Below are 57,671 nucleotides of genomic sequence, written 5' to 3' on the forward strand. Positions count from 1 at the left end.
AGCACAGTGAACGAGTTCGGGTGCCCGGTCGACGATCGGCCGGGGAACGTGACCGGATCGGCGACCGTCGTCGATTCGCACTCCTAACGATCTTCCGTACACTCTGCGGGTATGCGCCTCCGAGTGATCGTGGTAGCACTGGCCATCGTCGCCGCACTGGCGACTTCGCTTGCGGCACCGGCGCGCGCCGCCCCGGAACCGCGAGCCGCGGCCGGCGATCTCGGCAGTTCCGAGCTCTTCTCCCGGGAGAGCCTGTTCCTGTGGCAGAGTCCGCCGACCCGCTACATCGTGGTGCTCGGCGCCAAGATGGGGACGTTCGGGCAGACCCCGGACATCCTGTCGGCACGGCTCGACACCGCGGCACAACTGGCACGATCGCACCCGTTCAACCGGATGATCGTGTCCGGCGGCAACACCTGGTGGCTGCCGGTCTCCGAGGCCCAGTTCATGAACCTCGGACTGATCAAGCGTCGGGTTCCGGTGTGGCAGATGGTCAACGAGGGCCGATCCACCAGCACCGTGCAGAACGCGAGCTACACCGTCGGGATGATCAAGGCGATGGGGGCGACCGGTGCCCTGATCGTCACCAACGGATTCCACATGCCGCGGGCGCTGAAGGACTTCCGGGACGCCGCCGCGAAACAGGGTGCGCGCCTGACCTTTCAGCCCGCCTACGCCTGACCACCGAGACGACGACGAAGGGCGTCCACTCCGCGGAGTGGACGCCCTTCGTCGTGTGAGAGGGAATGCAGTGGTGCGTCAGGAATGCAGAGGAGATCAGCGCAGCAGGGCGCGGCTCATCACCACGCGCTGGATCTGGTTGGTGCCCTCGTAGATCTGGGTGATCTTGGCGTCGCGCATCATGCGCTCCACCGGGAAGTCGCGGGTGTAGCCGGCGCCGCCGAACAGCTGCACGGCATCGGTGGTGACCTCCATGGCGACGTCGGAGGCGAAGCACTTCGACGCCGAGCTGATGAAGCCCAGGTTCTTCTCGCCACGCTCGGCGCGGGCGGCCGAGGTGTAGACCATCAGGCGCGCGGCCTCGACCTTCATCGCCATGTCGGCGATCATGAACTCGACACCCTGGAAGCTCGCGATCGGCTTGCCGAACTGCTTGCGGTCCTTGACGTAGGCGATCGCCTGGTCGAGGGCGCCCTGCGCGATACCGACGGCCTGCGCGCCGATGGTCGGGCGGGTGTGGTCGAGGGTCTGCAGCGCGGTCTTGAAGCCGGTGCCCTCGTCGCCGATGATGCGGTCGAGCGGGATGGTGCAATCCTCGAAGTACAGCTCGGCGGTGGGCGAACCCTTGATGCCGAGCTTCTTCTCCAGCGGGCCGACGGTGAAGCCCGGGTCGTCCTTGTGGACCATGAACGCGGAGATGCCGTTGGCCTTCTTCTCCGGGTCGGTCACGGCCATCACGGTGTACCAGGTCGACTTGCCGCCGTTGGTGATCCAGCACTTGGAGCCGTTGAGGACCCAGTTGTTGCCGTCCTTGCGGGCGCGGGTCTTCATGCCCGCGGCGTCCGAACCGGCCTCGCGCTCGCTCAGCGCGTAGGAGGCCATCGCCTCACCGGAGGCGATCGACGGCAGCACCTGGGCCTTGAGCTCGTCGGAGCCGTTGAGGATCAGACCCATGGTGCCGAGCTTGTTGACGGCGGGGATCAGCGACGAGGAGGCACACACGCGGGCGACCTCTTCGATGACGATGCACGCGGCGACCGAGTCGGCACCCTGGCCGTCGTACTGCTCGGGGACGTGGATCGCGTTGAAGCCACTGGCGACGAGGGCGTCGAGCGCTTCCTGCGGGAAACGGGCCTCTTCGTCGACCGCGGCCGCATACGGCTCGATCTCCTTCTCGGCGAGCGCCCGGATGGCCTCACGCAGTGCGACATGCTCCTCGGGCAACTGGAACACAGTGAAATCGGGATTACCAAAACCCATGACAACTCCTCACGACAGTCTCCGGGCACTCAGTGCCACAAGAGTGGCTCGTTACCAGTTCAGCATGGCACGCAGTGCCATGTCAATCGACGTCCCCATCCATTGTCCCTGCTCCGGGCCGATCGCACCCCGATGTTGACGCACCCAGATGCCGCCGGACCGCCTCGGCCACATCGTCCGCACCGGCACCCAGCGGATATGTGACGACGGTGATTGCCTGCGGCGCCGTACCGATCACCTGGGGCGAGGACGACTCCCAGCTCCCGGCACCGAGTGCCAGCCGGATGCGCGTGAGCTCGGTCCGCAACCGCGCGAGCGTGGCATCGGCCTCGCCCCGGATCATGGCGCGCAGGAGATAGTTGTGTGCAGCGGTGACCGCGGCGGCGAAGCCGATCAGCCGCACCGGACTCTCACCGGGCAGCCGGGCCCGCAGGTAGTCCTCGAACAACCGCTGATAGCGGGTGGTGGTGACCAGTTCCCGCTCCCGTAGCGCGGACACCTTCTGCACCACATGCAACCGGCGGACCGCCAGGTCACGGGTCGTGTGGAAGTGGACGAACACGATCTCGGCCGCATCGCACACCGTCGACCACGGATCGGCGCCGCCGTCGCCGTCGTCGTCGCCCGCCAACCGCTCGGCGACCTGCGCGAGCAGCGCCTCGTGGTCGCCGAAGATCATGTCCTCCTTGGACCGGAACTGCCGGAACAGGGTGCGTCGTGACACCCCGGCGGCCGCGGCGATCTGGTCGACGGTGGTCGACTCGTAGCCGTTCTCGCTGAACAGCCGGATCGACGCCGCGACCACCTGCGTGCGCAGGTCTGGGGGATCGGCCATGTCACTCGGTGCCATGGTCACCAGTATCGACCCGACCTGCGCCCGCAGACATCCGGTCCCGGCAGTCACTCCGGGAGACTATGCCGACCCCTCGGCGGCGTCCTTGCGGAGCTCGAACTTGAGCACCTTTCCGGTGGAGGTGCGCGGCAGGTCGTCGGCGAAGACGATGTCGCGCGGAACCTTGTAGCCCGCCAACAACTTCCGCGCGTAGTCGACGAGTTCGTCGGTGGTCAGGGTGGCACCCGGGTTCAGCAGGACGTAGGCGCGGGGACGCTCGCCCCACTTTTCGTCGGGCACGCCGATCACCGCGACGTCGAGCACGGCGTCGTGGCTGACGAGCGCCTGCTCCACCTCGATCGTGGAGATGTTCTCGCCGCCGGAGATGATGATGTCCTTGGCGCGGTCGCGCAGCTGGATGTAGCCGTCGGGGTGCATGACGCCGAGGTCACCGGTGTGGAACCAGCCGCCCGCGAACGCTTCTCGCGTGGCGTCGGGATCCTTGAAGTAGCCGGCCATCACGTTGTTGCCGCGCAACACGATCTCGCCCATGGTCTCGCCGTCGGCGGGGACGTCGACCAGCGGCAGCTTGCCCTGCACGACCACGCGCGCGTCCTCGGCCTGCACCATGCCCACGCCCTGCCGGGACAGCTTGGCGGCACGCTCGGCGGGCTCGAGGTCGTCCCAGGCGTCCTGGTACTCGCAGATCGTGTACGGACCGTAGACCTCGGTGAGGCCGTAGACGTGCACCACGGTGACACCGAGTGCCTCGAGCTGACCGATCACCGTCGGCGACGGTGGGGCCCCGGCGGTGGTGATCCGCAGCTGCCGGTCCAGCCGGTGTGCCAGCGGCGAACCGGCGATGGTGGTGCACACGGTCGGGGCGCCGCACATGTGGGTCACACCGAGGTTGTCGATCGCATCCCAGATCGCGTCGGCGCGCACCGCACGCAGACACAGATGGGTGGCCGATGCGTGGGTGACCGCCCACGGCGTGCACCAGCCGTTGCAGTGGAACATGGGCAGCGTCCACAGGTAGCGGCTGTGACCGGTGAACCCGTTGTGAAAGGTCTCACCGAACGAATTCAGGTACGCCCCGCGGTGGGTGTACATGACGCCCTTGGGTTTTCCAGTGGTGCCCGAGGTGTAGTTGATCGTGATGACGGTGTTCTCGTCGTCGACCGTCCACGGGATGGGCGTGGGGTCGAGGTCGTCGGCGAGGGCGACGAAGTCGGGGTAGGCGACCAGACCGGTGATCCCGGACGCCTCGACGGCACCCTGGGTGGGCCCGAACTCGGGGTCGGTGATCTCCACGGTGGTGGCCATCTCGGGGACCTGATCGGCGATCGAGGCGACGGTGTGGCGGAACTCGGCGTCGAAGAACAGCGTGGTGACACCGGCGTGGTTGAGGATGTACACCAGTTCCGGGCCGGCCAGACGCGAGTTGAGGGCGACCAGCACACCGCCGGCCAGCGGCACGGCGTAGTGGGCGACCAGCATCTCCGGGATGTTCGGCGCCAGGTAGGCGATCCGCTCACCGGGGGTGATGCGGCTCTTGAGGACGCGCGCGAGACGCTGCACCTCGTCGGCGAGCTCGGCATAGGTGGCGGTGCGCTGCCCGTAGATCACCGCCGCACGGTCGGGGAACACCGACGCCGACCGCTCCAGGAACCGCAGCGGCGTCATCTCCGAACGGTTGGAACCGCCGCAGTCGATGCGGCCGAACTCGGCGTCGAGTTCGGTGGACGGGACGCCGGTGGCGTCGGAAGCCGAGACAGACATCGTCTCCTCCGGGGGTAGTGATCGGTGCCGGTGAGACCGGCTACGTTTGGACTCCTCCCACGGTATGAATCACACTGGGCGATGCACCACCCCCGAAATGGGGTGGTCGTGACATCCGGTGCGGACCGGTTCGGTGTGGAGGTGATCGCAGATGCCCGACAATCCGCTGCTCCGGCCCGACGACGCCGACACCGTGCGTGCCGAGCTGTGCGAGGCCCAGCGGTCCACCGGGCTGCCGGTGCTGTTCGGCGGCGTGGTCGACGGCCCCGACCTGCTGCTCAGCGGATTCGTCGGAACCCGCAGCACCGTCCTGCGCGACCTCGTGATCAGCTCGCGCTGCGGACTCGGCGGCCGCACCATCGTCGAGCGTCGCGCCGGCTCGATCCCCGACTACTTCAACTCCACCGAGATCACCCACGACTACGACCGTGAGGTGTCCGGCGAGGGCATCGAATCGCTGCTCGCCGCACCCGCGGTGGTGGGCGGGCGCACCCGCGCGGTGCTCTACGGCGGACTGCGCTCACCGGCCCCGATCGGTGACACCGTGGTCACCCGGATGGTGGTGGCCGCTCGCCGGCTGGCCCGCGAGATCGAGGTCCGCGACGAGGTGGACCGCCGCGTGGCACACCTCGACCGGACGCGCACCGAGACCGCTCCCATGCCCACCTCGGTGGCCGACGGCATCATCGAGAGCTATGTGGCCCTGCGGGAGATCGCGGCGTCGACCACCGATCCGGCACTCGCCGAACAGTTGCGCGGGGTGGAGGAACGCCTGCGGGGGCTCGGCGCGGTGACAACCGCACCGAACGCCGCCCGGCTCTCGGGGCGCGAGAACGACGTCCTGGCCCACCTCGCACTGGGCTGCAGCAACGCCGAGGTCGCCGAACGCCTGGCGCTGCGGCCGGAGACCGTCAAGGGCTACGTCAAGAACCTGATGGCCAAACTCGGCGTACACAACCGCCACGAGGCCGTGGTGGAGGCCCGACGGCAGGGCCTGTTGCCCTGACCGGCGCCGAAACGCCCGCGCTCGTGCCAACCGCGCCGAACGCCCCCATCCCGACATCGGCGATCCGTACGGTGGATCCCGTGTCCACTCCCGAGAAGACCACCACTCCCGAGAAGACCACCACCGGCGCGCCGGCCGGGCCCGACGAGACCCCGGGCGCCGGGGATCTGCTCGTCGCCGGACTGCGGCGCACCCTCGACGGTCGCTGGCATGCCGTCCGCGACACCGTGCGGGAGCAGATCGACCGCCCCGACCTGCTCCCCGATCCGTCCCGGACGCTCGCGCAGGCGCGGGCCCGATCCCTCGAGGAGATGCAGGCCCTCGCCGAACGTGGTTTCGCGGCAGCCGGATTCGGCGCCGACCACGGTGGCACCGGTGACATCGGCGCATCGATCACCGCGATCGAGATGCTCGGCTACGCCGATCTGTCGCTGATGGTGAAGGCCGGCGTGCAGTGGGGACTGTTCGGCGGCGCCGTCGAGAACCTCGGCACCGCACGCCATCACGAACGCTACGTCGCCGACATCATCGACCTCGACCTGCTCGGCTGCTTCGCCATGACCGAGACCGGTCACGGGTCGAACGTCCAGGAACTCGAGACCACCGCCACCTACGACGCCGACACGCGCGAGTTCGTCATCGACTCACCGACACCGTCGGCACGCAAGGACTACATCGGCGGGGCCGCCGAACATGCCACCATGGCCGCGGTGTTCGCCCAGCTGATCACCGCGGCTCCGGGTGCCGAGCCGGAAGGCCACGGCGTGCACTGCTTCGTCGTGCCGATCCGCGACGCCGACGGCAACGACCTGCCCGGGGTCACCACCGGCGACTGCGGATACAAGGGCGGCCTGGCCGGGGTGGACAACGGCCGGATCAGCTTCGACCATGTGCGCATCCCGGCGGAGAACCTGCTCAACCGGTACGGCGACGTGGAGGCCGACGGCACCTATCGCTCACCGATCGACAACGTCAACAAGCGTTTCTTCACGATGCTCGGCACCCTGATCCGGGGCCGGGTGTCGGTGGGGGCGACCGCCGGTGCGGCCGCACGCAAGGCCCTGACCCTGGCCACCCGGTACGGGTTGGTCCGCCGGCAGTTCGACGCCCCCGACACCGACGACGAGATCCTGATCCTCGACTACCTCGGACATCAGCGAAAACTGTTGCCGCTGATCGCGAAATCGTATGCGATCGCCTGTGCGCAGAACGAGCTCACCGCCGAACTCCACGAAGTCCAGTCGTCCACCGACACCGGCGACGAACACTCCACCCGACAACGTGAACTCGAAAGCGCCGCAGCCGGTCTGAAGGCCTACTCGACCTGGCACGCATCGCATTCGATCAATGTGGCCCGCGAAGCATGCGGTGGCGCCGGATATCTCGACGAGAACCAGCTGTCGATCCTGCGCGGCGACATCGACGTGTTCACCACGTTCGAGGGTGACAACACCGTCCTGACGCAGCTGGTCGCCAAGGAGTTGCTGTCGGCGTACGCCGACGACGTCCGCGGACTCTCGGCCGGCGGCTGGGTGCGATTCGTCGCGGGAATGGCGCGCGATGTGGTCGCCGAGAAGACCGCCGTGCGGCAGGTGGTGCAGACCCTGCTCGACAGCTCCGACGAGGACACCGAGGAGTCGGCACTGACCGACCGCGCCACCCAGATCCGGTTGCTGCGCAACCGGGAGGATCACCTGGTGCGCACCTGCGCCCAACGCCTACGGCGCGCCCGCGACGACGACAACGATGCCTTCGAGGTGTTCAACAACGCCCAGGACCATCTGCTCAAGGTGGGCCGCGCGCACACCGAACGGGTGGTGCTCGAGGCCTTCGTCCAGGCGATCGACGACTGCGACTCCCGGGCCGCGGCCACCCTGCTGAGCACCGTCTGCGATCTGTTCGTCTACTCGGCCCTCGAGGACGACCTGGCGTGGTTCCTGATGCATCGGCACGTGTCGGTGGAACGGGCCAAGGCCATCCGGCGCGGGGTCAACGAGCTGTGTCTGCAGTTGCGGCCGCACGCTCGGGCCCTCGTCGACGCCTTCGGGGTCCCGGAGGGGTTGCTGTCGGCGCCGATGCTCGATCACGGCTGACGCCGGGCTCCCCCGGATCGCGCGTCACCGCGGCGGAGTCCGGTCGTCACCGGGATGGTCGTCTCCGGGATGGTCGTCTCCGGGGTGGTCGTCTCCAGGGTGGTCGTCGTCACCGCCGCGGGGGTCGTCACGGGCCCGCAGGATCAGCGGGAAGACCAGCCAGAACCCGGCGAAGGCGGTCAGCGTGACCGCCCCGGCGATCAGTGCCGGCACCGTTCCCACGGTGATGTCGAACACCAGCCCCACCGCCCCGGTCAGGGCCGCACCGAGGCACAGCAGCCCGATGTAGGCGAAGCGATGGGCCATCGTGACCAGCAGCGGTAGCCGATGACGCCGGAAGAGCACACGGTGCAGGGCCACCGGCGCGGCCAGCAGCAGCGTCGCCACCATCGCGCAGCCGATGGTGACGAGATAGACGATCCGGAAGCCGGTACCGACGTCCTCGAAACCCTCCTGGAACGGCAGGGTGAGCAGGAATCCGGTGAGGATCTGCACACCGGTCTGCACCACCCGCAGCTCCTGGAGCAGCGCCGACCAGTTGCGGTCGAGGCGCTGGGTGGTGGTCTCCTTGCGCTGGACGCGGTTCCAGTCCTCGTCGTCGGCGAACGGGTCCGAGTCGAACAGTGCGGGGGCCACCGGGAACCCTCACTCCGTGGAGCCGCGGGGCGGGAGACCCAGCCGGACGGCGAGGTGCGCCTCCGACAACTCGGTACGGAACCGGGTCACATCGCGTGCCCAGGCCTGCGCGATGGCGCCGGTGGAGAGTTCGACACCCACCCCCTTGCGGCGGCGTGGGACGCCGTGCAGTTCGCCGAGTGCCGGCGCACTCTCCCATTTCTGCGGCGCGGCCCCGTTGTTCTCGGGGTAGATACGTTCGATGTCGGCGAGCGCCACCGTCCGGGTGCCCTGCCGCAGCGTGGTCTCGGTGAGCTCGACGCTGACGTGGCGGCGGGCGGCGAACACCTGGACCACCGAGAAACCGATCACGATGAGTCCGAAGATCGTGATGACCGGCCAGTGAACCTGCCCGGGACCGCTGATCTCCATCGCCAGCACCGCGCCGATCAGGATGGGGCCGATCGCCACCACCCACCAGCTCCCGCCCGACTCGGCGAACAGGACCTCACCCGGTTCGACCGCGGTCTCGGGGATCCGAGGCGGTGCGGGGACGACCTCGTCATCGTCATCATCGGCGTCACCGGCATCGGCGTCGACACGGCCTTCGACATCGGCCGGGTCTGCGTCGGTGATGTCGGTGTCGGTGATGTCGGCGTCGGTGATGTCTGCGTCGGTGCTGTCTGCGTCGGGGGCCCCGGCCGCCCGGTCCGCCTCGTCATCGGTGGGTTCCGGGCCGCCCGAAGGCGTCGACGCACCACTCACGAAGAGCTCCGCCCCGGCTTCTTACCCCGCCCGGTAGCGCCCTTGGCGGACCGTTTGGTGCGGCGTCCGCGCTGTTGCTCGGCCACCTCGGCCGGGTCCTTGCCGGTGAACCACGCATCCGACTCCGGCCGGTAGGCCAGCAACGAACCGAACAGTCCGACGATGGCGGCCAGCAGCGCGAACGCCAGGAACATCGCCAGGAAGCTCAGGATCAACAGCATCGCCACCGACACGAGCGTCAGCGCGGCCAGGGAGGACCGCCAGCGCTCGTCGCCGGTGTAGGCCTTGGTGCCCATCAGGGCGATCGCCGCACCGACCGCCGCGACCAGCACGCCGATGCCGACCGGCGCCAGTGTCGCCCCCGACACGAACACCCCCAACAGCACGAACCCGATCCCCAGCAGGATGAGCAACGCACCCGACGTCACCCAACAGCGGTACGCCCAGACGACGAGGCTCGGTCGGCGCGCGGGATCAGGCCTGTTCACTGGATTTGCCCCCGGGGTGCTGGCGGTTCGGGTCATCGTCTCCGGCTTCATCGTCGCTGTTGGTGGCTGGCGGGTACTGCGATTCGGCGGGTGCCGACGGCATCGAAGGATACCCACCGGACGGCGGTGAGGTCGGCCGGTTGGCATCCGGAGCAGGCGGATACCGTCCCGCGTCCGGGTACTGACCCGGCGGCGGTGCGGACGGATACGGGTTCTGGGTGGGATACGGGTTCTGGGTGGGATAAGGGTTCTGGGTGGGATACGGGTTCTGCCCCGGATGCGCGGGGTATCCCGGGTACTGGCCGCCCGGGTAGACCATCGACGGAAGCGGCGGTTCCTTCGGCCGCTTGGACTCGCGCCGGAACGTCGCCATGTTCTTGCAGTACGTGTCGGACTCGCGGCGCAGGAACAGCACCACCGCGCCGAGTGCGGCGACCCCGCCGATCACGGTCGGCACCATCGCCCACGCCGGCGAGACATCGGCGAACAGCGTGAAGAACGTGGTGATCACCAGGTACATGCTGATCGCGCCGATCAGGAACCGTGCCCAGTTGTAACCGCGGCGCGTCAGCAGGATCAGGACGATGGCCACCCCGAACTGGATCAGCGCACCGACCACCAGCGAACCGATGAACAGACCCGACGACGTGATCAGGTCACGTTGCTCGGCGGTGGCGTCCTTCACCATCCCCTCGACCATGTCGAGGTACTGCGCGCGTTGCTGGTCATAGGTCGCCACGAGGGTGACGATGTGCGCCAGGATCACCACGATCCACAGTTCGGATGCGATGACGATGGATTCGGGAAGTCTCGGCCGGGAACCGTCGGGCTCGTCGGCCGAGTGCGGCCCGGAGGACTGAACCGGGTCGGGGGATGCTGACATATCCCCCAGGTTAGTCACTTCGACGCGAGCGGGTCGGCCGCCGCGACCCTGCAGGTACGACGACCGTCCCGGCTCAGCGGAGTCGGCCGGCCATCTCCGTGGCCCAGTAGGTGAGGATGATCGAGGCACCGGCACGCTTGATCGAGGTCAGCGACTCGGCGATGGCGGCATCCCGATCGATCCAGCCGCGTTCGGCGGCGGCGGTGATCATCGAGTACTCACCGCTGATCTGATAGGCCGCGACCGGCACGTCGGCGATCTCGGCGACGTCGCGCAGGATGTCGAGATAGCTCATCGCAGGCTTGACCATCACGATGTCGGCACCCTCGTCGAGATCCAGACGCACCTCCCGCAGCGACTCCACCCGGTTGGCGGAATCCTGTTGGTAGGTCCGGCGATCACCCTGCAACGACGAGCCGACGGCCTCACGGAAGGGACCGTAGAACGCCGACGCGTACTTCGCCGAGTACGCGAGGATGCCGGTGTCGGTGAATCCCTCGGCGTCGAGCGCCTCGCGGATGGCCGCGACCTGACCGTCCATCATCCCGCTCGGACCGAGCAGATGCGCACCGGACCGGGCCTGCGCCAACGACATCGAGATGTAGCGGTCCAGGGTGGCGTCGTTGTCGACGCGACCGGCGGAATCCAGCACACCGCAGTGGCCGTGGTCGGTGAACTCGTCCAGGCAGGTGTCGGCCATCAGGACGGTATCGTCACCGAAGTCCTTGCGCAGCAGACGCAATGCGCGGTTCAGCACACCGTCGGGCGCATCGGCACCCGATCCCTGGGCGTCCCTGGCGGCCGCGTCGGGCACCCCGAACAGCATGAGCCCGCCGACCCCGGCGCGGATCGCCTCCTCGGCGGCCGCACGCAGCGAGTCATCGGTGTGCTGCACGACGCCGGGCATCGACGCGATCTCACGCGGGGTGTCGATGCCGTCGGCGACGAACATCGGCAGCACCAGATCCTGTGGCGCCAGGACGGTCTCGGCCACCAGGCGACGCATCGCCGGGGTCGTCCGCAACCGCCGGGGGCGGATCACCGGGCTCATCTCGTGCACCACCCTCAGGACCGCGACCGCCGCGTCTTCTTACGCGGCGGGGGCAAGGCCCCCTCGGCGCGCAGCCGTGCGGCATGCTCGGCGAGCGCGTCGACCAGCTCGGTGACCGAGGCGTTCTCCGGCTGCACGTCCACGCGCAGTCCGAATTCCGTTGCGGTCTCGGCGGTCTTGGGACCGATGCAGGCAACGATGGTGCGCGCGTGCGGCTTTCCGGCGATACCGACCAGGTTGCGGACGGTGGAGCTGGAGGTGAAGCACACGGCGTCGAAGCCGCCGGTCTTGATCATCTCGCGGGTCTGGGCGGGCGGCGGAGCGGCCCGGACGGTGCGGTAGGCGGTCACGTCGTCGATCTCCCACCCGCGCTCACGCAGCCCCTCGGACAGGGTCTCGGTGGCGATGTCGGCGCGCGGCAACAGGATTCGGTCCACCGGATCGAAGACGTCGTCGTACGGCGGGAAGTCCTCGAGCAGCCCGAGCGAGGACTGCTCCCCCGACGGCACCAGCTCCGGGTTGATCCCGAAGGCCCGCACCTTGGCGGCGGTGGCCTCACCGACACAGGCGATCTTGACACCGGAGAAGGCCCGCGCGTCCAGACCGAACTCGGCGAACTTCTCCCAGACCGCACGCACCGAGTTGGTGGAGGTGAACACCACCCACTGGTAGCGGCCGTCGACCAGACCCTTGACCGCCCGCTCCATCTGGGCGGGGCTGCGCGGCGGCTCGACCGCGATGGTCGGGACCTCCTTCGGGATGGCACCGTGGCTGACCAGACGGTCGCTCATGTCGGCGGCCTGGTCCTTGGTGCGCGGCACCAGCACGGTCCAGCCGTACAGCGCGCGCGACTCCCACCAGGAGAGCTTGCCGCGCTGGGTCACGACCTGGCCGATCGTGAGGATCAGCGGACCGGTCAGCGCATTGCCCTGCTCGTTGAGCGTGGCGAGGGTGGCCTCGATGGTGCGCTGGGCGCAGGTGGTGCCGTTGATCGTGATCGCGACCGGCGTCTGCGGGGCCAGCCCGTGCTCGGTCAGCGCACTCGCGGTCTCGGCAAGGTGACCCGACGTCGCGTGCAGCACCAGCGGGCCGGGAGCGGCGGCCAGGGCCGCCCAGTCCACACCCTCGGCGCGGACATCGGCCTCGGTGTGCCGCGAACCGAGCGGCATGCCGGCGTAGCTGGGCACCACCGATGCGGCGGGCAGCCCGGGTAGCACCTCGAAGGTCACCGAGGTCCGGGCCACGGCGTTGACCTCGGCGAGCACCGAGTCGGTGGTCAGCGGATCGCCCGAGACCACGCGGACCACGTCGTCGCCGGCCTTGGCGGCCGCCACGAGGGTCTTGGCGACCTCGCTCGGGTCACCCAGCGCCGGACGGACGATCTGGTCCTCGGGCTCCTCGGCGGACTTCTCCGCGCTCTTGGTGTCGGCAGCCTTGGCGTCCGGGGCCTTGGCATCGCCGGTCGTGGCGTCCGCCCCGGTCGACGAGGTGGCGTCGCCGGTCGTGGTGGCGTCGGCTTTCGCCTGATCCTTGGCGGCCTGGTCCTTCTTGGCCTTGGCCGTCGATCGGCGCTGGTCGTCGGCGGGTTGTTCGCGGTGGTCGGCACCGATCATCGCGACCACGGTGGCCGGGACGTCGGGATCGACGTAGGCGGTGGTCGCGGAGGTGATGACGCTCCGCGCCCGCACGGTCAGCAGGTCTGGGTCCCCGGGTCCGGATCCCACGAACAGAATCCGTCCCGGATTGGCCTTCTTCGTCGTACGGCTCATGCGTTCGCACTCTCCTGCCCCCACATGCGGAGGGCTGCAGTTCCTTGCCGGAACTAGGGAGTGTCGACGAGTTCGCCCGCTCCCAGTTCCAGCAGTTCGGCCGCGAGTTCCCTACCCAGCTGATCGGCGCGTTCGACCGGACCCACCACCGAGGCGCGGATCACATCGGATCCGTCCTCGGCCGCCACTACCGCACGAAGCGACAGTTCGGCGATGATGTGCCCGTCGTCGTCGAGCGACTCGACCACCTCGGCGATCGCTCCGACCGGAGCAGTACAACCGGCCTCGAGGGTCGCGAGTACTGCGCGTTCGGCGTCGACCGATGCTCGGGTGGACGCGTCGTCCAACTCGGCGAGGGTTCTCACCAGTTCGGCATCGTCGGAGCGGCACTCCACGGCCAACGCGCCCTGTGCCGGTGCCGGCAACAGGACCACCGGATCGAACGCCTCGGTGACCACATCGGCCCTTCCGATTCGTACGAGCCCGGCTCGTGCGACGATGACTGCATCGAGTTCACCATCTGCGACTTTGCCCAACCGAGAATCAAGGTTGCCTCTTAGGGGGCGGATTTCCAAACCGAGACCCAATGCTCTAAGCTGCGCCGCCCGTCGCGGGGCCGAGGTCCCGATCACCGAGCCCGGCGGAAGCTCTCCGAGGACCTTGCCATCCCTGCTGACCAGGGCATCTCGGGGATCCTCACGCAGCGGGACGGCAGCGATCACCAGCCCCGGATCGGGTGCGGTGGGCAGATCCTTGTAGGAGTGCACGGCGACGTCGATCTGGCCGGAGTGCAGCGCATCGCGGATCGCCTTGGTGAACACCCCGATGCCGATCTCGGCGACCGGTGCGGCGGAGTCGTCCCCGGCGGTCCGGATGATCACCGGCTCGGCCGGATGTCCGGCGGCGATGATCGCATCGACGATGGTCTGCGTCTGGGTGCGGGCCAGCAACGACCCTCGGGTGCCGACGCGAATGACGTCCCGGTCAGTGGGCTTGGTCACCGTTCTCCCTGTTCGGTGGGATCCCGGTCGGCGCCGGAGACACCGCGGCGGCCCTCGGGAGCCGACACCGCCTCCACCGATCCGGGCTTGAGTTCGAACAACTCGCGCAGTGCCTCGGCGTAGTGGTCGCCGTTCGGCGTGGCGGCGAGCTGTTTGACGCGCACCGTCGGTGCGTGCAGCAGCTTGTCGACGACGCGGCGGACGGCCTTGGCGACCTCGTCACGCTGCGGGTCGTCGAGTCCGGGCAGCTTGGCCTCCAGGCGCAGGATCTCGGCCTCGACGACGTCGGCGGCGCGCTGACGCAGCGCGGCGACGGTCGGGGTGACCTCGGCCTGGCGCTGTGCGGTCAGGTAGTCGGCCAGCTCGCCGGCAACGATCGAACGGGCGGCCAGGGTGTCGTCCTCGGCGGCCTTGGCGCCGGCGTCACCGCGCAGGCCGGCGATGTCCACCACGTGCACACCGGGCAGGCGTGCCGCGGCCGGGTCGACGTTGCGGGGCAGGCCCAGGTCGCAGATCACGAGGGGCTTGCCGGCGTCGGCGGTGCGGCCGCGGGCGGCCAGTGCCGAGTGCACGTCACCGACCCCGATCACCGAGCCGACCGAACCGGTACACGCGACGACGACATCGGCGTCGGCCATCGCGGCGGGCAGGTCGTCGAATCCGACGCCCGCCACCTCGATGCCGTGGTTGGCCGCGATGTTGCCGGCGAGATGCTCGGCGTTGGCGACGGTGCGGTTGACCACGGTCATCCGCGCAACGCCCTCACGGGCCAGGTGTGCGGTGGCCAGGCCACCCATCGCCCCGGCACCGACGACGACCGCCGAACGCGCCCTGGCCGCCCCGGAGCCGGCCAGGAGCACCTGGGCGCGGTGCAGGGCCACCGACACCACCGAGGCGCCCGCACGATCGATACCGGTCTCGCTGTGCACCCGTTTGCCGACGCGCAGCGCCTGCTGGGCGAGCTCGTGCAGGACGGTGCCCGCACTGTGGTTGGAGTCGGCGTCGAGGTAGGCGTTGCGGATCTGGCCGAGGATCTGCTGTTCGCCGACGACCAGGGAGTCGAGTCCGGCGGCGACGGTGAACAGATGCTCGACCGCGGCCTCGGAATACCGCACGTAGGCGTGCGGGGTGAGCTCGTTGACGGTGAGGCCGGAGTGGTCACCGATGACCGTGCCGACCGCCTCGAGCGCGGGGTGGAAGGCGTCGACGACCGCGTAGATCTCGATCCGGTTGCAGGTCGAGACCAGCATCGCCTCGGAGATCGCCTGCGACGACAACAGGTCGTCGATCAGCTTCGGGCGGTCGTACTCGGAGACCGAGATCCGCTCGAGCACCTCCACGGGCGCACTCCGATGCGAGACACCGAACAACAAAACACTCACGTCGTCACCGTTTTCTTCACCTACCGGTCCACCACTGCACGCAGCTCACCTGCGTTGCGGGACCCCATCGGGACACGCGACGCCTGAAATGCCAATACCTGTAGCTCCAAGGCTAGATCAACCTGCCGAACGACGACATCGGAGTCCGTGGACAAGGTGATCTGCGTGACGTTCAGCAACTGCCGCACCCCCACCGCCGCGAAGGCGTCGGCGACGGCCTGTGCCTGCTCGTCGGGGGTCGCCACCACGCCGATCTCGATCGGTCCCACCTCCGGATCCGTGCAGACCTTCTCGATGTCGGTCAGCGGGACCACCGCGGGCGCCTGCGGGGCCAGCTCCCGACCGATGACCGCCGGATCGTCGTCGAACAGCGCCACCACCCGGAACCCGCGGCCCAGACCGGTGTGGTCGAGCAGGGCCCGGCCGAGTCGTCCGGCACCGGCGAGGGCGACCGTCTGGTCGTTGTCGGTGTGCAGCGCGATGGAGATCCGGGCCGTGAGCTTGCCCACGTCGTAGCCGACGCCGCGGACGCCGTTCGCCCCGACGTAGGACAGGTCCTTGCGGAGGATCGCCGGGTTGACGCCGGCCGCCGTGGCGAGCTGGCGGCTGGAGGCCAGCACCACGCCGCGCTGGGAAAATGCACGCAGGACGTGCAGATAGGTGGCCAGCCGGGCCACCGACGGCTGCGGGATGGCACCCGTCGTCGAGTTGACGCTCATTCCCGCACACCCACTTTCACCGTTCCGCGCGGCCGGGGAAGGCCACCGGGCCCCTGGTTGCGGATCAGCGTATACCGGTGCACAATGCCCGTCGCGTCCACCCCGACCTGTCCGTCCGATCAGGTCTCAGCGGGCGGCGCGGGCGGCCAGATCGGCACGCAGTCGCGGCTCGTCGACCTCCCAGTAGCTGTGCTCCTCGCCGTCGAGCAACACCACCGGCAGCCGGTCGCCGAACTCGGCACGCAGTTCCCGATCACCGGCGGCCGCCGCGGCGTCGACGTCGACGGTCTCGAAATCGGTGCCCAGTTCGGTACAGATCCGACGCAGATCGGCGGCGGCGGTCCGGCAGGCCGCACAGCCGTCGCGGCTCAGCAGGGTGATCGACATGGGCGTTCTCCCGTTCGGTGTTGGTTGCTCGCCAGAACAGTCTGACACCCCGGCTAGGCTGTACTCGTCGAGCCCCAACAGCCCGTCGACGGGCCGTCATGGAGGTGTGAACTGTGGGTGTGACCGCTGATGGTGACGCGAATCCGGGAGACGTCCGGCCGGATTCGGACGTGGCTGCGGAGAACATGTCCGGTGAGGCCGTGACCGGCGACGCCGGACCGACCGAGACCGGAACCGAGCCCTCCGGTGAGGACTGGGAGGCGCACGCCGAACAGGTCGACGGCGGGGCGGTGTCCGATGATGATGACGACGCCGACGGCCCCGCCGAGGACGACGAGAGCAGCCGCGTCACCGCCTGGATCGCCGAGCGTGCCAGCGCCGCGGGCGGCCGGTTCCGGCAGACCGCACAGGAGCTGCGTCAGACCCTTGCCGGTGAGGCCAGCGCCCGTGCCGCGGTGGCGGCGCTGCGGGCCGGGCCACCGGTCGTCGAAGATCCCGACGCACCCCGCGACCTGACCGCGGCGGCCTTCTTCGACGTCGACAACACCTTGGTCCAGGGCGCGTCGATCGTGCACTTCGCCCGCGGCCTCGCCGCCCGCAAGTACTTCTCGTACTCCGATGTGCTCGACTTCGCGTGGACCCAGGCGAAGTTCCGGATCACCGGCAAGGAGAACGCCGACGACGTCGCCGAGGGCCGGGAGAAGGCACTGAGCTTCATCGCCGGGCGGCCGACGTCGGAGCTGGCCGAACTCGGCGAGGAGATCTACGACGAGTACATCGCCGACAAGATCTGGCCGGGCACGCGGGCACTGGCGCAACGCCACCTCGACGCCGGGCAACAGGTGTGGCTGGTGACCGCGACCCCGGTGGAACTCGCACAGACGATCGCCGACCGGCTCGGGCTGACCGGTGCGCTGGGAACGGTCGCCGAGAGCAAGGACGGGGTGTTCACCGGACGTCTCGTCGGCGACATCCTGCACGGACCGGGTAAGGCACATGCGGTGCGCGCGTTGGCAATTCGCGAGGGACTGAACCTCAAGCGGTGCACCGCCTACTCCGACTCCCACAACGACGTGCCGATGCTCTCGCTGGTGGGTACCGCGGTGGCGATCAATCCCGACGCCGACCTGCGCGATGTGGCCAAGGTGCGTGGCTGGGAGATGTACGACTTCCGCACCGCCCGCAAGGCCGCCAAGTACGGTGTCGGCGGCGCACTGGTGGTGGGTGCGGCCGGTGGCGGTGCCGCCGCGGCGGTGCGGCTGATCCGGGGGCGCTGAGCTCCCAGTACGCACCGCCGGCGCGGCCCGCGCCGACCGGCGCGGCTACAGGGTCGTGACCGTCGAGGTGGGGTCGATCAGCACCTTGGCGTGGTGTTCGGCCGAGCCGAGCGCCTCGAAGGCGTTCGCCACGCCGTCCAGGCCGACCGTGGCGGTGATCAGCGGTGTCACGTCCACCTTGCCGTCGGCGATCAGCTGCAGGGTGTCGTGGAACTCCGCCGGGTCGTAGCCGAAGACGAACCGCAGATCGAGCTCCTTGTTGATGCCCACGACCGGTCGGATGCGGTCGGCACCCATACAGACCCCCACCACCACGATCCGCGACCGCAGCGGTGCGCCGGACATCACGTGGTCGAGCATGCCGGGTACGCCGACGCATTCGAAGACCACCGGTCCCGTCGGGGTGGCCCCGAGCCGGTCGGCCAGATGGAACATCGACGCCCACGGCACCAGCGGGATCCGGCGCAGCGTGCGCATGCCGTCGAAGGCCGCCCCGAACAGTTGCTCGGCGGTGGCGACGTACTTGCCGTTCGCCACGACGACGTCCCACGGCGACTCGACGGTGGGATCGACGACGACGTCGGCGCCGACCCGGCGGGCCAGGTCGCGGCGCCCGGCCGACAGGTCGGAGGCGACGACGGTCCGCACACCGGTCGCCTTCAGGATCGAGATGACGGCCAGACCGATTGGGCCGCAACCGATCACCACGGCAACATCACGGCGCCCCACCTCCCCGCGGCGCACCGCGTGGTAGGCCACCGCCATCGGCTCGGTGAGTGCGGCGGAGTCCAGGGACACCCCGTCGGGTACCGCGATCGTCATGTCCTCGCTGGTCACGACGAAATCGGCGTAGGCGCCGGGGGCGAGTCGGGACAGTCCGGTCAGCTGCGGGCCGTGCTCACCGCGAACCATCGGCAGCGCCACCACCGCGGTACCCGGCGCCCACTCCTTGCGGCACCCGGGCCCGTAGGAGACCACCTCGCCGACGAACTCGTGTCCCATGACCACCGACTGCTCGGCGCGCATGAAATCGGCGTAGCCGACCTCCGCGGCCGCGTCGGCGGTGTCGTCGCTGTGGGTGCGCGCATGCAGGTCGGACCCGCAGATCCCCGCGCGCCGCACACGCAGCACCATCTCGCCCTTGCCGGGTTGCGGTGCGTCGAGTTCCTCGACGCTCAGCTCCCCCTGGTGACAGACCACTGCCCGCATCCGATTCCTCCCATGCATCGTCGCACCGTGTGGTGACGAGATTAGCGCCCCGCCGGAGCACAGGGCCGAAAGCGAAGGGATCAACCGAAACGATCAACCCGATCCGAACCCAGACGGTTCAGCCGAAATAGACGCTGCCGCGGCGACTGAGCATCCGGAAGAGCGTCTGCTGGATTTCCTCGCGGACGTGGTCGGTCAGATCGAAGACCACCATCGGGTCGTCGGCGGAGGACTCGTCATATCCCCCGGTCTCGATCGGACGACCAAAGTGGATGTGCCACTTGGACGGCAACGGAACGAGTCCGAGCGGACCGAGCCACGGAAATGTCGGCGTGATCGGAATGTAGGGCATTCCGAGAATGCGCGCCAACGGTTTGAGATCGCTGATCATCGGATAGATTTCCTCCGATCCGACGATCGACACCGGAATGATCGGGGCCGCATTCCGCAAGGCGGTGGTGACGAATCCACCACGGCCGAACCGCTGCAACTTGTAGCGATCCTTGTACAGTTTGCCGATCCCCTTGTAGCCCTCCGGCCACACCGCGGTCAGCTCGCCCTGACGCAGCAGCCGGTCGGCGTCCTGGTTGCACGCGAGCGTCGCACCGATCCGGCGTGCCACCTCACCGACGCCCGGAGAGTCGAATGCCATGTCGGCGGCGAGGATTCGCAGGTACCTGCCAGTCGGATGGTTGTCGCGCACGGCCAGTGAGGTCATGATCGCGTCCACCGGGATGGAACCGGCGTGATTGGCGACGAGCAGCGCACCGCCCTCGCGGGGCAGATTCTCCACCCCCGACACCTCGACCCGGAACCACTTCTCGTAGATCTGCCGGATCGCCGGGAACCACACCGAATCGGTGAAGTGCGGGTCGAATCCGAAGTCGTCCACCTCGTAGTCACCGGTCATCCGCTCACGGATGAAACCCGCTGTGGCGGTGAGGGTGTCGGCAACCGCTCCGCGAACCCCGCCGAAACTGAACAGCGGCGAGGAACGGACCGGCCGATGTTCTGCGCCCAGCGTCTCGTCGACGACGACCTCGTCACTGATCGGTGTCACCGATGCCGGCGTGATCCCGAATCCGTCGGTGTTGGGATGTCCGGCCGGCTCAGCCTGCCGGGACGCGCGAGAGACCCCGTGCTGACTGGGATGTCTCCCCTTGCCGGCGTCGACGCCACCCGCAGGACGACGGACGTCAGGGCTTGCATAGAGTTGGATGACCTTGGCGGTGCGTGTCTCAGGGATGGGTCCACCCACTACCTCGTCACCCCCACAGTGATCTCGGTTACCGAATCCGGTCTCAGGTGATGTGTGCAATCGCTCCGGACCGGTATGGCACCCAATAGTACGGCCCCGAGCGGACGTCTGCACAGGGGAGTCCGCAAACGTCCGACATGACCGACTCTCATCTCAGCTGCAATGCCGCCGACACGATCCGCTTCTCGAGGCCCCGCCAGGCGCCGGGCTCGATCACCGGGGTCACCCCGCTGCGCGAGATGAAGTCGTCGAGGGTCTCCATCGTCGTGTACCGCGGCGCGAAGCCGAACTCGGTCCGCATCCGAGAGGTGTCGAGGACCCGACCGTAGGTGAGGAAATCGGTCTGCGAACTCCGCAGTTTGGCCGATCGCAGATCCTGCAGCACGCCGGTGATCGGCGCGAGCAGCTGACTGGGCACCGGGAGTTCGAGATGACCGATCCGCCGGATCGCCTGGGTGAGGGTGACGACGCCGTCGGCGGCGACGTTGAACGTGCCGACCTTGCCGGCCAGCGTGGCGTGCTCCATCGCGGCGAGGGCGTCCTCCTCGTGCAGGAACTGCAGCCGCGGCTGGAAACCGATCACGGTGGGCACCACGGGCAAGGAGAGATACGACCCCATCCGGGTGTTGATCCGCGGTCCGAGAATCGCCTGCGGGCGCACGATAGTGACGTCGATGTCCTGGCGCCGGCGACCCAGCCCGCGGACATATCCCTCGGCGTCGAGCAGATCACGGCCGTACCCGCGGGTCGGCTCGCGTTTGGCCGGGATCTCCTCGGAGAAATGCGAGGGATCGCCGGAACTGGCGCCGTAGACCATGGCCGTCGACCGCAGCACGATGCGTTTGACCGAGGGACTGCGCTGCGCTGCGGCGCACACCTGCATCGCACCGAGCAGGTTGAACTCCTTGATCGCCGTCGAATGCGGCGCGGTGTCCATGATCGAGGTGGCGGCGTGCACGACGGTGTCGACGTTGCAGTTCGCGATGGCCTTGGCGATCGCGGGACGTCGGATGTCGATCCGCAGGAACTCCGCACGCCCCATCCGGCGCATCAGGTCCTTGCGGGGCACACGGGAGTCGACCGCGATCACCCGTGCGATGTCGGGGTTGTTCGCGAGCCGCGCCACCAGATAGCCGCCGAGGAACGTCGATGCCCCGGTGACGAGCACCGTCCGGGGCCGGTGTTCGGACGCGTCTGCCATGGGGACCAGGCTAGGGCATCCGGACCGGTGGCGAGCGGTGCACGGTCACGGCCCGGGCTCGAGTACCCGGTCGGCGGGACCGGGCGGCAGGGAAACGGGCCCAGGGAACGCGAAAGGGCGCCCATCCGAGGTGGAGGCGCCCTGAACACGGACTCGTGGGTGAACCGGACCCGGCGGGGCCGGGACGGCTCAGAACCCGAGTCGGCTCACTTACCGAGCTTGCGACGCTGCACCCGGGTGCGACGGAGCAGCTTGCGGTGCTTCTTCTTCGACATGCGCTTGCGGCGCTTCTTGATCACTGAGCCCATCGGGGTGCTTCCTCACTTCAATGCAATGTTCTGTGACCGGCAGGTCGTGACCACGCGTGCAAGTCGCGTTCACCGGTACGCAACCGTCAACACTACCGGCCGCCCCCGCACGAACAGAAATCAACCCCCGTAAAACCGGGAATCGTCCCCCATCACGACGACGGCACGGCCGGATCACCCCCGGCACAACCATGTGCCGGACGAGATCCGGCCGTGCCGGACGAGGGGTACGCACCCCGACGCGAACCGTCCCGGAGGACTAGCCGGCGTCGAAGTACGAGGTCTCGAGGTAGTCGTGCACCGCCTTGGCGTGGACGCGGAACGACCGGCCCACTCGGACGGCGGGCAGTTCGCCGCTGTGCACGAGACGGTAGACCGTCATCTTGGACACACGCATCAGCGAGGCGACCTCGGCGACGGTGAGGAACTGCGAGCCGGACGCCGTGCTGCTCACCGCGGCCGGCCTATCTCCTGGGGTCTCTGCAGGTGCCATGAAATTCTCATACCTCCGGAGCACGTGTCGCGGCCGCCGGCTTCCCCTCCGGCGGACATCAGACACGCACGTGCTTGGAGAAGCTTAGCGTGGCTGGTGTGAAAAAAGCGACGGGAGTGGCCAAGATTTGGGCGATTTGACGACTCTGACCACAACATACTGTGGTCGTCTGGATCTTGACCACTATTTGTGGGATTCGCCCGAAAGTGCCTCGAGGACCCTAACCCTCAAGGTCCACTCGACGTCCAGCCCGTGCGGAGACGTCGGCGGCGGCCTGGGTACCGGCATAGAAGGCGCCCCGGAACCCATGCGATTCGAGCTCACGGACGGCCGCTGCGGTGGTACCGCCCGGTGAGGTGACCGCGGCCCGCAGATCCACCGGCGACAGGCCGGAATCGCTGAGCAGGATGCCCGCACCGCGGATGGTCTGAACGGCCATCTCGGTGGCCTGCGCGCGGGTCAGGCCCAGTGAGACACCCGAATCGATCAGGGCCTCGGCCATCAGGAAGACATAGGCCGGTCCCGAACCGGACACGGCGGTGACCGCATCCATCTGCTTCTCCGGCACCACCGCGACGCGGCCGACCGACTCCAGCAGACGGGTGACCGCAGCGAGCTGTCCCTCGTCGACGTGGCGCCCCGCCGACACCGCGGACATGGCCTCGTTGACCAGCATCGGGGTGTTCGGCATGACCCGGATGACCGGTGATCCGGCCTGCAGCAGCTTCTCGCAGCGGGCCAGCGTGACGCCGGCGGCCAGGGACACGGTGACGCGCTCGGTGTCGGCGGTGTCGTCGGCGGTGGCCAGCTTGCGCAGCACCGGCTCGACGTCGTCGGGCTTGACCGCCAGGAACACGAACTGCGCGGACTCGGCCGCGACGACCACGTCGTCGGTGACCAGCACCCCGTATTCGTCGGCGATCTCGGCGGCCCGCGCCGGAACCCGCTCGACGACGACGAGGTCCTTGGTGGGTTTGCCCGATCCGATGAGTCCGGCGAGGAGTGCCTCACCGATCTTGCCGCCCCCGACGATGGCGATGCGTTCGGTCACGAGTGAACAGCCTTTCTGCTAAACGATGGTCTGCCTTGCACGGGCAAGGGTCCGGCCGGTCCACCGGCGATGCCGGTCACTTCGAATCGTGTTCGGCCGGGATCAGGGCGAGCTGCCGCGACTGCGCGACGACCGTCCCCGTCGAGTCCACCACGAGGTGGTCCTCCTCGAACATTCCGGGCCCGACCTCAGTGCTCGTCGCCACGAAACGCAGCCATCCGGGAGCCGGATCACGTCGGATGTAGGTGGTCAGCTGCACCGTCGGCGCCCAGCCGAACAGGGCGAGGTTCATCACCACCGGCGGCGAGATGTCACAGACCAGCACCGCGAAGTCGGCGTCGGGTTCGATCCCCTTGGGCCGGGTCCAGCCACGCACGACCGGCTCACCCCGTTCCCCGCGGACCACCGGGAAGGACTCGGCGTCGAGGACGAAGTCCAGCGCCTCACCGAGGTGGACGACCTTGCCGACCGGTGAGTCGTGCACATCGATACCGCCCGCGGGCGGGGTGACCGGGGTGTCGTCGAGCAGCGTCGGGGCCGAATGATGCGGGGTGCCGTGGTCGTGACGTGCCAGGGTCACCGACGACGACACCATGGTGCGGCCGTTCTGCGCGAGATCGACCCGCATCAGCGTCACCTGCCGGCCCCGCTTGCGCAGCGAGACGGTGAGGGTGACCTCGGCCGGGTCCGGGGCCGACAGGAAGTCGCTGGCGATGGCCACCGGCACGATGTCGGACCCGCCGGTCGACGCCTCCCCCGACGCGGCGGCGAAGTCGTCGCGAGCGCGGCGGGCCGCCCGCGCGACGATCATCTGCATCGACCCGCCGTGCACCTTGGGACCGATGGTGAACGCGGGATCGATGACCGCGGTGTAGGTGAGCTCGGGGAACTCGCCGTCGGTCCGGACCTCGCCGACCCGGGTCAGATCCAGCAGGGCGGTCAGCTTGTCGCTCATGTCACCTTCCGACGGCCATCGGGTCCGACCGGCCGTGTGTCCGGGCGGCCGGCCACCGGACTAGCCGGTGCGACTCGCCTCGCGTTTGAGATGCTGTCGCGCAAAATCTAGCGAACGGGCCAGCATGGCGCGCCGTTCGGGCTTGGTTCGCGCCGACGACGTGGTGACCTCGAGGACCACCGCACCGGCGAAGTCGCTCTGCGCGATCCGGCGGCACACCTCGGCGCACGGCTGCGACCCGTCGCCGGGGATGAGGTGTTCGTCGTGGGCTGCCCCCGAACCGTCGGCCAGGTGCAGATGCGACAGATTGCCCGCCATGCGCTCGTAGAGTCCGAGGGCGTCGGTGCCCGCGGTCGCCGAGTGCGACAGGTCGAGGGTGTAGTGGTCGTAGCCGTCGTCGGTGGGATCGATCGACTTGCCGAACGCCGACATCGACGCACCGGGACCGCCACCGCGGCGGACCATCCGCTGCGCCGAGCGCGCGCCCGCCCCGAACAGCCGGTCGGCCCGCATCGGGAACATGTTCTCCACCGCGACGGCCACACCGCTGGACTCCGACAGTTCACCGACGGTGTCGTCGAAGGCCTCGACGTACTCGCGCTGCCAGCGGAACGGCGGGTGGACGACGACGGTCGAGGCGCCGAGGATCTCGGCCGCCTCCGCCGAGCGGGCGAGTTTGCGGAGAGGATCACGGCCCCACACACGCTGCGAGATCAGCAGACACGGCGCATGCACCGACAACACCGGGACCTGATACCGCTCCGAGAGGTACTCGATGTGGCGGATGTCCTGGCTGACCGGGTCGCCCCAGACCATCAGCTCCACGCCGTCGTAGCCGAGTTCGGCGGCATAGCCGAAGGCGGCCTCGGTGTTCTGCGGATACACCGAGGCCGTCGACAACCCGATCGGGATGTCGGCGGCCATCGGATGTGCGCCGGAGAAGCTGCCGGGTGCGGTCACGTCGCCAGCAGGACGAGTGGACCGATGGTGACGATCAGTCCCACGGCGAGCGCCAGCAACGTGGTGATCAGGTCGTTGGACTTGCGCACCAGATGCGAGAACGTGACGATGCCGAAGATCACCAGCACCGCGAGCACCAGCGCGAAGTAGACGTTCCAGCGCCACAGCTCGGTGAAGCCCCAGAACAGGCCGACGCCGACCGCCAGACCGACAACGACCTCGGCGATCAGGGCCAGCCACGCCATCGCGGGCGACCGTTCGGTCTTCCCGGCCTTCTCTGCCTTCTCCGCCTTGGCGGCCTGCTTGGCCGCCTTGGCCTCGGCCCGCAGCTCGGCCTTGGACTTCGCCGGGGCGCCGGTCTCGGCGGCCGCTGCGGTCTCGGTGGCGGCGGCGGGTCCGGCATCGTCGGGCCGGTCGTCGTCGAGATCGGCGAGCGACATCAGTGCGGTGTCCTCGCCGGTGTCCTCGGCCGTCCCGGCGGCCGCCGTGTGCGGTGCCAGGGTGTCCGGTGCATCGGTGTCCGGTGCATCGGTGTCCGGTGCTGCGGTGTCCGGTGCTGTGACGGCTGCTGTGGTCTCGGTTGCTGTGGTGTCTGCGAACCCACTGTCCGGTGCCGCACCACCGGCGACGCCGGCACCGGTGTAGGTCTCGACGTTCTCGGCGAAGGCCGGGTCGTCGGACTCGACGGTGGTCCCGACCGAGGCGGTGCCGGCGAGGAGGCCGAGCGCGCCCGGCGCATCCGGCTCGGGTTCGGTGTCCGCCGGCTCCTCGGGGGCGTCGGTGACCGGTGGGATGGCGCTGGTGACCTCGGAGGCGTTCTCGGCCTCCGTGGCGGACGCCTCGGCAGCGGCGGCTCCGGCCGACTCCGCGGTGGAGTCGTCGCGGGCGACATCGGTGTCGGGAACAGTGGCCCACTCGGTGTCGGCCGAGTCGGTACCGGCCGGCTGCTCGGGGGTGGACTGCTCGGGGGTGGACTGCTCGGGGGTGGACTGCTCGGGGGCCGGGACAACCGGTTCGGCGGCCGGAACCGGGATCGGTGCAGCCGGTGCCGGCGTCCCGTTCTTGGCAGCGGACGCGCGTGACGGGGCGGCGTCGGCCTTCTTGCGCCGCGAGAACCAGCCCCGCTTCTTCTTGGGTTCCTCGTCCGGGACCTCGACGTCGGCGAAGTTGCGGTAGGCGTCGAAGTCGTCCATCACCTCACCGAAGCGGCCACCGTCGGCGGCGTCGTCGGCGTGCGGCGCGGTGTCGGCGACCACCGGGATGATCCCGGTGACCTCGTTCGACGACTCGTCGACTCCCTGATCGGCGGCAGGGACGGTGTCGAGCCGGTCGGCGACGTCACCGGAGTGGAAGTCGCGCGTGGGCGGTGGCGTGAATCCGGGCATCCCGCTGGCCGTGTACCCCGTGGTCGGCCGCGCGAACGGGGACGGAGCGGACTGGGGACGGGTGTCGGCGGTCCGACGCGCGACCGGGTCACCCGACCGCGGGAACGCGGTCGGCCCACCTGCGGCGGGTGTGCTCGAGCCGGTGGGTGCGCTCGGGGGTTCGGGTGCGCTCGGGGGTTCGGGTGCACCGGACGGGGTGGCGGACGGACCACTCGCCTGCTCGTCGGTGTCCTCGGGTCCGGTGGTGATCGCCGGGATCTCACCGGTCAGCTCCGACACCGAGACCGTGCCGGACCGACCGGCACGTCGACGTCCGCGCCCCTCACGTCCGCCCGATGACGTACTCGGCGCCTCGTCGTCGGACCGGGATCGCGCCAACAACTCGGACACCGAGATCGGCCGCGAGTCGGGCCCCGAATCTGGCTTCCCGGGATCATTCGCCATGGCTGTGCGCTCTCCGTCCTTCAGGTCGTGCCGGGGTGCCGCAGGCCACGTCAGCGTGCGTCTCTGCCCCCGCCGCTTCCGCTGCCCCCGCTGCCTGCGACCACCGGATCCGTCAGGTCGGCCGGCTCTGCGTCGAGGCGGCGAAGGATCACACCTTCGCGCAACGCCCACGGACAGATCTCCAGTGTATCGACACCGAGTGCCCGCATCGTCGCCTCGGCGACCAGCGCACCGGCCACGAGCTGTCCGGCGCGATCGGCGCTGACGCCTTCGAGCTCGGCACGGTCGGACCGGGTCATGCGGGAGATGAAGGCGATCAGCTGGCGCAGACCACTCGCGGTGAGGGTGCGCTTGACGCGCGGTCCGGCCCCGGACGGGGCGGCACCGGTCAGCCGCGCCAGGCTGCGGAAGGTCTTCGACGTGCCCACCGCGATATCCGGCTTGCCCGGCTCCAGCAGTTCCTTGGCGACGGGACGCAGCTCGGCGTCCAGCCAGTCGCGCAACACGCCGATCCGACGGCGGTCCGGCGGATCGTCGGGCAGCCAGTCGCGGGTCACCCGGCCCGCGCCGAACGGCACCGACAACGCCACATCGGGCTCCTCGTCGACACCGTTGGACATCTCCAGCGAGCCGCCACCGATGTCGAGGGCCAGGATGCGGCCGGCGGACCAGCCGTACCAGCGCCGCACGGCCAGCGACGTGAGGCGGGCCTCGTCGCGGCCGGACAGCACCTCCACATCCACACCGGTCTTGGCGGCCACGCGGGCCAGCACCGCGTCCGAGTTGGTGGCATCGCGCACCGCGGAGGTGGCGAACGCCATCATCTGCGAACACCCGGAGGTGGTGGCGATGTGGGTGAACTCGGCGATCGAGTCGACGAGGCGTTCGGCCGCCCCGTCGTCGAGCCGGCCCTTGCCGTCGATGTGCTCGGCCAGACGCAACACCGACTTGGTTGAACTCATCGGCGACGGATGACCGCCCCGATGTGCATCGACGACGAGCAGGTGGACCGTGTTGCTGCCCACGTCGAGGACTCCTAAGCGCACGGATACACGGTAATGCGTCGTCGGTTGCACACCTACGCATGGGTCCCCGCCGCCGACCACAGGTTCGGCGCCGGATCGGGCTACCGTTGTGGATGTGCCCTCATCTCGGACCGTCACGCGCATGAAGCCCGCGCCGGAAGTCGATCTCGACTTTCCGCGCGAATGGTATGAATTCGGCGATCCCGACGATCCCGACCACGTCGTCAAGGCCGACCTGACCTGGCTGCTCTCGCACTGGACGTGTGTCTTCGGGACACCCGCATGCCAGGGCATCGTGGAGGGCCGCGACGACGACGGCTGCTGCTCGCACGGCGCCTATCTGTCGGACAAGGACGACCGCAAACGCCTCGCCCACGGCGTGTCGATGCTGACCGAAAAGGACTGGCAGTTCTACAAGAAGGGCTCCGGCAAGGATCCGCTGGGCCCGCGCGGCTACCTCGTCGAGGACGAGTTGGAGGACGAGCCCGCCCTCAAGACACGTCGCCACAAGGGTGCCTGCATCTTCCTCAACCGCCCCGACTTCGAGCGCGGGCCGGGATGCGCCTTGCACGCCATGGCATTACGCAAGGGTCTGGAACCGCTGACGGTGAAACCCGATGTGTGCTGGCAGCTTCCGGTACGCCGCGAACAGGACTGGGTGGAGCGACCCGACGGCACCGAGGTGCTGCGCACCACCATCACCGAGTACGACCGACGCGGCTGGGGCGAGGGCGGCCACGACCTGAAGTGGTACTGCTCGGGATCACCGGATGCCCATGTCGGCGCCACCGCGGTGTGGCAGTCGTATGCGCCGGAACTGATCGAGCTGATCGGACAGGCCGCCTACGACGTCCTCGCCGACGCCTGCCGACGTCGAACCCAGCTGGGGCTCATCGCCGTTCACCCCGCGACCGCAGCGGCCACCACCCGCCGCGAGACCGACATCAAATACGAGCAACTCGACGACGAGTAGACGTCGTCGAGTTGCCCGGCCGGCAGCGGCCGGCCAGCTACACCGTCCCGATCGGCTCAGGGCTCGAACTTGTAGCCCAGGCCGCGGACGGTGACCAGATGCTTCGGCGATGCCGGATCGGGTTCGATCTTGGACCGCAGACGTTTCACGTGCACGTCGAGGGTCTTGGTGTCGCCCACATAGTCCGCACCCCACACCCGGTCGATCAGCTGACCGCGGGTGAGCACCCGGCCGGAATTGCGCAGCAGGTACTCCAGGAGATCGAACTCCTTGAGCGGCAAGGTGATCGGATCTCCGTTGACGGCCACGGTGTGCCGTTCGACGTCCATCCGCACCGGGCCGGCCTCGAGCACCGACATCGCGAGATCCTCGTCCATCGAGTCACCGCCGCGGCGTAGCACCGCGCGAATCCGCGCGATCAGCTCACGCGCCGAATACGGCTTGGTCACATAGTCGTCGGCACCGAGTTCGAGGCCCACCACCTTGTCGATCTCACTGTCGCGGGCGGTCACCATGATCACCGGCACACTGGAACGCGCCCGCAATGCCTTGCAGATCTCGGTCCCCGACATCCCGGGCAGCATGAGATCGAGCAGGACGATGTCTGGGCTGATGCGCTCGAACGTCGAGAGGGCCTGCGCGCCGTCGTTGACGACACTCGCCTCGAAACCCTCCTTGCGGAGGAGGAACGCCAGCGGGTCCGCCAACGATTCCTCGTCCTCGACGATCAGTACGTGCGTCACCTGTGAGACTCCTTAGCTTTCATGAGCTTTCATGCGATCTGCGTCTGTGCAGCGTTGTCGGTCCCCAGGTCCTGGGGGATCGACAGGGTGAAGGTGGAGCCGGTACCGGGCTGGCTCCACAGATTGATGTTGCCGTGATGGGTGGCCGCGACGTGCTTGACGATCGCCAGGCCCAGACCGGTGCCGCCGGTGTGCCGGGACCGCGCCTTGTCGACGCGGAAGAACCGCTCGAACACCCGCTGCTGGTCACTCGGCTGGATGCCGATCCCCCGGTCGGTCACCGCGATCGCCACCATCGGCACACCGTCGGCGACGGTCACGCGCCTGCTCAGCGACACCGTGGTGTTGGCCGGCGAGTACGCGATGGCGTTCACCAGCAGGTTGCTGAGCGCGGTGAGCAACAGCATCCGGTCGCCGTGCACGGAGATCCCGACCTTGTCGTCGCAGCGCAACGTGATCGCGGCGGCCTCCGCGTTGACCGCTGCCCCCTCGACGGCATCCTCGACCAGCTGGTCGACGTCGACCGCGGTGAACTCCGGGGTCTCACCGCCCTCGAGCCTCGACAGGGCGATCAGCTCGGAGACCATACGTCCCATCCGGCCGGCCTCGGCGACCACCCGGTGACCGAAGTGCCGCACCGAATCGGCGTCGTCGGCCGATTCGAGGAGGGCCTCGGCGAGCAGGCTGATCGCACCGACGGGGGTCTTGAGCTCGTGCGACACATTCGCGACGAAGTCGCGGCGGGTGGCCTCGACCCGGATGTTCTCGGTGTCGTCGGTGCCGTAGATGACGACGTACTCCTCGTCGTCCTGGGCGACCAGCCGGGCCAGACAGCGCACCGACTCGGCACCGCGCCGCGACGACCGGCCGGTGGCCAGGAAGCCGAGCGCCGAGATCGGCGGGACGAAGTCGAAACGCTCGTCCTCGTCGGTCTCGAGGACGGAGACGACCGCCCCCCAGACCGGGTCGGCGAGCAGCCTGTCGTTGACGATCCCCAGTTCGGTCGCCCGATGGTTGTACAGCACCACGTCGCGGTAGCTGTCGACGACGGCCACCCCCACCTCGGTGTGACGCACGATCAGGCTCAGCAGGCCCGCCTTGGTCATCCGGCCGTCGGCGGTGACCGGCGCGACGTCGGTCACCCGCAGGGCCGCGGCCTCGGAGACCTCGCGGGGACGATCGGCGGGCACGGGCGCATCGGTGCCGAACACCTCGGCGTCGGCCGGGGTGGGGGCGGAGACATCGGTCAACGCAGAGGGCTTCAACACGGCGGGCACCGATACGGAGGGGGTCGACACACTCGGGGTCGACACGCTCTGGGTCGACGCACTCGGGGCCTCACGGGGGGCATGCCGGGCGAGCCGACGATGCGCCGCCAACCGCGCGGTGCGGTCGCTACGCCCCAGGACGATTCCGAAGAGAAGCGCCAGGACGATCGCCGCGACGGCCGCAACAACGAATCCAGCGCTCACACTCGCAGCTTACGACCCCGGAAACGGCGAACACACTTTCGTCGCATTTATTCGACAGTTGTTCACGCACCGTTCGGCGGAAACCCGACATACGTCACAGCCCCCGCACCGAGACCGGAACGAGGCCGCAACCCATCGTCACGTGACCACCCATCGGCGACCCGCGGCGTCGGAAACCCCCTACTGGGGTACCGCGACCGCCATGTCGGCGTACTCGGGATTCCGCTCGATGAACCGCTGCACGTAGGAGCAGACCGGCACGACCTGCTTCCCACTGCCGCGGATGTCGTCGAGTACCGCCCGGACGAGCTGCCCCGCATAACCGCGCCCGGAGTAGTGCTCCGGGATCACGGTATGCGTCAGCACGACCTGGTAGGTCTCGGAGACGTAGTCGACATAGCCGACCGTCTCGTCACCCCCCATGCCGTCGGGGTCGGTACTCAGAATCGCCTCGTAGCGTTCCCGTGCAGGCGAATGCACGATACGCAGTGTCCCCACATCTGCCATGGACCCAATGTAGCGCGGGTCACACAATCGCCGCCATGACAATTGTGTTACGGCTCACGAAAAGGGCTACTTCTGCCCCTGCGCGGCGACCGCGGCGGCACCTGCGGCAGCCGCCTCGGGGTCGAGGTAGGTCCCGCCCGGGTTGAGCGGCTTGAGATCGCCGTCCAGGTCGTAGCGCAGCGGGTTCCCGGTCGGGATGTTCAGCCCGGCGATGTCGGCGTCGGAGATCCCGTCGAGGTACTTGACCAGCGCACGCAGCGAGTTGCCGTGTGCGGCGACGAGCACGGTCTTGCCGGCCCGCAGATCGGCGGCGATGACCTCTTCGAAGTAGGGCACCAGACGCACGACGACGTCCTGCAGACATTCGGTCAGCGGCACCTCGGCCAGATCGGCGTACCGCGGGTCACCGGTCTGGCTGTACCGGCTGTCGGCCTCGATCGCCGGCGGCGGGGTGTCGTAGCTACGACGCCACAGCATGAACTGCTCCTGGCCGTACTTCTCCAGGGTGTCGGCCTTGTTCAGCCCCTGCAGCGCACCGTAGTGACGCTCGTTGAGACGCCAGTCGCGGGTCACCGGGATCCAGTGACGGTCGGCGGTGTCGAGGGCGATCTGTGCGGTCGAGATCGCCCGGCGCAGCAGCGAGGTGTAGAGGATGTCGGGAAGCACGTCGTGCTCGACGAGCAACTGCCCGGCGCGCACCGCCTCGGCCTTGCCCTTGTCGGTGAGGGCCACGTCGACCCAGCCGGTGAACTGGTTGGACGCGTTCCACTCGCTCTCGCCGTGACGCATCAGGATGAGGGTGCCGTTGCTCATGCGTGCCAGTTTCTCACAGCGGTGCCCCACGCTCGCGTCATGTCCGGACCGCCGGGGCACGTCACCCCGCCGACGCCGATGGCCGGCACCCCCGGAAACGGGTACCGGCCATCGGTGTGGACTGCGAACTACTTGCGGAGATCCTTGCGCAGGATCTTGCCCGAGGCCGACTTCGGGATGGCCTCGATGAACTCCACCACGCGAACCTTCTTGTACGGGGCCACCTTTGCCGCGACGAACTCCATCACCTCGGCCTCGTCGAGCTCGGTCCCGGGCTGCTTGACGACGAACGCCTTCGGGATCTCCTCGCCGTCGGCGTCGGTGGTGCCGACGACCGCGGTGTCGGCGATCTTCGGGTGGGTCAGCAGCAGGGCCTCGAGCTCGGCGGGCGGCACCTGGTAACCCTTGTACTTGATCAGCTCCTTGAGCCGGTCGACGATGTAGATACACCCGGTCGGGTCGGCCTGCGCCATGTCGCCGGTGTGCAGGAAGCCGTCGGCGTCGATGGTCTCGGCGGTGGCCGAGTCGTTGTTGAGGTAACCGGCCATCACGTTGGGGCCCTTGATCCACAGCTCGCCGGGCTCCGACAGTCCCTCGGCCGGCAGCGCGATCTCCTCACCGGTGGCCGGATCGACGATCTTGTTCTCGGAGTTGGGCACGGCCCAGCCGGTCGACGACAGCGGCGGCTTCGGGAGACCGAGCACGGCCATGTCCACCGGGATCAGGTGGCTGACCGGCGACAGCTCGCTCATGCCGTAACCCTGCAGCATGTTGACGTCGAGGCGGGCGCCGACGGCCTTGCCGAGTTCGTCGTCGAGCGGGGCGGCACCGGACATGATGGTCTGCAGCGAGGAGAGGTCGTAGTTCTCCACCACCGGATGCTTGGCGAGTGCCACGGCCACCGGCGGGGCGATGAAAGCGTAGGTGACACGGTGGTTCTGGATGTTCTCCAGGAACTCGACCAGGTCGAAGCGCGGCATCACCACCAGGCTCGCGCGGGCCTTGAGTGCGGCGTTGAGCAGCACGGTCATCCCGTAGATGTGGAAGAACGGCAGCACGGCGACGATGACGTCGTCGGCGCCCATGCCCTGCAGCGGGCGGATCTGCGCCACATTCGACACCAGGTTGGCGTGGGTGAGCATGACGCCCTTGGGATTTCCGGTGGTCCCGGAACTGTAGGGCAGTACCGCGAGATGGGTGGCCGGATCGAAGGAGACCGCCGGCGCCGGCAGGTTGGGGCCGAGCAGGTCGACGGCGTTGGGGTGCCCCGACGCCTCGAGGCCCTCACCGTCGAGGACGACGACGTTCTCCGCGGCGATCCCGACCTCGGCGGCCGCCTCGATGGCCTGCGGGGCCAGCGCCGAGATGGTGACCAGCAGCGTGGCCTTCGAGTCACGCAGCTGCTTGGCGATCTCACGTGCGGTGAACAGCGCGTTGAGCGTGGTGGCGGTGGCGCCCGCCCGCAGGATGCCGTGGAAGACCGTCGCGAACGCCGGGATATTCGGCGACAGCAGACCCACCACGTCGCCCACACCGATGCCCCGTGCAGCCAAAGCACCTGCGGCAGCGTCGATCTGACCGATCAGCTGACGATAGGTGGTCTTGGTGTCGGACTTCGGGTCGACCAGTGCGATGCGCTCGAGATCTCCCTCGGCGATATCGCCGAACAAGAAGTCGTACACGCTCACATCGGGGATCTCGACATCGGCAAACGGACTCGTGAAGCTCATGGCATCTCCATCGGCGGTGCGGAATGTGGGGCAATCCTAACAACACCAACTGTCGAGATGTGACGGCAGACTCAGCCCGGTTCGTCCTGTTCGCCCGCCCTGGTCAGAGCCGACTCGGCGGCACCGGTCCCCTCGGCCAGAGGCGCGATCTCCGGCAGCGTCTCGGCGTCGACGAGATGCTCGAAGGCCAGCAGGTTGCGCAGCGATTCCCCGCGTGCGACACGCCAGGCCCACTCGCGTCGGATGGCCGTGATGAAGCCGATCTCGAGGAGTTTGTTGAAGTCGGTGTCGGCGGCCTCGAGGACCTGCCCCAGGACCCGGTCGACCTCGTCGTGGGTGAGCGCATCCCCGGAGATCCGGCCGACGAGATAGATGTCGCCGATGTTGTCGATCGTGTAGGCCACACCGTAGAGGCGACGATTGCGCTTGAGCAGGAAGCGGTAGACCGCCTCGTGGTTCTCGTCCGGCCTGCGGCACACGAAGGCCTCCACCCGCACGCCGTGTTCCCCGGCGGTGAGCAGCACCGTGGTCTTCAGTTTGGTCTCGCCGGGCAGCTCGACGATGATGTGCTCGGCCTGCGCTCCCCCGGAACTCTTTCGGGTATAAGGGATCTCACGCTCGGTGAGCACCTTCTCGAGAACGTCGACGTTGTCGGTGTAACCCATCAGCATCCTTTCGACGAGCGGCACCGGGGCGCGATGAGCACCTCGGACACCGTTGACTCACAGTCCGGTTCGTGACCTGCGCCGGCGCCAGCGGCGGGTGGCGCGCAGCAGTTGCGGACCCACCGCCACCCGCAGGGAGGCGGTGTCGGCGAAGGAGTCCATCGCCCGCGCATAGCTGGCGAGCAGGGCGTCGGTGGTGTGTTCCCAGGAGAACTGGGCGGCATGGTCACGGGCACCGCGGCCGAGGACGGCCAGCTGTTCCGGATCGGAGAGCATCTTGTCCAGCGCCGTGGTCCAGTCGGCGATCTGGTGACCGTCGACCAGCATGCCCGACCGGCCGTCGGCGACGGCCACGCCGAGCCCGCCGACCCGCGCGGCCAGGACCGGCACCCCGCAGGCCTGCGCCTCCACCGCTACCAACCCGAAACTCTCCGAATAACTGGGCACGGCAACGAGATCCGAGGCACGGTACACCTGGGCCAGGCGGGTCGACGGCTGCGGCGGCAAGAAGGTGACGGCGTCGGAGATGCCGAGCCCGGCGGCGAGATCGATGAGGGCCGTGGGCTTCTCCAGACCGCTGCCCGACGGACCGCCGACGATCAGCAGCCGCACCGGCGTCCGCCCGGCCTCCCGGAATCGTTCGATCAGCGGCGCGGCCGCACGGATGAGCACGTCGGGGGCCTTGAGCGGCTGGATCCGACCGACGAAGGTGACCAGGGTGGCATCGGGGTCGAGGCCGAGTTCGGCACGCGCCGCGGCCCGCGAACCCGGTGTGTAGCAATCGAGATCGGCGCCGGGGGTCACCACGTCGATCCGCCCCGGGTCGGCACCGTACATGCCGGTGAGCTCACCGGCCTCGGTGTCGGTGTTGGCGACGAGGCGGTCGGCCTCGGCGATCACCTGCTGCTCCCCGATCACCCGCAGACGCGGTTCGGCCGAATCCCCCTCTGCCAGTGAGGCGTTCTTGACCGCGGCGAGGGTGTGGGCGGTGTGGACCAGCGGTACACCCCAGCGTTCGCGGGCGAGCCAGCCCACCTGCCCCGACAGCCAGTAGTGCGAGTGGATCAGGTCGTAGTAGCCGGGGCGCTGCATCGCCTCGGCGCGCATCACCCCCGCGGTGAAGGCGCACAGCTGTGCGGGCAGGTCCCGCTTGTCGAGTCCCTCGAACGGACCGGCGACGACGTGCCGGACGGTGATGCCGTCGGCGGCGCCCACCGCGGGGGCGTCCCCCGAGGAGGTGGCCCGGGTGAAGATCTCCACCTTCACCCCACGACGGGCCAGACGCTGGGCGGTCTGCCAGACGTACACGTTGAGCCCGCCGGCGTCGCCGGTGCCCGGCTGCGCCAACGGGGAGGTGTGCACCGAGATCAGTGCGATCCGCCGCGGCCGGGGCAAACTCATCCCTCCAGCTTAGAGAACCCGGGTCCATGAGGTCATGCCAGGCGGCATGATCGGCACATGGACACCGATCGGCAGACCCCCCGGTTCGGCCTGCGCTCCGGATCCGGATGGGCGGACCCGTTCGGGATGTACGCGCGGTTGCGGCGGGAGTCCCCGGTGCACCACGTCTCACCTGGCCCGACACCCGCCGACGACTACTGGGTGCTGACCCGCTACGCCGACGTCGCCGATGCCGCCACCGACCCCGCGACGTTCTCGTCGGCGGCCGGGCTGACCGTGACCTACGGCGAACTCGAGGCGATCGGCATGGTCGACAACCCGCCGCTGGTGATGCAGGACCCGCCGGTGCACACGGCGTTCCGGTCGCTGGTGGCGCGCGGGTTCACCCCGCGGCAGGTCACCTCACTGGAACCGCAGGTGCACGAGTTCGTCGCCGACCGTCTCGATCGGCTCGCCGAGGCCGTCCGCGGCACCGACGGCCCGATCGACGTGGTCGGCGAACTGCTCAAACCGCTGCCCAGCATGATCGTGGCGCACTACCTCGGCGTGCCGGAGGCCGATCGCACCCACTTCGACGAGTGGACGTCGGCGATCGTGGGTGCGGTGGGCCCGACCGCCACAACCGACAGCACGGCAACAGACAGCACAGAAACCGACGCCGAGGCCGTGCGCGCCTCGGCCGGGGCCGCGACCGGTGAACTGCTGGCCTACTTCGCCGATCTGATCGCCCGCCGGCGCATCGAGCCGGGTGACGACACGGTGTCGGCGCTGGTGGCGGCGGGCCGCGCCGACGACGACGCGGGTCTGGTGTCGATCCTGGCGTTCGTGTTCACCATGATCGCCGGCGGCAACGACACCACCACAGGGCTGCTCGGCGGGAGCCTGGAGCTGCTGGCCGCCGCCCCCGACCAGCGCGCACGGCTGGTCGCCGAGCCGGATCTGATCCCCGATGCGCTCGAGGAACTGCTGCGCCTGACCTCGCCGGTCCAGGGCCTGGCACGCACGACGACCCGGCCGGTGGCCTACCCCGATGTGGGCGTCGAGATCCCGGCCGGGGTCAAGGTGCTGCTCTGCTACGGCGCGGCCAACCGCGATCCCGAGGTCTTCGGCCCCGACGCCGACGCCCTCGACATCACCCGCCGGCCGCGCCGAATCCTCACCTTCGGCCGCGGTGACCATCACTGCCTGGGGGCTGCGGCAGCACGGATGGCGGGGCGGATCGCCCTCACCGAACTCCTCGCCCGCTTCCCGGACTTCGACGTCGATCCCGACGGGATCATCTGGGCAGCAGGCAATTACGTGCGTCGACCGGCCTACGTCCCGTTCCGTCCGTAGCCTCGCGCGCTCGCGCGACCGCCGAGCGGGACGGCGTCGGCGGATCCGTGTTCGCATCGTCGGTACCGATCCCCTACACTTCATTCGGTAACGATTGTCATTTGCGTGAACGGAGTGGACACATGAGGCGTGCCCTTGTCGTCGGAGCCGGCCTGCTCAGCGCGGCCGCGCTGGCACTGACCGGCTGTTCGGGGGATTCCGGCAGCGGTTCGGACGGCACACCCACCGTCGTCACGTCCACCAACGTCTGGGGTTCGGTGGCCTCGGCCGTCGCCGGCGACCACGCCACCGTGACCGCCCTCTACACCAACGCCGACGGCGATCCGCACGAGTTCGAGCCGTCGGCATCCGACACCGCCAAGGTGGTCGACGCCTCGGTGGTCGTGATGAACGGCGGCCACTACGACGAGTACATGGAACGGGCCACCGCCAACTCCGATGCCACCGTGATCAACGCCTTCGACCTGCTCGCCGGCGACCACCACGACCACGAGACGGGCGCCGACGCCGACTCCGGTCACGACCACGGCGACCAGAACGAGCACGTCTTCTACGACCTCGCCGTCGTCGCGCAGGTCGCCGACGCACTCGCCGACGCACTCGCCGACAAGGACTCCGCGAACGCGGCCGCCTACCACGCCAACGCCGAGCGTTTCACCGGTCAGATCACCGGCCTGCGCACCCAGCTCGCCGACATCAAGAAGGCCCACGACGGCACCGAGGTGGCCCAGACCGAACCGCTCGCCGGATACCTGCTCACCGAGGCCGGCCTGGTGGACATCGCACCGGCCGGATTCACCTCGGCCGTCGAGGAGGGCCAGTCGCCGTCGGCCGCCGACCGCGCCGCCCTGCAGGATCTGCTGACCTCACGGACCGCCAAGGTATTCATCTACAACACCCAGGCCGTCGACCCGGTGACCGAGGCATTGCTCACCGTCGCACAGAATGCGAAGGTACCGGTGGTGAAGTTCACCGAGACCCTGCCCGACGGGGTCACCGACTACATCGCATGGCAGCAGGGCCAGATCACCGCACTGGCCGACGCACTGAACACACCACCGGCGTAGTCGGCACCGGAAACCCGCCCCACCGCGGTCCGCACCCGGACCCGCCCACCCCAGCCCGGCCGGTGACACGGCCGCCCGAGAAGACAAGCAGCCCATGAGTACCGCGCACGTTGCGACGTTCTCGCACGCCACCCTCGCCTTCGGCGACAGGGTGCTGTGGAACGACCTCGACCTGACCATCGAGGCGGGCGAATTCGTCGCGGTCCTCGGCCCCAACGGCTCCGGCAAGACATCGTTCCTGCGCACCCTGCTCGGCCAGTACCGGCTGTCCGCCGGGGACATGACGGTGACCGAGGCCGTCGGGTACATCCCCCAGCAGCACGCCGCCGACGCCGACACCATGGCCCTGCGTGGCCGTGACCTCGTCGGCTTCGGCGTCGACGGGGCACGCTGGGGAATCGGGCTGCGCGGGTATGCCACCCGACGCCGCAAGGTCGACGCCGCACTCGCCGAGGTCGGGGCATCCGCCTTCGCCGACGCCCCGGTCGGCGTGCTCTCCGGCGGCGAACAGCAGCGTCTGCGGGTGGCGCAGGCCCTCACCGGCAATCCCGAACTGCTGCTCTGCGACGAACCGCTCGCCAGCCTCGACCCGGCCAGCCAGGAGCGCGTCGTCGAACTCATCGACCGCCGGCGCCGCACCGCGGGCACGGCCGTCGTGCTGGTCACCCACGAGATCAACCCGGTGATGCCCTACGTCGACCGGGTGCTGTACCTGGTCGGCGGCCGGTTCCTGGCCGGTCCGCCCGACGAGGTGATGACCACCGACACCCTGTCGGAGCTGTACGGCAGCCACGTCGAGGTGGTCCGCGTCAACGGCCGCCTGCTGGTGGTCGGCGGCGAGGAGGGCACCGCCCATTGTTCGGGACCCGAGGAGCTTGATCACCCGTGACGACCACTCCGCTCGCGGCCGCCGCCGACATCACCATCAGCGACTTCTGGAACTTCTCCGAGACCATCCGGCTCCTGGGCTACGACTTCGTCTGGCAGGCCCTGCTCGCCCTCGCGCTGCTCGGCCTGCTGTCGGGTGTGCTCGCGCCGATGATCGTGGCGCGACAGATGTCCTTCGCCGTCCACGGTGCGAGCGAACTGTCGGTGACGGGTGCGGCCGCCGCCCTGCTGATCGGATTCAGCGTCAACGTCGGCGGCGTGATCGGCGCGGTGATCGCGGCCGCGGTGTTCGGCATCATGGGCAACCGCGCCCGTGAACGCGACTCGGTGATCGGCGTGGTGATGGCCTTCGGCCTGGGTCTCGGCGTGCTGTTCCTCGCACTGTACGGACGCATCGGAACCGGATTCGCGCTGCTCACCGGTCAGGTGGTCAGCGTCGGCGTGCAGGGTCTGACGGCGATCGCGATCACCACCGCGGTGGTGTTGGTGGTGCTCGCGGTGATCTACCGGCCGCTGCTGTTCGCCTCACTCGATCCGCGCGTCGCCGAGGCCAACGGGGTCCCGATGCGGCTGATGTCGGTGGTGTTCGCGATCCTGATCGGGCTCGCCGCGGCTCAGGGGGTGCAGATCATCGGCGCCCTGCTGGTGATGTCGCTGATGATCACCCCGGGTGCCGCCGCGGCCCGGCTGTCGGCGAACCCGAACGTGGTGATCGGGCTGTCGGTGATCTTCGCCGAGGTCGCCGCGATCGGTGGCCTGCTCCTGTCGCTCGCCCCGCAACTGCCGGTGTCGGTGTTCGTCACCACCATCTCGTTCATCATCTACCTGATCTGCCGCTGGATCGGTCGGCGCCGGACGCACGCGACCCGCGCCTGAGCGGACGGCCGACCCGACCCACAGAGCACCACCTGGGCAAGCACCACCTGGGCCCCTGGACGTGGCCACCACCTCCGGGACTACTCCTCAGGTCCGCCGGGATTGCAGCGGGAGGCGGCCATCTCCTGCTGGGTGACGACCGGCCGGCGCGGTTCGAGATTCCAGCTCGGCTTGTCCGGGGCGACCAGTCGCGCATAGGTCCAGTGGCAGTCGAACTGGGCACGCATCCCCGGGGTGTCGGCGCCGGGATCGGCGGCGAGTACCTCGGCCCACGCGACATCGGCCCCGTCCGCCGAGTAGGTCTTGCGCCCGGCGGGCGTCGGGTGGACCTGCAGACTCGGACCCACCGCAGTCTGGACCCACTCCACGTGATCGACATACGGCGGCGGATGGGCGGCGTCGGTCGCCGGGACCGCGCCGGTGGCGGCCCCGGACGTGTCGCCGGTCGACGTCACGGTGGTGGCGGTCGTCACCGCGCCCGGGGGCGCACCGGTCGACGAGGCATCGGTCGGCGCCGCATCGTCACCGCAGGCGACGACACCGAGCGCGATACCCAGCGCGACCACCGGCGACATGATCTGTGCCCGGGCTGCGGTCCGGCGAGGACATCGCTCTGCGTTCACCCCGCCACGATAGCCAGACCGGGTAACGTTCGGCGGGTGCCGCGACCCGCCCCCATGATCCGCATCGTGATCACCCTGATCGCGATCGTCGTGGTCGCCGCGTGCACGCCACCGGAACCGGTGCAGACATCCCCCTCCGCTCCCCCGACACACGTGTACGGGGGCCGGGTGGCCACCACCCCCTCCGGACTGGTCCTCGACGGGAAACCCTGGTGGCCTTCGGGTTTCAACGCCTATCAACTCGGCACCGACTGGTCGTCGAATCTCGGATGCGGCGCCGAGGTCGATCTGGATCGCTACTTCGACCAGGTCCCCCGCGGCAGCCTCACCCGTTTCAATCTGTTCTCCTCGCTGGCCACGTCACGCGAGACCGGGCGCCTCGACTTCTCGCGCTTCGACGCGGTGTTCGCCGCGGCCACACGCCACGACCGGATGGTGCTACCGGTGCTGACCGGGTCGAACGGGGCATGCGAGGACGAGCGGTACAAGGACCGCAGCTGGTACGTGGACGGCTGGAAGCGGGACGAGGGGCCCGCGGGCCTCACCTTCGAGCGCTGGATGATGATCGCTGTCCAGCGGTGGGGAGGCGAACGCTCCCTGGCGGGGTGGGAGATCGTCGGCGAACCGGAGGTCGGGGTCTGTGGCGCCGCGGGCTGCGACTGGCGGCACCGAACCTGCCCCGCCGGCGCGGCCGCCGTGCTCCGAACCTTCTTCGACACCATCGGGACCGAACTGACCGCGATCGACGCCCGACACCCGATCTTCGCCGGCACCACCGGGGGCGACCAGTGCGGCATCGCCGGCGGCGACATGCTGACCGTCGGGGCGTCCCCGCACATCGACATTCTCGACTTCCATGACTATCGCGACGCCGAGGGCGTCCCTCCGGCGGACAGTTCACTGCCGGCCCGTCTGGCACAGGCCCACGAACTCGGCAAACCGCTGATCGTCAACGAACTCGGCATCAAGGCGGGGTCGTGCCTGTCGCTTCCCGCACGGGCGGCGTCGTTCCGCTCTCGGATCGACGCCAACCGGGCCGCCGGGGCCGCCGGAACCCTGCTCTGGGCGTTCGTCCCCGATCCCCGCCCCGGTGAGTGCACCTACGACATCGGCTTCGACGATCCGGCATGGGCCGTCGTCGCCGAGGTGGTGGACTGAGCGCGACCCGATCGACGGGCGGGTCCGGTCAGGTCCCGATCACCCGGTAGATCCGCCAATCCGGCAAGTCCGCGCCCTGGTTGCGCGCGATCAGGGCGAGAACCGAGATCTGCGCCCCGTTCTCGTACAGCGTCGGGTACCGCTGGTTCAGCGCGTCGGACTCCCCCCGCCCCGATCGCGGGACCGTCAGCATGAACTGCACCCCGTGGTCGACCGGATCGTTGAGCACCGCGGTGAAATCGCTGTCCGAAGGGATCACGAACTGCTTCGGGTGGGTGGATTGCACGACCACGGCGAAGCCGTAGACGGTGTCGACCAGGACGCTGCCCTCGGGCAGCCCCAATCGATCCAGATACCGCGCGAGGTCACGCTCGGTGGAGAACGACCGGACGATCTTCCGCTCGTCGAGGTACTTCTCCGAGACCGAGTCGGGCCGTGGCCACACCACCGAACCCACCGCGAACTCCTGCGGCGCGTACTTCGGCGAGGTCATGCCGTAGGCGGTGACCGGCACCGACACCGCCATCACCACCACCGCGGTCGACGCCGCCACCACCGTCCGCGTTCGCGTGCGGCGGCGGGGGCGCAGCGGCGAGGTGACCGCATGCGGGCCGGGTCGGCGGACCGGTGGATGACGCCGTGCGGGAACCGACATCACCGCCACCACCGCCGCCAGCAGCACCACGGTCATGTAGAAGCGGAGGAACCCGAACGTCGATCCCCGCATATAGCTGATCACCTGGAAGGCCAGCACCGCACCGATCATCAACAGCGCGGGTAGCAGCGGGTACACACGCCGCCAGCGCAGCCGCAGCGCGATGACGACGACCGTGAGCAACGGCAACAGCGGCGCCAGGATGGCGAGCTCGATCATCGAGAAGCGCAGTGCCTCGGCGGTTCCCGACGACCCGCTACCCCCCGACTGCTCGATGATGGCGGCATTGCCGTACTCCGAGGTGAACTGCGCGAAGGCGTCCCCGGTGATCAGCCACCCGGCGAAGGCCCACCCGACGAACGCCAGCGCGGCCGGGGACACCACCAGCACCACGTCGAGCGCGGTCCGCCACATGCGGTCGCGGCGAAGGGCCGGTGCACGCCGGTCACGGCGGTAGGTGACCCAGGCCACCAGACCGCCGGCGGCCAGCACCGCGGCACCGCCGTCGTAGCGGGTGAGATACGAAAACGCCAGGGCGACACCGGCAACCGTCAGATCGTGCACGTCATCGGTGTCCACCCATCGCATCAGGCGACGGGACGCCAGCGCGATGAAGAACAGGTAGGGCGCCTCGCTCATCCCGTTCGCCGCGTACAGCACGACCATCGGGTTGAGCGCGAAGCAGGCCACGGCCAGCGTCGACACCGTCCGGTTCAGTCCGCGATCGCGAGCGATGCCCGCCACCTGCACGACGGCGGCGGTCATGAACACCGACGACATGATCACCGCCGAGACCGCGGCGGTGGTCATCTCGGGAATCCAAGGGGTCAACGCGGTCAGCGGCAACTGCACGATCACGGTGAGCGGGGTGAAGATGAACCCGATCGCCGCCAGGTGGGGATTGCGGCTGAACAACACGCTCTGGGCCGACTGCACACGCGACAACGCGTCACCGAAGTAGAAGTGCGCCACCAGCGCGAGGTACAGACCCACCGCCAGATAGAGCAGCCAGAGCGCCGCGAAGAGGACGATCCGGCGTCGGCGGGTCACCGCTGCGCCCCCGAGCCGGCAACCGACTCCTCGGCGTCACCGGTGGCCGTCGCGGACGCGGCACTCGTCGATAGGCCGTGAAAGGTCTTCTCCCAGTATGAGGGATTGACCAGGATCTGCCACATCCCCTTGATCGAGGCAATACTCATGAGCACCCAATACGCGGGTACCAGAAGCGCTGCGACAAGGAGATCAGGGCGGCCGTCCTCGCGGATCGCCATCAGATTCATGTACAGCGCGGCGCCGTTTCCGAACACCAGGGACAGTCCCGCCAGGTAGTAGATCGGCCCCGGGAACAGTTCGGCGACCACCGGCGGCTGGCCGGCGATCCACACCAGCAGGACCAGCCAGAACACCATGTTCATCGCGGCGATCAGCGGGGTACCCGCGATCAACAGCGTGAAGCGCACCCAGGCCACCGGGCCCAGGATGCGCCACAGCGCCAGTGGCCGGCGCATGTGGACCAGCCAGGTCTGCATGTAGCCCTTGTACCAACGTGAGCGCTGCCGTACCCAGTTGATCGCGTCGACGTTGGCCTCCTCCATGGTGACCGAGTCGAGCACGACGGTGCGGTAGCCGTGGTCGGAGATCCGCACACCGAGATCGGCGTCCTCGGTGACGTTGAACGGGTCCCATGCCCCGATGGCGTCGAGGACGTCCCGTCGGAAGTGGTTGGAGGTGCCACCCAGGGGAATCGGGGCACGGCTGACCATCATGCCGGGCAGCAGGAAGCCGAACCAGATGCCGTAGTCGGCGGTGAACCATCGGGTGAGCAGATTGTCGTGGGCGTTGTGGAAGCTGAGCTTTCCCTGGACACAGACCACCGTCTCGTCGCCGACATTGTCGAAAACCCATACAGCCCTACGCAATTGAAGCGGATCGGGCTTGTCCTCGGCATCGAAGATGGTGACGATGTCGCCGGTGGCGAAGTGTAGTCCGTAGTTGCACGCCTTCGGTTTGGTCCGCGGCTGGGCGGGCGGGGTGAGGACCACGGTGACCACCCCGCCCTCGTCCTCCATCGCCCGGGCGGCGACGATGGTCGGCTCGTCGTCCTCCTCCAGCAGCAGGAGCACCTGCAGCTTGTCGCGCGGATACTCCAGCGACTCGACCGCCTCGATCAGATCGCCGACCACCTCGGGTTCACCGTAGGCAGGGACCAGCACCGTGTAGTAGGGCAGTTCGCTGTCGGGAATGGCGCGCGCCTGGTCGTCGGTCACCGAGATGGCACCGTTGACCAGTCCCCGCCGAAAGATGACGAGCCGGTCGAGCAGGCTCACCACGTAACCGAGGGTGGCGATCGAGACCAGGGTGGCCGTGGTGGGGACGGTGAAGAACACGAGCAGCACCGCGAGCACGACGAGGATCGCGATCCCGCCCACCTTCTGCGGCCGATTGAACGCCACCGACGCGCTCATGTCCGCATCCGCCTCCCGCAGCCGCTCCACCGCATCGTGCAGCGCCACCGCCCGATACTCCTCGTCCACGAGGAGTTCCCGGATCGGCCGGCCGCCACCCGGTCGGTGGCCGACCGGCCTCACGCGCCACCTCCGGCCCGCTCGACCTGGGCGTTGACCAGTTCGGTGGCCAGCAACGTCAGCAGCCCACGGTCCTTGTAGGCCGGGTCGGTGTCGGCGATCGAGGCGTTGCCGCGGAAGAACACGGTCATCATGGTGTTCAGGTTCTGTCCGATCGTGATCCGCGGCGGCGGGAACTGGGCGTCGGGTTCATGGTTGTCGACCGCCCACAGGATGATCTGTTGGGTGCGCGCACCGTTGTTCCACCACCAGGACAGCACGGTGTAGGTGAGATATCGCTCGTCGTCGACGACGCTCCACACCCACGACCGCACGCCGTGCGGCAACGGCACCTCCACCGCCGGCCCGAACCGGTCACCGACGAGGTTGTAGCGGAAAATGTACGGGTACACCTCCAGCGCGAGCGGTCGCGCGGCGTCGACCGAGTCGACCATCACCCGGCGGGTTCGGGCGTCCTTGTCGAACGCGGTGCTCCCCACCTTCTGGACCAGCAACTGCCGGTAGAGGACCGACGTCGTCCCGTAGAGTCGTCGGACCCACTCGTATCGCTGCTCGGACGCCTGGCGCCAGCCGGCGGGCACCACCAGAGGCTTCCCGATCGCCATACCGGGGATGGTCGCGCTGGGCCAGGTACCCACCTGCGGCAACGGCACGAACGCCGTCAGGACCGTCGCCGACACCAGGAGCAGCGCCGGCCGCCCGACCCGCCGCAGGGTCGGGTCCAGCAGCGGCCGCCCCATCGGACTCCAGGAGCGCCCGGGCCTACGCCGATAGTCGACGTACATCACGCTGAACGCGACCGCCGCACAGAGAAGCGCCGGGATCGTGGCCACCAGGACCAGGCGACGGATGTCGAGGACCACATACATCGTGACGATCGCCAGCGATCCCACCAGCGCGGCCAGGCCTGCACCGATCAGCCCACGACGGACCGTACGTCCGGTCGCGACCGCGGTGGCCGCGGCGGCGATCAGCACCATCAGGAAAGCCGCTCCGAGCGCTCCCCGGCCAACCGACAGGATCAGCACCCGCAGCGGGATCGGCCAGATCATCAGCAGCACCAGCCAGGCCCACCGATAGCGCGACACCGGGCGCAGCCCGAACAACAGGATCGCCGCACCGAGGACGAACAACCACATGCTGAGCAGATCCATGTGGACCGTCAGGTAGGCCTGCGAGTACCGCGGGTTGACCATCACCTCCACGGCGAGCGCGATGAACAGCACGATGCCGCCGACGATGACGTCGGTCTGCCGGTCGTAGATGGGCGGTTCGTCGTGACGCCGCAACGCGGTGCCGGCCGCCGCCATCCCCGCGAGAAGCACCACCACGGGGACGATGACGATCAGGGTCTGCGCCCCGATCTCGGTGGCCAGCGCCGCCAGCGTCCGCCAGAACGCCACCGCGGTGGTCCCGATCAGCGCGACCCACCGCATGGTGATCGTCCATGCCGGTGTGCCCCAGGGCCGACGGCGCCGACGCACCGCCGTCGTCGTCGGCCGGGGTTCGGTGACCGTCATCGCGACACCATCAACCGCGGGGAGTGGTTCGCCGGCGCAGGCGGACGAGAAGGATCACGACGGCTGCCACGATCATCGCTCCCACGATCACCCCGACCACCACCGCGGTCGCGGCGCCGATGCCGAACGACGAGTCGTCGGCGGGAACCGAGACCGCGCTCGCGGAATCGACGTACACCGGTTGCCGCCCGGACACCTGGATCACCGCGTCACCGTTGACGCCCTGCCATCTGTCCTCGGCGGACAGCCAGGTCAGCAGCCGGTCCAGATCCGCGGCATCGGCGGTGGAATTCGCGACGAGGACCGTCCGTCCCCCCTGCTGCGCGACCTGCACTGCGCCGTAACGGATCTGAGGGGTGAGGGTCACCCTCGAGGTCGATCCCGACGCCGACCGGACCGTGACCGTCGACCCGTCCGAACTCACCGGCAGCGGCAGGTCCGGCAGTCCCTCGCCGTCGGCGGCGATCAGGATCGCCGGGAGCTCCGACGACACCGCCTCCGACATCGGCACCACATCGATCCCCAACGGCACCGACGACAGGTGCGCGAGTCCGGCGACGAGGGCCACGCCGCGGGCGACATCGTCGACGTCCCCGTGGGTCCAGGCGAGCTGGACCCACGGCATCATCGACTGGGGTACGGAGTCGAATCCGGCCGGACTGGGCGGATCGGCGAGGGCGGTGGAGACCTCCCCGGCGGCGCTGAGGGACAGCGACGATCGGGTTCCGGTGCCGCACCCCTCCTGCACGCCACCGCGTTCGAGGGTCACCGTGACCTCGGTGTAGCGCTTCATCACGTCACCGGGGATGTCGACCCACGCGTTGAACGTTCCCGACGAATCGGTGGGAAGCGTGGCCAGGACGCGATTGCCGACGCGCACCGACAGCACCGTGCCGTCGCCACCGGCGGGCGCATAGGAACCGATGAGTTGCACCCGCACATCCCGGGACGCCCGTCCCAGTCGGGTCTGGTCGATCCCGAACGCGATCGACGGCCACGACGACGAGATCACCTGCTGGTCGGCGACGCCGAGGTCGGACAGCCGCTGGACGTCCATCGCGACCTGCGGGGCGTCGTACAACGGTCCCGCCACCGCCGAGGAACTCATCGCGATGGAGGCGAGATCGCTGGTGAGCAACTGGGTCTGGACCTCGAGCTGATCCTCGGGACCACCGATCACCAGGTACGTACTGCCACCGGGCCCGGAGCGGAGGGTCAAGCCGGTGTCGGCGTCGGAGTCGATCACGATCTGACGTTGGAGGGGACCGGGGGCGGTGGCCGGACGCAGGTCCGATCGCGGCCGGCCGACGGCGTCGATGCCGGTGGTGGCGGTGCCGTAATGTGCTGTGACCGCGGCGGCGAGATCCACCGCGGCGGCACCCTCCGCCCCGTTGACGTCGTCGGGCACGATGATCGTCAGATTCCTGAGGACGGGGGGAAGGAACTCCGACACCGTCCGCGGGATCGATTCTCGACCGGTGAATGTCACCGTCGAATCGGTGATGCGAAATGCCGTATCCGGCGTGAACCGACAGATTCCGTCGACCGTCAAATACGTGCGCAACGTCAGGTCGGCAGCATTGTCTGTGACGCGGAGTCCGTCGAGGGGAATCACGATCGGCGCACTCGGCCGGGGGTCGATCTCGGTCCGAGAGACCAGTCGATCGCCCTGCATGACGTCGACCTGACCACCGGTCACGAACGCCGGGAGATTGGCCGTCCCACGCAACTCGGCGGGGGTCAGGTTCTGCGGCACCGGAATCGACAGGCTGACCTGACCCTGTTGGCCGAGGAACGTGACCGTGGGTGAGGAACCGATCTCCTCGAGACCGAGCGGCGGCGGCGGGTCACCCGGCGCGGCGGCGACCACCGCGGCAGGCCCGGCCCCCGCGGCCGCGACGAGGACGCAGACGAGTGCGGTGCGAACCGCTCGACGAATCCCCTGGCCGGGGGGAATGCACGGACGGAGGAGCATGAAGATCCCTTGCGGTCGAAGCGGGTGGACGTGTCAGCTAGAAACTTATGCGGTTTTCCAATACTCGTAAAACCGAGGCCACGAAGACGTAGCAAATCGTGACACTGTTCGTTTCGACAAATTCCGAATTCACCCGAGATTGACACACATCCGTGTCTCAATTCGACCGGCTAGAGACCGTGGTCAGGGCGCCCCCGATCAGCGTGCGGAGATCTCGCCGATCCCCTCGGGGTGGTCGGGGGTACCGGCCGCTGCGATCAACGTTCCACGGCCGCGATGCCACACCTCCCGACGCCGCCCGTCGGGATCGGATTCGACACGGACCTCGCGATCGATGATGAGCACCGACCGCGACACGTCGTCGTAGTCCGGCCAGTCCGGGCCGGGAACACCGTTGCGGGCGAATCCACCCCAGCGCGACTGCATCTGCTCGACGACACGACGGGTCGCCCGGAGGTCACCCACGGCGAGACCACCGAGCATCGGGGTTCGGTAGGCGTCGAACACGGCGAACAGTTCGGTCGCGTGGGTGGCGCCCACACCCGCGGCACCGAGGGCGCGGGTGAAGAAGTCGTAGCGGTAGACGTGGGTGGGTGCGACGAGGCGGTGGGCGTCGGCGAAACCGGCGACCGGGGCCCAGAAGATCCCGTCCGCGGCCAGCCGGATGCGATCGACGTCACCCCCGGCGTAGGCCTCGAGGATCTCGTCGCGGACCGCGGCGTCCTCCACACGCAGCAGGGTGCGCTCCGGGTCGGGCAGGATGTTCCAGAACTTCTCGAACAGCATCCCCTCGTCCCGGTTGGTGCCGACGATCAGCGGCACCGGGGCGGAGTCACCGGCCCGCGCAGCGTCGAGGGGTGCCTGCGGCAGCGACTCGCCACCGAACACCGGCCCGTAGGGGAACGGATCGACGGTCCCGGCGTGGCGGGCGAAGCCGAGCAGACGACGACCGGCGCGGTGCAGGTCACCGGTCGACGCCCCGTCGAGGAGTTCCCGGGCCCGGTCGGGGCCGAACGGCTCGGGCCGGTCGACGATCTCGGTGCTGCGCCGGGTGGGGTCGGCGAGCAGGCGCAGGAACTCGTCGGCGAACAGTGCCGCATTGTCCTTGGCGATCACGAGGTCGGCGACCGGACTCTCGGCGATGGCCCGGGCGAACAGGCCGCGCGCCGACGGTGTGGCCAGCAGCGTCAGCACCGCCGAGCCGCCGGCGCTCTCCCCGAAGACGGTCACGTTGTCGGGGTCGCCGCCGAATGCGGCGATGTTGCGCTGCACCCACTGCAGGGCCGCGACCATGTCCTTGAGGCCGGGGTTCTCGTCGAAGCGCCGGTCCGGACCCGAGTAGCCGCTGAAGTCGAGCATGCCGAACGGACCGAACCGGTACTGGATGGTCACGACGATCAGGTCCTGCGCACGGGCGAGGAAGGTGCCGTCGTAGATCGGTGTGGCCGCGGTGCCGAGGATGTAGGCGCCGCCGTGGATGAACACCATCACCGGTCGCGGGCGGGTGCAGGTCTGGTCCGGGGAGTACACGTTGAGGGTCAGGCAGTCCTCGCCGGTCGGCTGGAAGCGCCCCGGCCCGGTGGCCGTCACGAACTTCTCCTGGACCGCGGCGTCACCGAAGCCGGTGCACCACCGCACACCCGGCCACCGGGTGACCGGCTGCGGCGCGTCGAACCGGCCGCCGCCGACCGGCGGCGCCGCGAAGGGGATGCCCTTCCAGCTGATGGTGCCGCGGCGCAGGCGGCGGCCGCGAACGCCGCCGACGATGCCGTCGAGGGTGGTGACCTTGGGGTCGATCAGAGCCATGGAACCGAATCTACAATGCGGATGTGTCGGGAATTACTCACTCCGCGGTGACCGTCGACCTCAACGCCGACCTCGGCGAGGGCGTCGGCGACGACGAGGCCATGCTCGGGATCGTCACCAGCGCCAACGTGGCCTGCGGTTTCCATGCGGGTACCCCGGCCGAACTGCTCGCCACCTGTCGAGCCGCCGCCGCGGCCGGGGTGCGGGTGGGAGCGCAGGTGTCCTACCCCGACCGGCAGGGATTCGGACGGCGGTTCATGGACATCGCACCCGCCGAGCTGACCGCCGACATCCTGTATCAGATCGGCGCCCTGCAGGCCATCGCGAAATCGGTCGGGACATCGGTGACATATGTGAAACCGCATGGGGCGCTCTACAATTCGATCGTCCATCATGAGCGTCAGGCCGATGCGGTGATCCGCGCACTGCTCGAGCTCGGCGGCACGCTGCCGCTGATGGGACTGGCCGGGTCGCCGGTGCTGCACCGCGCCGGCGATGCCGGACTGCCGGTGATCGCCGAGGCCTTCGCCGACCGCGCCTACACCCCGGAGGGCACCCTGGTGCCGCGCACCGAGGCCGGTGCGGTGCTCACCGACAGCGCCACCATCGCCCGGCGCGTGGTCGACCTGGTGACCAGTGGTTCGCTGACCAGCATCGACGGCAGCGACCTGCGGATCGAGGCGGAGTCGGTGTGCCTGCACGGCGACACCCCCGGTGCCGTCCGACACGCACGCGAGGTGCGCGAGGCACTACGCCGCGCCGGGGTGTCGGTGGCGTCCGTGCCGAGGTGAGTGCCGCCGCGCGCGGCACCTGCCACGCCCGCGGTACTACTGCAGCCGACGCTGCCGGGCGAACTCCGCGAGCACCACACCGGCGGCGACCGAGGCGTTGAGGCTCTCGACGTCGCCGGCCATCGGGATGGACAGGATCGAGTCGCAGGTCTCACGGACCAGCCGGGACAGACCCTTGCCCTCGGAGCCGACGACGATGACGACCGGGCCGGTGCCGTCGTACTCGTCGAGGGTCACATCGGCCTCGGCGTCGAGACCGACCAGTTGCGCGCCGGTGGCGGCCCAGTCCTTCAGCGTGCGGGTGAGGTTCGGGGCCTGTGCGACGGGCAGGCGGGCGGCGGCACCGGCACTGGTGCGCCAGGCGACAGCGGTGACACTCGCGCTACGACGCTGCGGGATCAGCACCCCGTGGCCGCCGAATGCGGCGACGGAGCGGATCACCGCGCCGAGATTGCGGGGGTCGGTGATGTTGTCGAGGGCGACGAGCAGCGGACGGGTGCCGCTGGCGAGGGCATCACGCATCATGTCCTCGGGGTGCATGTAGCGGTATTCGGGCACCTGCAGTGCGACACCCTGATGCATCCCGTTGGTCGACAACCGGTCCAGCTCGCCCTTGCCGACCTCGAGGATGGAGATCCCCTTGTCGCCGGCCATCTTCACGGCCTCGCTGACCCGCTCGTCGGGTTCGCTGCCGGTCGCGATGTAGAGCGCGGTGGCCGGGACGTCGGCCCGCAGGCACTCCACCACCGGGTTGCGGCCGAGCACATACTCGGGGCCGTCGTCCTTGGGTCGCGACTTGGGCCGTCCGGCAGCGGTTTTCGCCGCGGCCTTGGCCTTCTTGTGCGCGGCGTGGTACGGGCGGTCGACGGCCTTCGGGGTGGCCCCGCGACCTTCGAGTCCGCGGCGGCGCTGACCGCCGGAACCGACGACCTGCCCCTTCTTGCTACCCGACTTGCGGATGGCGCCCTTACGTTTCGAATTGCCGGCCATCTTATTCCTGCCCCTTCAGGTTCCACTGTGCCCCATCGGGGGTGTCGGTGACCTCGATGCCGGCCTCGGCCAGCCGGTCGCGCACCGCATCGGCGGTGCCCCAGTCCTTTTCGGCACGCGCGGTGGCCCGGCGGACCAGTTCCGCACGCACCAGCACGTCGAGCGCCGACAGCGCCGCGGAATCGTCTCCGCCCGCGGTCAGCCAGTGTTCGTCGAGCGGGTCCACGCCGAGCACGCCCATCATCGCGCGCACCGACGACGCCGCACCTGCCGCACCTGCCGCGTCACCGCCCTCGAGTGCCGTGTTGCCGGCGCGGACGGTGTTGTGGATCGCGGCGAGCGCTGCGGGCACACCCAGATCATCATCCAGTGCGGCGGCGAATTCGTCTGTGACGGTGCCGATCTCGACGGCACCGATCCGCGAGTTCACCCGCTCGACAAAGGACTCGATGCGGCGGTAGCCCGCGGCCGCCTCGGTGAGCGCACCGTCGGAGTACTCCAGCATCGACCGGTAGTGGGCGCTGCCCAGGTAGTAGCGCAGTTCCACCGGACGCATCCGTTCGAGCATCGCCGGGATCGACACGACGTTGCCCAGCGACTTGCTCATCTTCTCGCCGCTCATGGTGACCCAGCCGTTGTGCAGCCAGTACCGGGCGAAGGCGTCGCCGGCGCCGTGGCTCTGAGCGATCTCGTTCTCGTGATGCGGGAAGATCAGATCCATTCCACCGCAATGGATGTCGAACTGGCTGCCGAGCAGGGAGGTGGCCATCGCCGAGCATTCCAGATGCCAGCCGGGGCGGCCGCGACCCCACGGGGTGGGCCAGGACGGCTCGCCGGGCTTGGCCGCCTTCCACAGGGTGAAGTCGCGCGGATCCCGCTTGCCGGTCCCGGCACTCTCGCCCTGGTGCACGTCGTCGAGCCGGTGCCCCGAGAGCGCACCGTAGTCCGGCAGGGACCGCACGTCGAAGTACACGTTGCCGTCGGCGGCATAGGCGTGGCCGCGGTCGATCAGCCGGGTCATGTAGTCGGTCATCTGGGTGACGAAGCCGGTGGCGCGCGGTTCGGCCGACGGCGGCAGCACACCGAGCGAGTCGTAGGCGGAGGTGAACTCACGCTCGTGGGTGGCGGCCCACTCCCACCAGGGACGTCCGGCCTCGGCCGCCTTGCGCAGGATCTTGTCGTCGATGTCGGTGACATTGCGGACGAACAGCACGTCGTGACCGCGATGGGCCAGCCAGCGGCGCAGGATGTCGAAGGCGATTCCGCTGCGCACGTGCCCGATGTGGGGAACACCCTGAACGGTTGCGCCACAGAGGTAGATCGACGCGCGCCCCTCGACTAGCGGTACGAAGTCTCGTACCTCCCGGGTGGCGGTGTCATACAGGCGCAGGGTCACGACGTGCCATTCTACCGGGCCGGTGCGTCGCGTCTGTCCCCGACCAGCGCAGTTGCCACCGCGGCGATTCCTTCGCCCCGTCCGGTCATGCCGAGGCCGTCGGTCGTGGTCGCCGACACCGACACCGGGGCACCCAGTGCCGCCGACAGCACCTGCTGCGCCTCGTCGCGTCGGGGGCCGATCTTGGGCCGGTTGCCGATCACCTGCACCGCGCCGTTGATCACCTCGAGCCCGGCGTCGGCGACCAGACCGGCCACGTGGGTCAGCATGCGCACCCCGGAGACGCCGTCCCACTCGGGACGGCCGGTGCCGAACACCGAGCCGACGTCGCCGAGTCCGGCGGCCGAGAGCACCGCGTCACACAGCGCGTGCGCGCCGACGTCGCCATCGGAATGGCCGGCGCACCCGGGCGTGTCGGGGAAGTGCAGGCCGACCATCCAGCAGTCGACGGTCTCGTCGACGGCGTGGGCGTCGGTGCCGATCCCGACTCTCATCGAGTCACTCCTTCATGGATGGGGTGATCACCCTCGGCGACGACGTCGCGGGCGATGCGCAGGTCCCAGGGCGTGGTGATCTTGAAGGCCAGCGGGTCACCGGGCACCACGTGCACCGGGACACCGACCCGCTCGGCGAGGCCGGCGTCGTCGGTGGCCAGACCGGAGTCGTCGGCGTGCGCCAGCGCGAGGGCCTCCCGGGTGAACCCCTGCGGGGTCTGGATCGCCCGCAGGCTCTCGCGGTCGACGGTCCGGGTGACCAGTTCACAGTCACCGGAACCGTCGGATGCGACGACGACCTGTTTGAGGGTGTCGGCCACCGGGAGTCCGGGGACCACGGCCCGGTGGCCGGACCGGACGGCGTCGACGACGCGCTCGAACACCGCGACCGGGGTGAAGGGGCGGGCCGCGTCGTGCACCAGGACGATGTCGCGGTGGGCGGCGGCGCCGAGGCCGGCGCGCACCGAGTCGGAACGATGCGCACCACCGGCCACCACGACCACATGGTCGGGAAGCTGTGTACGGGCGGCGTCGACCAGATCGGCCGGAACCACCACGACGACGTCGGCGTCGAGGGTTGCCAGACCGTCGACGCAGCGTTGCAGGACGGTGCGCCCGCCGAGATCGACGAAGGCCTTCGGGACGGGCTCACCGAGACGGACGCCGGAGCCTGCCGCCGGGATGACGATGCAGACTCCGGCGTCCGACGCGGAGGAATATGTCACGCGGATCTACGACGCGGCGGCCAGGACCTCGTCGAGGATGCTGGATGCCTTCTCGTCGTCGGTGTTCTGGGCGAGCGACAGCTCGTCGACCAGCACACGACGGGCGCGGGTCAGCATGCGCTTCTCCCCGGCCGACAGACCACGGTCCTGCTCACGACGCCACAGGTCACGCACGATCTCGGCGACCTTGATGATGTCACCGGAGATCAGCTTCTCCTGGTTGGCCTTGAAACGACGCGCCCAGTTGGTGGGCTCCTCGGTGTGGGGTGCACGCAGGACCTGGAAGACCTGATCGAGGCCCTCCTCGCCGACGACATCACGAACGCCGACGTACTCGAGCTTGGTTGACGGGATCTGGACGGTCATGTCGCCGTCGGCGACCTTCAGGACCAGGTATTCGATCTGCTCACCCTTGATGGTTCGGGTAACGATGTCTTCGACCCGAGCAGCACCGTGATGGGGATAGACAACGGTGTCGCCGACTTTGAAATTCAATGTTCCGTGCCCCTTTCGAGTAAGCCCAGTCTAACACGGACGCCTGACAGGGCCCACACAACGGTGCAGGTCACGGCCCTGAACAGGGTTCGGACCCCCTGTTCGGGCAGTGCTACCGCGCGCGGTAGCAGCGGGTGGGACAGCATGCAATACCCCGATTCACCCGGCGTCGACGCGGCCCGCCGGGGGTGCGCCGACGTCCGGCACGGACCCCCGCACGACACCAATCTGGTACCCCGCCGGGATTTTGTGACCCCGGCCCACTACGCTCCGTAGTGCAGGGTTTCGCCATAGTGCGATGTTCGCGATCGATTACCTGGGAGGAACGGGTGTCCGTGCCAACTCGACCTGGACAGCTTCGGCTGGTGCCATCTTCGACCAAGCGACGGTTGGCGTCGGCGACTGCCTTCGCCGCGATCGGCGTCGCGGTCGCACTGGGAACCACCGGCTGTGGTGCCGGGCAGATCTCCCAGACGGCCAATCAGCTACCGGCCGTCAACGGCGGCAACGCCACCGCGACATGGGGTCAGGTGGAGATCCGCAACGCGCAGGTCCTCTACCCGTCGGAGAACGCCGACGAGGTCTTCGGCAACGGCGGGCCGTTCGAGCTCACCTTCGTGGTGGCCAACAGCAGCCAGACCACGACCTACAAGCTCACCAAGGTCACCGTCGCGCAGGGCGGTCAGGGCACCGTCACCCTGAGTGGTACGCCCACCGTCGAGCCGCTCCAGGCGATCCGTGCCGGGACCCCGGCCAACTCGGTGATCTACCCGTCGAGCACCACCGCCTCGGCCACCTCGACCCCGGCGAGCGCCTCGGAGTCGGCCGGCACCTCGGCGTCGGCATCGCCGACCTCCGGCGTCGTCAGCGATCCCGCCCTCGGCGAGTCGGCGATCACCGCCGAGCTCACCGACACCGGCAAGACCGTCGCCGCCGGCCTCACCACCACCCTCACCTTCAGCTTCCAGAAGCAGGAGAACGGGCAGTGGGTCGACGCCGGAACCGTCGACGTGCAGACCCCGGTCGACGGCACCCCGCTGGTCGAGCGCCGTGACGTCACCCGCGGTGGCGATCCGGAAAGCGAAGGCGGACACCACTAGTCCCGCCACACAGCATCACCGAGAGCGGTTGTCCCACCCGGGGCAGCCGCTCTCGGCGTCTGTGGGTGTCCCCGCCGGTGGGCACCGTGGCCGGGGGTGCGGTCCCGGCGAGTGCGCTCCCCGGATTGTCGGGGGCGGTCACTAGGCTGGCCCGCATGGCCAAACCCAAGTCGTCGTTCCGGTGCAGCGCCTGTGGACATCAGGTCCCCAAGTGGGTCGGACGCTGCCCGGACTGCGGCGAGTGGGGCACCTTCGACGAGGTCACCACGGTCCGGTCGGCGTCGGGCGCCACCACCACCGTCGCCCCGTCGAGTCCGGCGATGCCGATCACCGAGATCACCTCCGAGTCCACCAAGGCCATCCCCACCGGGATCGGCGAGTTCGACCGTGTCCTGGGTCGCGGGGTGGTGCCCGGATCGGTGATCCTGCTCGCCGGTGAGCCCGGCGTCGGCAAGTCGACGCTGCTGCTCGAGACGGTCAAGCACTGGGCCGCCGGCGGGCGGCGTGCGCTGTACGTCACCGGCGAGGAGTCGGCCGGGCAGGTGCGGATGCGCGCCGAACGCACCGACGCCGTGCACCAGAACGTCTACCTCGCCGCCGAGTCCGAT

Annotated in this window: 54 protein-coding genes (1 of these 54 running past the window's edge); 13 read left to right on the plus strand and 41 right to left on the minus strand. The window is 69.0% G+C overall.

The window, feature by feature from the left end:
• Window positions 1-111 precede the first annotated feature (111 nt).
• Window positions 112-681: a YdcF family protein gene (locus GD1_RS03095; RefSeq protein ID WP_059035575.1), complete on the plus strand. Its 570-nt coding sequence runs from the start codon at window positions 112-114 to the stop codon at window positions 679-681.
• Between the two features lie 96 nt (window positions 682-777).
• Here GD1_RS03095 and GD1_RS03100 read toward each other — a convergent pair whose 3' ends face one another.
• The 3 genes from GD1_RS03100 to GD1_RS03110 all read right to left on the minus strand — a co-directional run bounded on the left by GD1_RS03100 (window position 778) and on the right by GD1_RS03110 (window position 4,555).
• Window positions 778-1,941, minus strand: coding sequence for an acyl-CoA dehydrogenase (locus GD1_RS03100; protein WP_020792231.1), 1,164 nt, complete (start codon window positions 1,939-1,941; stop codon window positions 778-780).
• Between the two features lie 82 nt (window positions 1,942-2,023).
• The gene (locus GD1_RS03105) at window positions 2,024-2,791 is read right to left on the minus strand and encodes a TetR/AcrR family transcriptional regulator (RefSeq protein WP_059035663.1); all 768 of its coding nucleotides are present in this window, start codon (window positions 2,789-2,791) and stop codon (window positions 2,024-2,026) included.
• 63 nt (window positions 2,792-2,854) lie between these two features.
• Window positions 2,855-4,555 (minus strand): AMP-binding protein, encoded by a 1,701-nt coding sequence (locus GD1_RS03110; protein WP_059035577.1) that lies wholly within the window; start codon window positions 4,553-4,555, stop codon window positions 2,855-2,857.
• Window positions 4,556-4,706: 151 nt separating this feature from the next.
• On the opposite strand from GD1_RS03110, the gene GD1_RS03115 reads away from it, so the two are divergent.
• Together GD1_RS03115 and GD1_RS03120 are read left to right on the plus strand one after the other, a co-directional pair.
• Window positions 4,707-5,561, plus strand: coding sequence for a helix-turn-helix transcriptional regulator (locus GD1_RS03115; protein WP_059035579.1), 855 nt, complete (start codon window positions 4,707-4,709; stop codon window positions 5,559-5,561).
• 80 nt (window positions 5,562-5,641) lie between these two features.
• Window positions 5,642-7,654 (plus strand): acyl-CoA dehydrogenase family protein, encoded by a 2,013-nt coding sequence (locus tag GD1_RS03120; protein ID WP_174519000.1) that lies wholly within the window; start codon window positions 5,642-5,644, stop codon window positions 7,652-7,654.
• A 24-nt stretch (window positions 7,655-7,678) separates the two neighbouring features.
• Here GD1_RS03120 and GD1_RS03125 read toward each other — a convergent pair whose 3' ends face one another.
• The 10 genes from GD1_RS03125 to GD1_RS03170 form a co-directional block, all read right to left on the minus strand.
• The gene (locus tag GD1_RS03125; RefSeq protein ID WP_307190333.1) at window positions 7,679-8,290 is read right to left on the minus strand and encodes a DUF6328 family protein; all 612 of its coding nucleotides are present in this window, start codon (window positions 8,288-8,290) and stop codon (window positions 7,679-7,681) included.
• Window positions 8,291-8,299: 9 nt separating this feature from the next.
• Window positions 8,300-9,034: a transport-regulating membrane protein Mce1N gene (gene mce1N, locus GD1_RS03130; protein WP_059035583.1), complete on the minus strand. Its 735-nt coding sequence runs from the start codon at window positions 9,032-9,034 to the stop codon at window positions 8,300-8,302.
• Window positions 9,031-9,462, minus strand: a complete 432-nt coding sequence (locus GD1_RS03135; RefSeq protein WP_373855225.1) for a hypothetical protein — start codon at window positions 9,460-9,462, stop codon at window positions 9,031-9,033. The genes mce1N and GD1_RS03135 overlap by 4 nt, the downstream gene beginning before the upstream one ends.
• A 46-nt stretch (window positions 9,463-9,508) precedes the next feature.
• Window positions 9,509-10,405: a hypothetical protein gene (locus GD1_RS03140; protein WP_059035586.1), complete on the minus strand. Its 897-nt coding sequence runs from the start codon at window positions 10,403-10,405 to the stop codon at window positions 9,509-9,511.
• A 73-nt stretch (window positions 10,406-10,478) separates the two neighbouring features.
• Window positions 10,479-11,456 (minus strand): porphobilinogen synthase, encoded by a 978-nt coding sequence (hemB, locus tag GD1_RS03145; RefSeq protein ID WP_059035665.1) that lies wholly within the window; start codon window positions 11,454-11,456, stop codon window positions 10,479-10,481.
• Window positions 11,457-11,470: 14 nt separating this feature from the next.
• Entirely contained in the window at window positions 11,471-13,225 is a 1,755-nt protein-coding gene (locus tag GD1_RS03150; protein WP_059035589.1) for a bifunctional uroporphyrinogen-III C-methyltransferase/uroporphyrinogen-III synthase, read from the minus strand.
• A gap of 53 nt (window positions 13,226-13,278) precedes the next feature.
• Entirely contained in the window at window positions 13,279-14,226 is a 948-nt protein-coding gene (gene hemC, locus GD1_RS03155; RefSeq protein ID WP_059035591.1) for a hydroxymethylbilane synthase, read from the minus strand.
• Window positions 14,223-15,608, minus strand: coding sequence for a glutamyl-tRNA reductase (locus GD1_RS03160; RefSeq protein ID WP_059035593.1), 1,386 nt, complete (start codon window positions 15,606-15,608; stop codon window positions 14,223-14,225). The genes hemC and GD1_RS03160 overlap by 4 nt, the downstream gene beginning before the upstream one ends.
• 20 nt (window positions 15,609-15,628) lie before the next feature.
• Entirely contained in the window at window positions 15,629-16,327 is a 699-nt protein-coding gene (locus GD1_RS03165; protein WP_059035595.1) for a redox-sensing transcriptional repressor Rex, read from the minus strand.
• A gap of 126 nt (window positions 16,328-16,453) precedes the next feature.
• Window positions 16,454-16,714, minus strand: a complete 261-nt coding sequence (locus tag GD1_RS03170) for a glutaredoxin family protein (protein ID WP_020793268.1) — start codon at window positions 16,712-16,714, stop codon at window positions 16,454-16,456.
• A 185-nt stretch (window positions 16,715-16,899) separates the two neighbouring features.
• Here GD1_RS03170 and GD1_RS03175 point away from each other — a divergent pair, with 185 nt between their 5' ends.
• A complete protein-coding gene (locus tag GD1_RS03175) occupies window positions 16,900-17,991 on the plus strand; it encodes an HAD family hydrolase (protein ID WP_202926932.1) in 1,092 nt (363 codons plus the stop codon).
• Window positions 17,992-18,036: 45 nt separating this feature from the next.
• Here the strand turns inward: GD1_RS03175 and GD1_RS03180 are convergent, their stop codons facing one another.
• The 10 genes from GD1_RS03180 to GD1_RS03220 all read right to left on the minus strand — a co-directional run bounded on the left by GD1_RS03180 (window position 18,037) and on the right by GD1_RS03220 (window position 28,301).
• Entirely contained in the window at window positions 18,037-19,200 is a 1,164-nt protein-coding gene (locus GD1_RS03180) for a zinc-binding dehydrogenase (protein ID WP_059035601.1), read from the minus strand.
• A gap of 118 nt (window positions 19,201-19,318) precedes the next feature.
• The gene (locus GD1_RS03185) at window positions 19,319-20,458 is read right to left on the minus strand and encodes a lysophospholipid acyltransferase family protein (RefSeq protein ID WP_053776999.1); all 1,140 of its coding nucleotides are present in this window, start codon (window positions 20,456-20,458) and stop codon (window positions 19,319-19,321) included.
• A 148-nt stretch (window positions 20,459-20,606) separates the two neighbouring features.
• Complete coding sequence (locus tag GD1_RS03190) at window positions 20,607-21,659, minus strand: NAD-dependent epimerase/dehydratase family protein (protein ID WP_059035603.1); 1,053 nt, start codon at window positions 21,657-21,659, stop codon at window positions 20,607-20,609.
• A 206-nt stretch (window positions 21,660-21,865) separates the two neighbouring features.
• On the minus strand, window positions 21,866-21,967 hold the full coding sequence (locus GD1_RS24130) for a 30S ribosomal protein bS22 (protein ID WP_003402602.1): 102 nt from the start codon (window positions 21,965-21,967) through the stop codon (window positions 21,866-21,868).
• Between the two features lie 259 nt (window positions 21,968-22,226).
• Window positions 22,227-22,460, minus strand: a complete 234-nt coding sequence (locus GD1_RS03195) for a helix-turn-helix domain-containing protein (protein ID WP_053776997.1) — start codon at window positions 22,458-22,460, stop codon at window positions 22,227-22,229.
• A gap of 220 nt (window positions 22,461-22,680) precedes the next feature.
• Window positions 22,681-23,511, minus strand: a complete 831-nt coding sequence (proC, locus tag GD1_RS03200; protein WP_020789781.1) for a pyrroline-5-carboxylate reductase — start codon at window positions 23,509-23,511, stop codon at window positions 22,681-22,683.
• Window positions 23,512-23,587: 76 nt separating this feature from the next.
• Window positions 23,588-24,466 (minus strand): thioesterase family protein, encoded by an 879-nt coding sequence (locus GD1_RS03205; RefSeq protein WP_053776996.1) that lies wholly within the window; start codon window positions 24,464-24,466, stop codon window positions 23,588-23,590.
• A gap of 60 nt (window positions 24,467-24,526) precedes the next feature.
• Window positions 24,527-25,390, minus strand: coding sequence for a sugar phosphate isomerase/epimerase family protein (locus tag GD1_RS03210; protein WP_053777012.1), 864 nt, complete (start codon window positions 25,388-25,390; stop codon window positions 24,527-24,529).
• A gap of 32 nt (window positions 25,391-25,422) precedes the next feature.
• Window positions 25,423-27,255: an Rv0497 family membrane protein gene (locus GD1_RS03215; protein ID WP_059035605.1), complete on the minus strand. Its 1,833-nt coding sequence runs from the start codon at window positions 27,253-27,255 to the stop codon at window positions 25,423-25,425.
• A 50-nt stretch (window positions 27,256-27,305) separates the two neighbouring features.
• The gene (locus GD1_RS03220) at window positions 27,306-28,301 is read right to left on the minus strand and encodes a Ppx/GppA family phosphatase (RefSeq protein ID WP_157079366.1); all 996 of its coding nucleotides are present in this window, start codon (window positions 28,299-28,301) and stop codon (window positions 27,306-27,308) included.
• Window positions 28,302-28,422: 121 nt separating this feature from the next.
• Here GD1_RS03220 and GD1_RS03225 point away from each other — a divergent pair, with 121 nt between their 5' ends.
• Window positions 28,423-29,253 (plus strand): DUF3109 family protein, encoded by an 831-nt coding sequence (locus GD1_RS03225; RefSeq protein ID WP_059035609.1) that lies wholly within the window; start codon window positions 28,423-28,425, stop codon window positions 29,251-29,253.
• A 56-nt stretch (window positions 29,254-29,309) separates the two neighbouring features.
• Here the strand turns inward: GD1_RS03225 and GD1_RS03230 are convergent, their stop codons facing one another.
• The 7 genes from GD1_RS03230 to mshA all read right to left on the minus strand — a co-directional run bounded on the left by GD1_RS03230 (window position 29,310) and on the right by mshA (window position 36,584).
• Window positions 29,310-29,996, minus strand: a complete 687-nt coding sequence (locus GD1_RS03230; RefSeq protein WP_020790587.1) for a winged helix-turn-helix domain-containing protein — start codon at window positions 29,994-29,996, stop codon at window positions 29,310-29,312.
• A 29-nt stretch (window positions 29,997-30,025) separates the two neighbouring features.
• Window positions 30,026-31,468: a sensor histidine kinase gene (locus GD1_RS03235; RefSeq protein ID WP_083533824.1), complete on the minus strand. Its 1,443-nt coding sequence runs from the start codon at window positions 31,466-31,468 to the stop codon at window positions 30,026-30,028.
• Between the two features lie 180 nt (window positions 31,469-31,648).
• Window positions 31,649-31,975 (minus strand): GNAT family N-acetyltransferase, encoded by a 327-nt coding sequence (locus GD1_RS03240; protein WP_020790590.1) that lies wholly within the window; start codon window positions 31,973-31,975, stop codon window positions 31,649-31,651.
• A 66-nt stretch (window positions 31,976-32,041) separates the two neighbouring features.
• A complete protein-coding gene (locus GD1_RS03245; RefSeq protein ID WP_059035612.1) occupies window positions 32,042-32,788 on the minus strand; it encodes a phosphoglyceromutase in 747 nt (248 codons plus the stop codon).
• 128 nt (window positions 32,789-32,916) lie between these two features.
• Window positions 32,917-34,518, minus strand: coding sequence for a 4-coumarate--CoA ligase family protein (locus GD1_RS03250; protein WP_059035614.1), 1,602 nt, complete (start codon window positions 34,516-34,518; stop codon window positions 32,917-32,919).
• Between the two features lie 71 nt (window positions 34,519-34,589).
• Entirely contained in the window at window positions 34,590-35,183 is a 594-nt protein-coding gene (locus tag GD1_RS03255; protein ID WP_059035669.1) for a type III secretion system chaperone family protein, read from the minus strand.
• Between the two features lie 57 nt (window positions 35,184-35,240).
• Window positions 35,241-36,584 carry a D-inositol-3-phosphate glycosyltransferase gene (gene mshA / locus GD1_RS03260; protein WP_053776992.1) on the minus strand — a complete coding sequence of 448 codons (1,344 nt, stop codon included), beginning with the start codon at window positions 36,582-36,584 and terminating at the stop codon, window positions 35,241-35,243.
• A gap of 57 nt (window positions 36,585-36,641) precedes the next feature.
• Here mshA and GD1_RS03265 point away from each other — a divergent pair, with 57 nt between their 5' ends.
• From GD1_RS03265 to GD1_RS03280, 4 genes are all read left to right on the plus strand, one after another.
• Window positions 36,642-37,919 carry a cytochrome P450 gene (locus GD1_RS03265; RefSeq protein ID WP_059035615.1) on the plus strand — a complete coding sequence of 426 codons (1,278 nt, stop codon included), beginning with the start codon at window positions 36,642-36,644 and terminating at the stop codon, window positions 37,917-37,919.
• A gap of 122 nt (window positions 37,920-38,041) precedes the next feature.
• The gene (locus tag GD1_RS03270; protein WP_059035617.1) at window positions 38,042-38,986 is read left to right on the plus strand and encodes a metal ABC transporter solute-binding protein, Zn/Mn family; all 945 of its coding nucleotides are present in this window, start codon (window positions 38,042-38,044) and stop codon (window positions 38,984-38,986) included.
• A gap of 94 nt (window positions 38,987-39,080) precedes the next feature.
• A complete protein-coding gene (locus GD1_RS03275) occupies window positions 39,081-39,875 on the plus strand; it encodes a metal ABC transporter ATP-binding protein (RefSeq protein WP_053776989.1) in 795 nt (264 codons plus the stop codon).
• Entirely contained in the window at window positions 39,872-40,750 is an 879-nt protein-coding gene (locus GD1_RS03280; RefSeq protein ID WP_059035620.1) for a metal ABC transporter permease, read from the plus strand. Before GD1_RS03275 ends, GD1_RS03280 begins: the two co-directional genes overlap by 4 nt.
• A gap of 80 nt (window positions 40,751-40,830) precedes the next feature.
• On the opposite strand, the gene GD1_RS03285 is transcribed toward GD1_RS03280, so the two are convergent.
• A complete protein-coding gene (locus tag GD1_RS03285) occupies window positions 40,831-41,325 on the minus strand; it encodes a DUF2599 domain-containing protein (RefSeq protein WP_059035622.1) in 495 nt (164 codons plus the stop codon).
• A gap of 102 nt (window positions 41,326-41,427) precedes the next feature.
• Between GD1_RS03285 and GD1_RS03290 the strand changes: the two genes are divergently transcribed.
• A complete protein-coding gene (locus GD1_RS03290) occupies window positions 41,428-42,531 on the plus strand; it encodes a beta-mannosidase (protein ID WP_053776988.1) in 1,104 nt (367 codons plus the stop codon).
• A 28-nt stretch (window positions 42,532-42,559) separates the two neighbouring features.
• On the opposite strand, the gene GD1_RS03295 is transcribed toward GD1_RS03290, so the two are convergent.
• From GD1_RS03295 to GD1_RS03315, 5 genes are all read right to left on the minus strand, one after another.
• Window positions 42,560-44,236 carry an ArnT family glycosyltransferase gene (locus GD1_RS03295; protein ID WP_059035624.1) on the minus strand — a complete coding sequence of 559 codons (1,677 nt, stop codon included), beginning with the start codon at window positions 44,234-44,236 and terminating at the stop codon, window positions 42,560-42,562.
• Window positions 44,233-45,774 carry a glycosyltransferase gene (locus GD1_RS03300; protein WP_020790182.1) on the minus strand — a complete coding sequence of 514 codons (1,542 nt, stop codon included), beginning with the start codon at window positions 45,772-45,774 and terminating at the stop codon, window positions 44,233-44,235. The genes GD1_RS03295 and GD1_RS03300 overlap by 4 nt, the downstream gene beginning before the upstream one ends.
• Window positions 45,771-47,291 (minus strand): O-antigen ligase family protein, encoded by a 1,521-nt coding sequence (locus GD1_RS03305; protein WP_059035626.1) that lies wholly within the window; start codon window positions 47,289-47,291, stop codon window positions 45,771-45,773. The genes GD1_RS03300 and GD1_RS03305 overlap by 4 nt, the downstream gene beginning before the upstream one ends.
• Window positions 47,292-47,301: 10 nt before the next feature.
• Entirely contained in the window at window positions 47,302-49,266 is a 1,965-nt protein-coding gene (locus tag GD1_RS03310; RefSeq protein WP_059035628.1) for a hypothetical protein, read from the minus strand.
• Between the two features lie 198 nt (window positions 49,267-49,464).
• On the minus strand, window positions 49,465-51,072 hold the full coding sequence (locus tag GD1_RS03315; protein WP_059035630.1) for a carboxylesterase/lipase family protein: 1,608 nt from the start codon (window positions 51,070-51,072) through the stop codon (window positions 49,465-49,467).
• A gap of 32 nt (window positions 51,073-51,104) precedes the next feature.
• Here GD1_RS03315 and GD1_RS03320 point away from each other — a divergent pair, with 32 nt between their 5' ends.
• A complete protein-coding gene (locus tag GD1_RS03320) occupies window positions 51,105-51,863 on the plus strand; it encodes a LamB/YcsF family protein (RefSeq protein WP_174519001.1) in 759 nt (252 codons plus the stop codon).
• A gap of 36 nt (window positions 51,864-51,899) precedes the next feature.
• Here the strand turns inward: GD1_RS03320 and rlmB are convergent, their stop codons facing one another.
• The 5 genes from rlmB to GD1_RS03345 are packed head-to-tail and all read right to left on the minus strand — an operon-like array spanning window position 51,900 to window position 55,963.
• The gene (gene rlmB / locus GD1_RS03325; protein WP_053776983.1) at window positions 51,900-52,853 is read right to left on the minus strand and encodes a 23S rRNA (guanosine(2251)-2'-O)-methyltransferase RlmB; all 954 of its coding nucleotides are present in this window, start codon (window positions 52,851-52,853) and stop codon (window positions 51,900-51,902) included.
• Window position 52,854: 1 nt separating this feature from the next.
• Window positions 52,855-54,249, minus strand: coding sequence for a cysteine--tRNA ligase (gene cysS, locus GD1_RS03330; RefSeq protein ID WP_059035634.1), 1,395 nt, complete (start codon window positions 54,247-54,249; stop codon window positions 52,855-52,857).
• Between the two features lie 11 nt (window positions 54,250-54,260).
• Window positions 54,261-54,743 carry a 2-C-methyl-D-erythritol 2,4-cyclodiphosphate synthase gene (gene ispF, locus GD1_RS03335; protein WP_059035636.1) on the minus strand — a complete coding sequence of 161 codons (483 nt, stop codon included), beginning with the start codon at window positions 54,741-54,743 and terminating at the stop codon, window positions 54,261-54,263.
• Window positions 54,740-55,468, minus strand: a complete 729-nt coding sequence (gene ispD, locus GD1_RS03340) for a 2-C-methyl-D-erythritol 4-phosphate cytidylyltransferase (RefSeq protein ID WP_059035638.1) — start codon at window positions 55,466-55,468, stop codon at window positions 54,740-54,742. The genes ispF and ispD overlap by 4 nt, the downstream gene beginning before the upstream one ends.
• Before the next feature lie 6 nt (window positions 55,469-55,474).
• The gene (locus GD1_RS03345) at window positions 55,475-55,963 is read right to left on the minus strand and encodes a CarD family transcriptional regulator (protein WP_020792698.1); all 489 of its coding nucleotides are present in this window, start codon (window positions 55,961-55,963) and stop codon (window positions 55,475-55,477) included.
• 365 nt (window positions 55,964-56,328) lie between these two features.
• Between GD1_RS03345 and GD1_RS03350 the strand changes: the two genes are divergently transcribed.
• Together GD1_RS03350 and radA are read left to right on the plus strand one after the other, a co-directional pair.
• Window positions 56,329-57,063 carry a hypothetical protein gene (locus tag GD1_RS03350; RefSeq protein WP_244882498.1) on the plus strand — a complete coding sequence of 245 codons (735 nt, stop codon included), beginning with the start codon at window positions 56,329-56,331 and terminating at the stop codon, window positions 57,061-57,063.
• Window positions 57,064-57,218: 155 nt separating this feature from the next.
• Window positions 57,219-57,671 carry the 5' end (the start) of a DNA repair protein RadA gene (radA, locus tag GD1_RS03355; RefSeq protein WP_020792696.1) on the plus strand. It continues 933 nt past the right edge of the window, so only the first 453 of its 1,386 coding nucleotides appear in the window; the start codon lies at window positions 57,219-57,221; the stop codon falls past the right edge of the window.

The organism is Gordonia desulfuricans NBRC 100010 (genome assembly GCF_001485495.1).
GTDB classification, from domain to species: domain Bacteria; phylum Actinomycetota; class Actinomycetes; order Mycobacteriales; family Mycobacteriaceae; genus Gordonia; species Gordonia desulfuricans.

Bases quoted from the DNA above. Each gene is read 5' to 3' on its own strand.
- GD1_RS03095 (WP_059035575.1), top strand. From the start codon at position 112: ATGCGCCTCCGAGTGATCGTGGTAGCACTGGCCATCGTCGCCGCACTG.
- GD1_RS03100 (WP_020792231.1), bottom strand. From the start codon at position 1,941: ATGGGTTTTGGTAATCCCGATTTCACTGTGTTCCAGTTGCCCGAGGAG.
- GD1_RS03105 (WP_059035663.1), bottom strand. From the start codon at position 2,791: ATGGCACCGAGTGACATGGCCGATCCCCCAGACCTGCGCACGCAGGTG.
- GD1_RS03110 (WP_059035577.1), bottom strand. From the start codon at position 4,555: ATGTCTGTCTCGGCTTCCGACGCCACCGGCGTCCCGTCCACCGAACTC.
- GD1_RS03115 (WP_059035579.1), top strand. From the start codon at position 4,707: ATGCCCGACAATCCGCTGCTCCGGCCCGACGACGCCGACACCGTGCGT.
- GD1_RS03140 (WP_059035586.1), bottom strand. From the start codon at position 10,405: ATGTCAGCATCCCCCGACCCGGTTCAGTCCTCCGGGCCGCACTCGGCC.
- hemB (WP_059035665.1), bottom strand. From the start codon at position 11,456: ATGAGCCCGGTGATCCGCCCCCGGCGGTTGCGGACGACCCCGGCGATG.
- GD1_RS03150 (WP_059035589.1), bottom strand. From the start codon at position 13,225: ATGAGCCGTACGACGAAGAAGGCCAATCCGGGACGGATTCTGTTCGTG.
- GD1_RS03165 (WP_059035595.1), bottom strand. From the start codon at position 16,327: ATGAGCGTCAACTCGACGACGGGTGCCATCCCGCAGCCGTCGGTGGCC.
- GD1_RS03170 (WP_020793268.1), bottom strand. From the start codon at position 16,714: ATGTCGATCACCCTGCTGAGCCGCGACGGCTGTGCGGCCTGCCGGACC.
- GD1_RS03175 (WP_202926932.1), top strand. From the start codon at position 16,900: ATGTCCGGTGAGGCCGTGACCGGCGACGCCGGACCGACCGAGACCGGA.
- GD1_RS03180 (WP_059035601.1), bottom strand. From the start codon at position 19,200: ATGCGGGCAGTGGTCTGTCACCAGGGGGAGCTGAGCGTCGAGGAACTC.
- GD1_RS03190 (WP_059035603.1), bottom strand. From the start codon at position 21,659: ATGGCAGACGCGTCCGAACACCGGCCCCGGACGGTGCTCGTCACCGGG.
- GD1_RS24130 (WP_003402602.1), bottom strand. From the start codon at position 21,967: ATGGGCTCAGTGATCAAGAAGCGCCGCAAGCGCATGTCGAAGAAGAAG.
- GD1_RS03195 (WP_053776997.1), bottom strand. From the start codon at position 22,460: ATGGCACCTGCAGAGACCCCAGGAGATAGGCCGGCCGCGGTGAGCAGC.
- GD1_RS03205 (WP_053776996.1), bottom strand. From the start codon at position 24,466: ATGAGCGACAAGCTGACCGCCCTGCTGGATCTGACCCGGGTCGGCGAG.
- GD1_RS03210 (WP_053777012.1), bottom strand. From the start codon at position 25,390: ATGGCCGCCGACATCCCGATCGGGTTGTCGACGGCCTCGGTGTATCCG.
- GD1_RS03215 (WP_059035605.1), bottom strand. From the start codon at position 27,255: ATGGCGAATGATCCCGGGAAGCCAGATTCGGGGCCCGACTCGCGGCCG.
- GD1_RS03225 (WP_059035609.1), top strand. From the start codon at position 28,423: ATGAAGCCCGCGCCGGAAGTCGATCTCGACTTTCCGCGCGAATGGTAT.
- GD1_RS03240 (WP_020790590.1), bottom strand. From the start codon at position 31,975: ATGGCAGATGTGGGGACACTGCGTATCGTGCATTCGCCTGCACGGGAA.
- GD1_RS03245 (WP_059035612.1), bottom strand. From the start codon at position 32,788: ATGAGCAACGGCACCCTCATCCTGATGCGTCACGGCGAGAGCGAGTGG.
- GD1_RS03250 (WP_059035614.1), bottom strand. From the start codon at position 34,518: ATGAGCTTCACGAGTCCGTTTGCCGATGTCGAGATCCCCGATGTGAGC.
- GD1_RS03255 (WP_059035669.1), bottom strand. From the start codon at position 35,183: ATGGGTTACACCGACAACGTCGACGTTCTCGAGAAGGTGCTCACCGAG.
- mshA (WP_053776992.1), bottom strand. From the start codon at position 36,584: ATGAGTTTGCCCCGGCCGCGGCGGATCGCACTGATCTCGGTGCACACC.
- GD1_RS03265 (WP_059035615.1), top strand. From the start codon at position 36,642: ATGGACACCGATCGGCAGACCCCCCGGTTCGGCCTGCGCTCCGGATCC.
- GD1_RS03270 (WP_059035617.1), top strand. From the start codon at position 38,042: ATGAGGCGTGCCCTTGTCGTCGGAGCCGGCCTGCTCAGCGCGGCCGCG.
- GD1_RS03275 (WP_053776989.1), top strand. From the start codon at position 39,081: ATGAGTACCGCGCACGTTGCGACGTTCTCGCACGCCACCCTCGCCTTC.
- GD1_RS03285 (WP_059035622.1), bottom strand. From the start codon at position 41,325: ATGTCGCCGGTGGTCGCGCTGGGTATCGCGCTCGGTGTCGTCGCCTGC.
- GD1_RS03290 (WP_053776988.1), top strand. From the start codon at position 41,428: ATGATCCGCATCGTGATCACCCTGATCGCGATCGTCGTGGTCGCCGCG.
- GD1_RS03305 (WP_059035626.1), bottom strand. From the start codon at position 47,291: ATGACGGTCACCGAACCCCGGCCGACGACGACGGCGGTGCGTCGGCGC.
- GD1_RS03310 (WP_059035628.1), bottom strand. From the start codon at position 49,266: ATGCTCCTCCGTCCGTGCATTCCCCCCGGCCAGGGGATTCGTCGAGCG.
- GD1_RS03315 (WP_059035630.1), bottom strand. From the start codon at position 51,072: ATGGCTCTGATCGACCCCAAGGTCACCACCCTCGACGGCATCGTCGGC.
- rlmB (WP_053776983.1), bottom strand. From the start codon at position 52,853: ATGGCCGGCAATTCGAAACGTAAGGGCGCCATCCGCAAGTCGGGTAGC.
- ispF (WP_059035636.1), bottom strand. From the start codon at position 54,743: ATGAGAGTCGGGATCGGCACCGACGCCCACGCCGTCGACGAGACCGTC.